This is a genomic window from Devosia sediminis (assembly GCF_016411825.1).
Classification (GTDB): Bacteria; Pseudomonadota; Alphaproteobacteria; order Rhizobiales; family Devosiaceae; genus Devosia; species Devosia sediminis.
The window spans coordinates 1,330,989-1,388,088 of record NZ_JAEKMH010000001.1; the positions used below are offsets into that span (position 1 = coordinate 1,330,989).

Consider the following 57,100-nt stretch of genomic DNA (forward strand, 5'->3'; position numbering starts at 1 on the left):
CCCGGATCGCCCGCCGCTCCTGCGGCGATGGCTTCGGTCGTGGTCGAACCGACCGTGTCGTAAGCCCGCAGCCGATAGCCGGCGGACTTGGCTTTTGCGCCCAGGACGAAGTCAGTCACGGCGGTCCAGTCCCGGAGTCATCCCACGAAAGCGCGGGAATGACCCAGTTGGGAGGATCAATCCCCGCACCTAGAACAGGCTTCCAGCGGCGATGTGGGCCCACTGGGCCAGCGGGTTGCCAACGGTGAAGTAGTAGGTGACGACGAGGAAGCCAGAGGCCGCCATGATGATGTTGAGCTCACCCGGAACGGCAGCGAACTGCTTTACCGGGGCATCGAAGAACATCACCTTGACCACGCGCAGGTAGTAGAAGGCGCTGACCGCGGACGCCAGAACGCCGATCACCGACAGCACGTAGAGATTGGCCTCGATGGCTGCGAGGAAGACGTGCCACTTGGCAAAGAACCCGGCGAGCGGCGGCAGGCCGATCAGCGAGAACATCAGGATGGCCATGACGGCCGCCACGAAAGGCCGGCTCTGCGCCGCGCCGGCGAGCTCGTCGATGGTTTCGACATAGCCGGTTTCGGTGCGGAAGGAGAGCAGGCAGGCAAAGAGACCAACGGTCATGGCCACATAGATGGCCATGTAGATGGCGACGCCTTCGACGCCCACCTGGGTGCCCGACGACAGGCCGACCAGGGCAAAGCCCACGTGACCAATCGAGGAATAGGCGATCAGGCGCTTCAGCGACTGCTGGCCGATGGCGGCGAAGGCCGCCAGCACCATGGAGGCGATGGAGAGGAAGATGACGATCTGCTGCCAATCGCTGGTGATGGGCGCGAAGGTATCCATCACAAGGCGGATCATCAGCGTCATCGCCGCGACCTTGGGAGCCATGGCGAAGAAGGCGGTAACCGGGGTCGGCGCGCCTTCATAGACGTCGGGCGTCCACATGTGGAACGGCACGGCGGAGATCTTGAAGGCGACACCGGCAAGGAGGAACACCACGCCGAAGATGAGACCGATGGAGCGGCCTTCATTGGCGATGGCGACAACGATCTCGCCGAGGTTGGTGTGACCCGTGAAGCCGTAGATCAGCGAGGCGCCGTAAAGCAGCAGGCCCGAGGACAACGCGCCAAGCACGAAGTATTTCAGACCGGCTTCCGAGGCCCGCCCGTCATCGCGCTTGATGGCGGCCATGACATAGAGCGAGAGCGACTGCAGTTCGAGGCCGACATAGAGGCTCATCAGGTCATTGGCCGAGACCATGACCATCATGCCCAGTGTCGCAAGCAGCGCCAGGATCGAATATTCGAACTTGTGGAGGCCATTCTCCTCGGCATTGGAAATGCTGAGGATGAGCGCGAGGCCCGCACCGCCGAGGACCAGCACCTTCATGAAGCGGCCAAAGCTGTCGGCAATGAAGAGACCATTGAAGATCACGCCATCGGCCGGCTGCAGCAGCACGATGAGGCCCGTCGCCACCAGCAGGCCGACGGACAGCCAGGTGATGAGCAGCGAGCGCTCCTTGTTGAGCACGACGCCGAGCAGCAGCAGGACGAGGACGCCCAGCGCCATCAGGATTTCCGGATAGGCGGGAGCCAGGCTCGCGAAATCGGTAACGTCAGAGTTCACGTCAGTCTCCTAGTGCGCAGCAGGCTCGGCCGCATGTTCTTCGGCGGCCGGCTGTTCCGCGCCTTCGGCAGGCGCGACATATTCGAGGGGGGCGCGTTCGTCGGCCAGGTCAACGGCCGGGTTGCGGCCGGTGCTTTCCGAGTAATGGGCGACCAGATTGTCCACGGCGGCGGCCGTCGTGTCGAGGATCGGCGCGGGATAGAAGCCGAAAACCACGGTCAGCACGATGAGCGGATAGAGAACCACCTTCTCGCGCAGGTTGAGGTCAAGAATGCCCTTGAGGCTCTCCTTGGTCAGCGCCCCGAAAATGGTGCGGCGATAGAGCCAGAGCGCATAGCAGGCCGAGAAGATCACGCCGAAGGCAGCACCGAAGGCCACCCAGGTATTGACCTGGAATACGCCCATCATGGTGAGGAATTCGCCCACGAAGCCCGAGGTGCCCGGAAGGCCGACATTGGCCATGGTGAAGACCATGAAGGCAAAGGCGTATTGCGGCATGCGCTCGACGAGGCCGCCATAGGCGGAAATCTCGCGGGTATGCATGCGGTCATAGATGACGCCGACGCAGAGGAAGAGCGCGCCCGAAACGATGCCGTGCGAGATCATCTGGAACATCGCGCCCTGGATGCCCAGAGCATTGCCCGCGAAGATGCCCATGGTCACGAAACCCATATGGGCGACGGACGAATAGGCGATCAGCTTCTTGATGTCGGTCTGCACCAGGGCGACCAGCGAGGTCAGGATGATGGCGGCGACCGAAAGCAGGAATACGAAGTTGGCAAACTGTGCCGAGGCGTCGGGGAACATGGGCAGCGAGAAGCGCAGGAAGCCGTAGCCGCCAAGCTTCAAGAGGATAGCGGCCAGGATCACCGAACCGGCGGTCGGAGCCTGCACGTGCGCTTCGGGCAGCCAGCGGTGGAACGGCCACATGGGCATCTTGACCGCGAGCGAGGCGAAGAAGGCGAGCCACAGCCAGGTCTGCATGCCAACCGGGAAATCGTGGCCGAGCAGGCGCACGATGTCGGTGGTGCCGGCATCCCAGTACATGGCCATCATGGCCAGCAGCATCAGCACCGAGCCGATGAAGGTATAGAAGAAAAACTTGTACGCCGCCTGGATGCGGGCAGAGCCGCCCCAGATGCCGATGATCAGGAACATCGGCAGCAGCGTGCCTTCGAAGAAGACGTAGAACATGGCCAGATCGAGCGTGGTGAAAACGCCGATCATCAGCGTTTCGAGCACCAGGAAGACGATCATGTATTCCTTGAGGCGGGAGTCGACTTCCCAGCTCGAGACCACCACGGCCGGCATCAGCAGCGCCGTGAGGACAACGAACAGCACCGAAATGCCGTCGACGCCGACGCGGTAGCCGATCGAGTCGCCGATCCAGGGCAGGTCCACGACGAACTGGAACCCGGCCGAGGACGGGTCGAAGGCCTGCCAGAGCGCCAGCGAGAGGCTGAAGACCACGATGGTGACGATCAGCGAGATCCAGCGGATCGCGTTCAGCGCCGTCTTGGGCGTCAGCAGCAGGATGGCGGCGCCGAGCACCGGCAGCCAGGTCAGAAGCGTGAGGATGGAGTTCTCGAAGGTCATCAGATCAGTCCCCCGGCCGCGATGGCCCAGGTCAGCAGCGCCGCGATGCCGATGAGCATGGCGAAGGCATAGTGGTAGAGATAGCCGGACTGGAGCTTGACGACCCAGCTGGTGACGTTCTGGACGCGACGGCCGAGGCCCTCGGTGATCTTGCCATCCACCAGCCAGTCATCGAAGCCCTTCCAGATCGCATTGCCGATCCAGAGCGCCGGGCGCACGAAGATGCGGTCATAGAGCTGGTCGAAGTACCACTTGTTGAGCAGGAACTGGTAGAGGCCCGGATTGGTGGCGGCGATGCGGCCCGGCACTTCGGGGCGCCGGATATACATGTACCAGGCGGTCACGAAGCCGATGATCATGGCGATCGTGGCGCTCCACTTCACCCAGGTCGGCACGTGGTGCGCGTCCTCGATGATCTGGTGGTCGACATAGATCGAGCCGGCGAAGAAGTGCTCGATGTGCTCCACGTCGTGGAAGAACATGCCGTAGAAAACCACGCCGGCCAGGACGGCGCCGACGGCCAGCACATAGAGCGGCACCAGCATGACATTGGGCGACTCGTGCGCATTGTCATAGGCCGAGCCGTGGTGGTGATCGTGGCCGTGATCGTCGTGGGCATGAGCGGCATGCGCATGATCGGGAGCATTGCTGTCGTCGATCGGCTCTTCATGGGTCTCGTGCGCAGTGTGCGTCGGATCCGGATGCGGGCCTTCGCCATGGTGCTGCGCGTCGCGCGGCGAGCCATGGAAGGTCAGGTGCACCAGGCGCCAGGAGTAGAAGCTGGTGAACAGAGCCGCCACCACCAGCATCCAGAAGGCGAAGGAGCCGACATTGCCACCGAAGGCGTAGGCACTTTCGATGATGGCATCCTTGGAGAAGAAGCCGGCGAAGCCGAAATTGGTGCCCGGAATGCCGACGCCGGTGAGCGCCAGGGTACCGATCATCATCATCGCATAGGTGATGGGGATCTTCCTGGCGAGGCCACCCATGTTCCGCATGTCCTGCTCGTGGTGCATCGCATGGATGACCGAGCCGGCGCCGAGGAACAGAAGGGCCTTGAAGAAGGCGTGGGTGAAGAGGTGAAAGACACCGGCCGAATAGGCCCCGACGCCGAGCGCCACGAACATGTAGCCGAGCTGCGAACAGGTCGAGTAGGCGATGACGCGCTTGATATCGTTCTGGACGAGACCCACCGTCGCCGCGAAGAAGGCGGTGATGGCGCCGATGACGATGACGACGGTCAACGCGACGGGTGAGGTTTCAAACAGCGGCGACAGGCGGGCGACCATGAAGACGCCGGCGGTGACCATGGTCGCAGCGTGGATCAGCGCCGACACCGGGGTCGGGCCTTCCATGGCGTCCGGAAGCCAGGTGTGCAGCAGGAACTGCGCCGACTTGCCCATGGCACCCATGAAGAGCAGCAGGCAGACCACCGTCATGGCGTCGAGCTGCCAGGCGAGGAACTGGATGACCGGCAGGCCGGTGGTGGCGAATTCGTCGGCGGCATGGAAGGCGCCGTCGAAGTCGATGTGACCGAGCACGAAGAAAGCGCCGAAGATGCCCAGGGCAAAGCCGAAGTCACCGACACGGTTGACCACGAAGGCCTTCATGGCCGCGGCATTGGCGGAAGGCTTGGTGTACCAGAAGCCGATCAGCAGGTAGGAGGCCAGACCCACGCCTTCCCAGCCGAAGAACATCTGCAGGAAGTTGTCGGCCGTCACCAGCATGAGCATGGCGAAGGTGAAGAGCGAGAGATAGGCGAAGAAGCGCGAGCGATGCGGATCTTCGTGCATGTAGCCGATGGAATAGACGTGCACGAGAGCCGAGACGGTGTTGACCACGACCAGCATGATGGCGGTCAGCGTGTCGACGCGCAGGATCCAGCGCAGGTCCAGGTCGCCGACCTGAATCCAGCGCATCACCTCGACCTTGATGACGGCGGCATGACCGTCGCCCGTGGCGCCGACAAGGCCATCACCGAAGGCGACGGGAATGAACACGACCCAGCTCAGCACCGCCGCGATCAGCAGCAGGCCGGTGGTGATGAACTCGGATGGCCGGTGGCCGATGGAGCGGCCCAGAAGGCCGGCAACCAGCGCCCCGATGAGGGGCAGGAAAACAATCGCCTGAATGATCATAGCGGGTGCTCTTAGCCCTTCATCATATTGACGTCTTCAACCGCGATGGAGCCGCGGTTGCGGTAGAAGATAACGAGGATGGCGAGGCCGATGGCGGCCTCGGCGGCAGCCACGGTGAGGATCATCAGGGCGAAGACCTGGCCCTGCAAATCAGCCAAGTGGGCGCTGAAGGCCACAAGGTTGAGGTTCACCGCCAGGAGGATGAGTTCCACCGACATCAGGATGACGATGATGTTCTTGCGGTTGATGAAGATACCGAACACGCCCAGCGTGAAGAGGATTGCCGCTACGGTCAGGTAATGACCGAGCCCGATTTCCAGACCCATGAGAACCCCCTATAGCCCCTGACCGCTTTTGACTTTGACATTGCGCACCGTTTCGCTGGGCTTGCGCGCCAACTGCGATGCGGTGCTCTGCCGCTTGATGCCCGGACGATGACGCAGCGTCAGCACGATGGCGCCGATCATGGCGACCAGCAGTACGGCAGCGGCGCCCTGGAACAGGAAGACGTAGCGCGTGTAGAGCACCTGGCCGAGCGCCCGCGTGTTGTCGACGGTTGCGTCGATCGGCAGGCCGCCAGCGCCGACCACATCGGGCGCGATGACGAAGCTGCCTGCCACCAGCAGCAGCTCGAGGAAGAGGATGCCCCCCACAAGCATGCCGACCGGCGCATAGGCGAGCAGGCCCGACTTGAGCTCGGCGAAATCGACGTCGAGCATCATCACGACGAAGAGGAACAGCACGGCCACGGCGCCCACATAGACCACGATCAGCAGCAGCGCGAGGAACTCGGCTCCGGCCAGCATGAAGAGGCCGGCGGCGTTGACGAAGGTCAGGATGAGGAACAGCACGGCGTGCACGGGATTGCGCGCCGAGATGACCATGAAGGCCGCGGCCACGGTGATGGCTGCGAAGACGTAGAAGAAGAACAGCGGAAGGGTCATGCTCTTCCCTCGTTAGCGATAGGGCGCGTCGGCAGCCAGGTTGGCAGCGATTTCACGCTCCCACCGGTCGCCGTTGCTGAGGAGCTTCTCTTTCGAGAAATAGAGCTCTTCACGCGTTTCGGTTGCGAATTCGAAGTTCGGGCCTTCGACGATGGCGTCCACCGGGCAGGCTTCCTGGCAGAAGCCGCAATAGATGCACTTCACCATGTCGATGTCGTAGCGCACGGTGCGGCGGGTGCCGTCGTTCTGGCGCGGACCGGCCTCGATGGTGATGGCCTGGGCCGGGCAGATGGCTTCGCACAGCTTGCAGGCGATGCAGCGCTCTTCCCCATTGGGGTAGCGGCGCAGCGCGTGCTCACCACGGAAGCGCGGCGACACCGGGCCCTTTTCGAAGGGGTAGTTGATGGTCGGCTTGGCGCCGAAGAAATAGCGCATGGCCAGGAAGAAGGCCGATACGAATTCCCGCAGCAGCAGCGTGTTGACGATCTGTCCGACGCGCATCAGGCAACTCCTCCGTGCCAGCCCCAGCCCGTGAGCTGAAGGACGAAAGCGACGATCACGACCATGATCAGCGAGAGCGGCAGGAACAGCTTCCAGCCGATCCGCATGAGCTGGTCGTAGCGATAGCGGGGCACGATGGCCTTTGCCATGGCGAACATGAAGAAGACGAGGGTTACCTTGATGAAGAACCAGATCAGCCCCGGGATCCAGGTGAAGGGGGGCAGATCGATGGGCGAGGCCCAGCCGCCCAGGAACAGGACGGTGGTCATGGCGCACATGAGCAGGATCGAGATGTACTCACCCAGCATGAACAGCAGGTAAGGCGTGGACGAGTATTCGGTCATGAAGCCGGCGACCAGCTCGGACTCGCCTTCCACCATGTCGAAGGGCGGGCGATTGGTCTCGGCCAGGGCCGAGATGTAGAACACCACGAACATCGGGAAGAGCGGCAGCCAGAACCAGTTGAGGAAGCTGAGCCACGGCACGCCCAGGCTATGGGCGAGGCCCATTTCGGTCTGGGCGATGACGATGTCATTGAGGTTGAGCGAGCCGACGCAGAGCAGGACGGTGATGATGACGAGGCCGATGGAGACTTCGTAGGACACCATCTGCGCGGCGGAACGGAGGGCGCCGAGGAAGGGGTACTTCGAGTTGGATGCCCAGCCGCCGATGATGACGCCATAGACGCCCAGCGACGAAATGCCCAGCAGGTAGAGAATGCCGATATTGATGTTGGCCATGGCCCAGCCATTGTCCACCGGCACGACGGCCCAGCCGGCAAGCGCCAGCGTGGCCGTGATCAGCGGGGCCAGGAGGAACATGACCTTGTCGGCGCCGGCAGGGATGACGGCTTCCTTGACGGCGAACTTGATGAGGTCGGCGAAGGACTGCAGAAGACCGAAGGGACCGACGACGTTGGGACCGCGGCGCATCTGCACGGCAGCCCACACCTTGCGGTCACCCAGGAGGATGAAGGCGGTGAAGATCAGGAGGCCGACGAGCAGCGCCAGGGCCTTGTAGACAAAGCCGATCTGAGTGCCCCAGCCGAGGACCGGGATACCCAGGAGGTAGTCGAGGGCGGAGAGAAAAAAGTCCATTATGCTCCCCTACTCCGCGGCCTGCCGCAGACCTGCGGCCATCTGGGCGCATTCGGCCATGGTGGCCGAGGCGCGGGCGATCGGATTGCTGAGATAGAAGTCGGTCACCAGCGAAGCGTAGGGAGCCGACTTGGTCTTGATGGCGGCCTTGGCGAGCTTGGCGACATCGGCCACCGAACCGGGGGCGATCTCGTCGATGCGGGCCAGATGCGGGAATTCCGCATAGAGCGCGGCGCGCAACTGGGCCAGAGAATTATAAGGCAGAGCCTGGCCGATGGCGCCAGAGAGAGCGCGGATGATGGCCCAGTCTTCCTTGGCGTCGCCAGGCGGGAACACGGCACGGGCGGTGACCTGCACGCGGCCCTCGGTGTTCACATAGGTGCCCGACTTTTCGGTGTAGGTCGCGGCCGGCAGAATGACGTCGGCGCGGTGAGCACCCTTGTCGCCATGCGAGCCGATATAGACCACGAAAGCCTTGCCCATGGCGGACATGTCGTATTCGTCGGCGCCGAGCAGGAACAGCACGTCGAGCTCGCCCTTGCCGGCCAGAGCGATCTGGTCGGCCGAGCAAACGCCGCCGTCATGCGGCACGAAACCAATATCGAGACCGCCAACGCGGCTGGCTGCATTATGCAGCAGCGCGAAGCCGTTCCAGCCGGCATCGACATTGGCGCCGGTGGCCAGCTTGGCCGCGAGTGTGATGGTGTCGCGGCCGGCCTGCTTGCCGAGGCTGGCATGGGAAACCGCACCCTCGCCCATGATGATCAGCGGACGCTTGGCGTTCTTGAGCGTCTCGGCAAAGGCACCCTTGCCGGCGGCCAGATCGGCCAGCGTCTCGAAGCCCGAACCCAGATATTCGTGGGCATAGGTCAGGTCGGCCTGCTCGCCGATGACTGCGATGGGCAGGTTGGTGGCGCGCCAGGTCTTGCGGATGCGGGCGTTGACCAGCGACGCTTCCTTGCGCGGATTGGTGCCGATGATGAGGATGGCGTCGGCCTGTTCGATCCCCGCAATGGTGGGATTAAAGATGTAAGCCGAGCGCGGCATGGACGGATCGATGCCCGACATGGCGGGACGCACGTCGGTCATGCCCGAACCAACAGAGGCGAGCAGGCCCTTGAGGGCATACATTTCCTCGACAGCGGCGAGGTCACCGGCAATGGCCCCGACCTTGTTGCCGGCCTTCTTGATGCGGCTGGCAACGGCGGAAAGCGCTTCTTCCCAGCTCGCGGGCTGTAGCTTGCCGGCCTTGCGCACATAAGGGCGATCGAGGCGCTGGCTCTTCAGACCATCCCAGATGAAGCGGGTCTTGTCCGAAATCCACTCTTCGTTGATGGCCTCGTTGATGCGCGGCAGGACGCGCATGACTTCGCGGCCGCGGCTGTCGACGCGGATGGCCGAGCCGACGGCGTCCATGACGTCGATGCTCTCGGTCTTGTTGAGTTCCCACGGACGAGCGTGGAATTCATAGGGTTTCGAGGTCAGGGCACCGACCGGGCAGAGGTCGATGACATTGCCCTGCAACTCGCTGGTCAGCGCGCGTTCGAGATAGGGGGTGATCTCGGCATCTTCGCCGCGACCCAATAGGCCCAGCTCGGAAATGCCGGCGACTTCGGTGGTGAAGCGGACGCAACGGGTGCAGTGAATGCACCGGTTCATCGAGGTCTTGATCAGCGGGCCCATATACTTGTCTTCGACGGCGCGCTTGTTCTCGAAGAAGCGCGAGCCGGAGACGCCATAGGCCATGGCCTGGTCCTGCAGGTCGCATTCGCCGCCCTGATCGCAGATCGGGCAATCGAGCGGATGGTTGATCAGCAGGAATTCCATCACGCCTTCGCGGGCCTTCTTGACCATGGGCGTGTTGGTGAACATTTCAGGCGGCTCGCCGTTGGGGCCAGGACGCAGGTCCTTGACCGACATGGCGCAGCTTGCCTGCGGCTTCGGGGGGCCACCCTTCACTTCGACCAGGCACATGCGGCAATTGCCGGCGACCGACAGGCGCTCGTGGTAGCAGAAGCGCGGGATTTCCGCGCCGGCTGCTTCGGCGGCCTGCATGAGGGTGTAGTGATCGGGGACTTCGACGAGGGTGCCGTCGACTTTGATGTTGGCCATCAAACTTACTCCGCAGCGATCGACGGAACGGCGCCGTCGCTGGTGGATGAATAGGTGTATTGCTCGATCCGCGCCTCGATGGTGGGGCGGAAATTGCGGATCAGGCCCTGGATCGGCCAGGCGGCCGCGTCGCCGAGGGCGCAGATGGTGTGGCCTTCGATCTGCTTGGTCACTTCGAACAGCATGTCGATTTCGCGCTTCTGGGCGCGGCCCTGCACCATGCGTTCCATGACGCGCATCATCCAGCCGGTGCCTTCGCGGCACGGCGTGCACTGGCCGCAGCTCTCGTGCTTGAAGAAGGCCGAGATCCGCCAGATGGCCTTGATGATGTCGGTGGACTTGTCCATGACGATCATGCCGCCGGTGCCGAAGCTCGACTTCTTCTCGCGCATGCCGTCAAAGTCCATGATGGCATCCATCATGTCCTCGCCCTTGACGACCGGGCAGGAGGCGCCGCCGGGAATGACGGCGAGAAGGTTGTCCCAGCCGCCGCGGATGCCGCCGCAATGCTTTTCGATGATGTCCTTGAAGCTCTCGCCCAGGGCTTCCTCGAAGGTGGCCGGCTTGTTCACATGGCCCGAGACCATGAACAGCTTGGTGCCGACATTGTTGGGGCGGCCGATGGAGGAGAACCAGGCGCCGGAGCGGCGCAGGATTTCCGGCACAACGGCGATGGATTCGACGTTGTTGACCGTGGTCGGGTTGCCATAGACGCCCATGCCGGCAGGGAATGGCGGCTTGAGGCGCGGCTGGCCCTTCTTGCCTTCCAGCGATTCCATCAGCGCGGTTTCTTCGCCGCAGATGTAGGCGCCGGCGCCGTGGTGGACGATGATATCAAGGTCCCAGCCGTGGATGTTGTCCTTGCCGATCAGCTTGGCGTCGTAGGCCTCCTGGACGGCTTCCTCGAGGCGCTGACGTTCACGGATGAACTCGCCGCGCACATAGATGAAGGCCAGGTGCGCATCCATGGCACGGCAGGCGAGGAGGCAGCCTTCGATCAGGTGATGCGGATCGTGGCGCAGGATCTCGCGATCCTTGCATGTGCCGGGCTCGGATTCGTCGGCATTGACGAGCAGGTAGTGCGGACGACCATCGCTCTGCTTGGGCATGAACGACCACTTGAGGCCCGTCGGGAAACCGGCGCCGCCGCGGCCGCGCAGGCCCGATGACTTCACTTCATTGGTGATCCAGTCGCGTCCCTGGTCGATGAACTCCTTGGTCCCGACCCAGCCACCGCGCTCGCGCGCGCCCTCCAGCCGCCAATCATGGTGACCATAGAGATTGGTGAAAATGCGATCCTTGTCAGCGAGCATGATCAGCTATTCCGCTTCCACAAAAAGACAAACCAGGCAGCAACGCCAATTGCTGCCCCGACCGCCGACGCCACAAGGCTCGGCAGCGTAAATCCGAAGACCATTTCAGCGCCGGTCACGACAAAGGTCGCCAGCACCACATAGACCACGCCAATGGCGTAGTCCTTGATGGTCAGCGTCCCGAAGTCGATGCGGCGAGTGGCCATTTAGCGCGGATCCTTCCCGAATACCCGGCGGTATTCCTCGACACCGCCGCGCGCCAGAGCCTCGGCCTGCCCTACCCAATTGTCGCGCTGCACGCGGCCGCGGAAATTGAGCGCCTCGTCGATGCGCGCCATATCTGCCGGAGCAAGCCGGGCGACCTGGTCGTACCTCGTAACACCGAGTTCGTTGAGCTTGCGCTCGATCACCGGACCCACACCCGAAATGAGCTTGAGGTCGTCCGCTGCGCCTTCAGGACGCTCGAACAGCGGCTGCAATGCGCCGCCCTTTTCGCGGGTCGGCACGACTTCGTTGGGATTGGCAGCCGGAGCCTTGATGGCAGGTTTGGTCTTCTTGACCGCGGCCGAGGCATTGTCATCAGCCGGCGATGTAGCCTTGGCTTTACCCACGGCCTTGCCGCCATCAACCTTGCCGGCCTCCGACTCAGCGCCGGAAGCACCTTCCCGCATGGCGTCGTTGGGCTTGCCGTTGGCCTTGGCCGCGGTGTCGGCAGCGGCGCGCTCGCCTTCGGCCTTGGCCTGGCTGACCTTGGCAGATTTGGGCGTACCCTTGATGGCCGGGGCGTTTTCCTCGGTGACATCCTTGGGACGTGCTGCGGTGGTCGGCGTGGCCGGAGCGGCCGGGGTTGCGGCAGGCGCCGGTGCGGCGGCGGGGGCCGGCGCTTCGGGAGCCGGCGGGGGCACGAACTTTTCGCGCGTCGCGGTCGGCGTTTCGAGCAGCGTGGTGCGACCACCAAATGCCGCCGACGTCTGGCGATCGATCTGCGGGCCGGGCTTAATCGTGTCACCCTTGCCCGCGGCAAAGGCATCGACGATCTCTTCCAGACGACCGGGCGTCAGGTCCTCGTAGGCGTCGTGATAGATCATGACCATGGGCGCGTTGACACAGGCGCCAAGGCACTCGACCTCTTCCCAGCTCATCGTACCATCGGCGTTAAGATGGTGTGGCTCGGGGTGGATCTTGGACTTGCAGACCTCGATCAGGTCCCCTGCCCCGCGCAGCATGCAGGGCGTGGTGCCGCAGACCTGGATATGCGCGTTCCTGCCCACTGGGGCGAGCTGGAACTGAGTGTAAAAGGTCGCGACTTCGAGGACACGGATATAGGCCATATCCAGCATCTCGGCGACCTTTTCGATGGTCGCGCGGGTGACCCAGCCATCCTGATCCTGCGCACGCATGAGCAGAGGAATAACGGCAGACTGCTGACGGCCAACGGGGTAAAGCGCGATGCGCTTTTCGGCCCAGGCCTGGTTTTCAGCATTGAACGCAAAACTCGCCGGCTGCACCGACTCGTCTGCAAGGCGTCGCGTAGACATCAGCGATCCACCTCTCCGAACACAATATCAATCGAACCCAGGATCGCCGTCACGTCGGCCAGCATGTGCTTGCGGCAGAGGTAGTCCATGGCGCTCAGATGGGCGAAGCCCGGCGCACGGATATGGCAGCGATAGGGCTTGTTGGTGCCGTCGGACACCAGATAGACGCCAAACTCGCCCTTGGGCGCTTCGACGGCGGCGTAGATCTCGCCGGCGGGAACCTTGTAGCCCTCGGTATAGAGCTTGAAGTGGTGGATGAGCGCCTCCATGGACTGCTTCATCTCGCCACGCTTGGGCGGTACCACCTTGCCGTCGGTCGAGGCCACGGGCCCCTTGCCGTCGGGGGCATTCAGCTTCTGGACGCACTGGCGCATGATCTCGTTGGCCTGGCGCATTTCTTCCATGCGGATCAGGTAACGATCATAGCAGTCGCCATTGGAGCCGACCGGAACGTCGAATTCCATTTCGGCGTAGGCGTCATAAGGCTGCGCCTTGCGCAGGTCCCAGGCAGCACCGGAAGCGCGCACCATGACGCCCGAGAAACCACGGCCCCAGGCTTCCTCGAGCGGAACGACGCCGATATCGACATTGCGCTGCTTGAAGATGCGGTTGGCAGTCAGCAGCGTGTCGATGTCCTTGAGCGCCTTGGGGAACTCGTCGCAGAACACGCCGATATCGTCGATCAGGGCCTGGGGCAGATCCTGGTGGACGCCACCGGGACGGAAATAGGCGGCGTGCATGCGGGCGCCCGAGGCGCGCTCATAGAACACCATGAGCTTTTCGCGCTGCTCGAAACCCCAGAGCGGCGGGGTCAGCGCGCCGATGTCCATGGCCTGGGTGGTCACGTTCATCAGGTGGGCGAGCAGGCGGCCGATCTCGGCATACAGCACGCGAATGAGCTGGCCACGGCGCGGCACCTCGATGTCGAGCATGCGCTCGACGGCCAGGGCAAAGGCATGCTCCTGGTTCATCGGCGCCACGTAATCGAGGCGATCGAAATAGGGCACGGCCTGCAGGTAGGTCTTGTACTCGATCAGCTTTTCGGTGCCGCGATGCAGGAGACCGACATGCGGATCGACACGCTCAACGACCTCGCCATCGAGCTCGAGGATCATGCGCAGCACGCCGTGCGCCGAGGGGTGCACGGGACCGAAGTTCAGGGTGAAATTGCGAACGTCGACTTCGGACATCAGTTCTTCGCCTTCTCGTCGCCGGGCAGCACGTAATCGGTACCTTCCCAAGGCGACAGATAATCGAACGAGCGGAATTCCTGGGCCAGGGTCACCGGCTCGTAGACCACGCGCTTGCGCTCTTCGTCGTAGCGAACCTCGACAAAGCCGGTCAGCGGGAAGTCCTTGCGCAGCGGATGGCCATCAAAACCGTAATCGGTGAGGATGCGGCGCAGATCGGGGTGGCCGGAGAACAGCACGCCGTAAAGATCGTAGGTCTCGCGCTCGAACCAGTTGGCGCCGGAATAGACGCCGCAGATCGACGGGACCGGCGTCGCGTCGTCGGCCTCGAGCTTGACGCGGATGCGCTGGTTCAGGTGCGGGCTGAGGAAATGGTAGACCACGTCGAAGCGGAATTCGCGAGCCGGATAGTCAGCACCGCACACGTCGACGAAGCTGATGAACCGGCACTTCGGATCATCACGCAGGAAAGTCGCCACATTGACGATCGAATCGCGGGCCACGGTGACGGTGAGGTCGTCATAGGCCACGTCGAAACCCAGCACGGCATCGCCCAGGGACGCGGCGACATGCTCGCCAAGTGTCACCAGCGGGTCGATTGCAATCGGCTCGACAACAACAGTTTCGTCCATGCCCCTGCCCTATCGTTCGATCGTGCCGTCGCGGCGAATCTTCTTCTGGAGAAGGAGAATGCCGTAAAGAAGCGCTTCGGCGGTGGGGGGGCAGCCGGGCACATAGACGTCCACCGGAAGCACCCGGTCGCAACCGCGCACAACGGAATAGGAATAGTGATAGTAGCCGCCGCCATTAGCGCAACTGCCCATGGAGATGACGTAGCGCGGCTCGGGCATCTGGTCGTAGACCTTACGCAGAGCCGGGGCCATCTTGTTGGTCAGCGTGCCGGCGACGATCAGCACGTCGGACTGGCGCGGCGAGGCGCGCGGCGCAGTGCCGAAGCGCTCGATGTCGTAGCGCGGCATGGACATCTGCATCATTTCCACGGCGCAGCAGGCCAGGCCGGTCTGCATCCACATCAGCGAGCCGGTACGGGCCCAGGTGATGAGCTGCGACACGGTGGTGACAAGGAAACCCTTGTCGGCCAACTCGTTGTTTACGCCGGCGAAAAACGGATCATCAGCGCCAAATGGCTTGCCGGTTGCCGGATCGATCGCGCCGGTGGGACGCGGGGTAACCAGTGTCGAACTGGACGGGCTCAATCCCATTCCAGAGCTCCCTTACGCCATTCATAGATAAAGCCGATGGTGAGCACGCCCAGGAAGATCATCATGGACCAGAAGCCGAACCAGCCCACGTCCCGGAAGGCCACAGCCCAGGGGAAGAGGAAAGCCACTTCGAGGTCGAAAATGATGAAGAGAATTGCCACCAGATAGAAGCGGACATCCACCTTCATGCGCGCGTCGCTGAAGGCGTCGAAGCCCGCTTCGAACGCGGATACCTTTTCCGGATCCGGACGCTTCACGGCGACCAGGAAGGGAGCCACCAGAAGCGCGCCGCCGATCAGAGCAGCCAAGGCGATGAAGATGACAATGGGCAGGTAATTGCTGAGCAATTCAGTCATGCGGCAGCCTGTAGTTCAAACCGGCCAGGGCGGCCGAGAAGCACATGGACCGCGATGCAATTGGGGCAGCCGGGCCGATGCGCCAGTGATGCGGAACGGCTTAGACCTTCCCCCCAAACGTTTCAAGGGAAAGAAAATATGAGCAAAATAATCATGTAACCGGCCGCCCGGAATTGCTTCGAAGCGGCTCGCAAAGGGGCAAATCGCGCAACAGATTTGCGAAAACAAGCGGTCACGCAGCAAGCGGCCGGAATGGATGCGCAGGTGCTAGACCGATAGTTAGCAGGATGAGGCAGCCATCCGCGAATCTCTCAAGGGCCGCATGGCGACCATCCCGGGCGGCCACAAAACCAAAACGGCGAACCGATGGAATCGGTCCGCCGAGATGGGTTGCAAGATTGAAGGTACCGGGGCGAATCCGCCCCGGCACGCCAAACTTAGAAGTGGTAGAACACGCCAACGGTGGCCTTGGCCGACTCGAAGAAGGCGTCGCCAGCGGTGTGCGAGAAATCGCCCTGGCCGACAACTTCACCGCGAACGGTGACGACGTCGTTGACGGCGAATTCAACACCACCACCGAGCTGGTACACAGCTTCAGAGGTTGCGTTGTGACGGGTGCTGTAGCCAACGCCACCGAGGGCATAGACCAGAGCGTTGTCGGTCACGACGGCACCAACGCGCAGGTTCGCGAAGAACTCGCTGGAGCTGGTGGCGTTGTGGTTCCAGTTGTAGTCAGCGGTGACTTCAACGCCGAGCAGAACCGGGTCGACGGGGATGAAGTTCACGCCGACGGCGGCACCGATGACGCCATAGGTCGCCGAAGTGGTCGAACCGGCATAGACGTTGGAGCCAACGAACTGGCCGCCGACGCGAGCACCGACATAGAGACCTTCCCAGTCGAAGCCGGCCGGGGTGTAGATCGGTTCCGGGGTAACCGGAATGATGAGGTCAGCAGCCTGAGCGCCACCAACCATGAGAGCCGCGGCGGAAACGCCAATGGCCAGAGAACGTACAAACATGTCTTGCACTCCCATAGAGTTAACCGTAGTCGACCGATAGATGCCTCACAGGCGTGCGGCTGACAAGGGTATCAACGCCCAAATCTGGCAGTGCGGATAAGATTCCATGACCATTTGCGGGCAGGTGTTGCAGGAACACCATGGAATTGGTTCAATTTGATACAAATACCATCAGTCGGCCGCGATCCCTGACCGCACGATGGCGAGATTGTGGCAAATTCCTAACGAAATCTTGCAGTTTATATCGAGAAGTCGCGGCAATCCGTGCTGCTCCGCGGGACGCGTGCCGAATCGGAACGACTAGAAGTGGAAGCTGGCACCAAGCGAGAACTGGTCAGTGGCCTCGGTGCCCTGGACAGGAAAGCTGTGCAGGTATTGGGCCCGGACCGAGACGGAATCGGTCAATCCCAATTCGACCCCACCGCCTACTAGAACGTCCTGTTCTTCCGGCGCGCCCAAATTCACACCATAGCCGGCGGCGCCGTAGGTCATGACGTTGTCAGCGACAACCAGCCCGGCGCGCCCGAGCACCTGCCCCTCTACCGTCCCGGACGCTACCTCGGTCTCGGGAATTCCGGTCAGCGCCACTTCGGCGCCAAGGAGATAAAAGTCGAACTGCGTATTGACGCCCGCATGAATTCCCACGCCAGCCTGAAGGTCCCCCTCACCAGCGTGTACGCCGCTCCCATGCACGCCGGCATAGAAGCCGTTCCAGTCGAAGCCGGACGAACGGGCAACGGGGAGCGCTGCATCGGTAGAGGTGGTTATGGTGATCGGGTCGGCAGCCAGGGCCAAGCCGGGAAGTGCCGTACTCATCAAGGTCGCAAGGGCGATAGTCGAAGCAATACGCATCGCAGCCTTCCCTGTTCGAGCCGAGTCGTCATTCAACGCGGATCATGGGGGCCCGGTTCCGGAAGAGGGCTGGCGGCGGGCCCCTCAAGTCACTGTGACCGCAGAAATAAGGTCATGACACCGGCAGCATTCCGACAAGCGCCGGCTCCGCCCGGAAGCTTTCGGGAAAGAGGGCCTCGAGCGCGGCGATCTTGGGCAGATCGTGCACCACAATATAGGGCCAGTCGGGGTTCAGCGTCAGAAAGTCCTGGTGATACTGCTCGGCGGGGTAAAATGCGTCGAACGGCTCAATCGTCGTGACAATGGGGCCTTCGAACAGATTGGCGGCATCGAGCTGAGCGATGTAGGCGCGGACCACCTCCTCTTCCTCGGCGGTGCGCACGAAGATGGTGGAGCGATACTGTGTGCCGCGATCCGGGCCCTGGAAATTGAGCTGCGTCGGGTTGTGGGCGACGGAGAAGAAGATGTGCAGCAGGTCCCCGTAACTGACCTGTGACGGATCGTAGGTGATCTCGACGGTTTCGGCGTGGCCGGTATCGCCGCGGGTGGTCAGATCGTAGGTCGCGGTTTCGGCCGCACCGCCGGAATAGCCGGAGACGGCATTGCTGACACCCTTCACCCGCTGGAAAACACCCTGGACACCCCAGAAGCAGCCGCCTGCAAAGGTCGCCGTCGCGGTCGTGCCAGTTGCCTCGAGATCGAGCGCCGGTGACGGAATTTCGACAGGCGCTTCCTGGGCACGCACAGGACGCGCAAAAGGAAGGGCCAGGACCGGCAAGGCGGCGAGGCCGAGCAGGATGGTGCGGCGGCGTGGCTGGGTGAGGCTGATGGGTGAGCGGGCGGGCATGGCGGGGACCTCGTGCTGATCTATTGATAGCAGATACGGTCAGACAGGGGCCAAAGTTACAGGCGGGCCATATGATTTGCGAGGGGCGCCGAAGGCTGCGCTACCCTTTGAACAACCATTGATTTCAATGAGAAAGGGTGGCGCGAGAGACGGGGCTCGAACCCGCGACCTCCGGCGTGACAGGCCGGCGCTCTAACCAACTGAGCTACTCCCGCAGCGCTTGCGAACAAGTCGTTCGCGCAACGTGGCGTCCATGTACTGGCCCCCATATGTGAAGTCAAGCGCCGCTGCGGAATTCTGCCGGAGATTTTTGGAAATCGGCCACGCCGCCTGTGGAAAACTTTTTTATCTCAAGGCTTAGGGGCAATAAGCTCATGTGACCGATCAACGACCGATCGCACAGGATAGGATCTGAAATGAACGAAAGCCGCGCAGGATCGCGGTGGGAATGGTGGGCGATGACGGACTCGAACCGCCGACATCCTCGGTGTAAACGAGGCGCTCTACCAACTGAGCTAATCGCCCGAATAGGGTCCAGGACCCCTCAAGTGAACGGCGCCCTGATTAGGGTGCCCTTCCCCGCCCGTCAACTGACTTTTGCGGATATGAAAACGGCCCCGGCGCAAACCGCACGGGGCCGATTGCCGATTAAGGCAAGGCGGCGATCTTAGTTGATCGCATCCTTGAGGCCCTTGCCGGGCTTGAACTTGGCCTGGTTCGAAGCAGGAATCTGAATCTCGGCGCCGGTGGCAGGGTTGCGACCGGTGGAAGCCTTGCGCTGGGACACGGCGAAAGTGCCGAAGCCGACCAGACGGACTTCTTCGCCACCCTTGAGAGCAGCAGTAATGGCCTCGAACACTGCGTCAACCGCTTCGGCGGCCTGTGCCTTGGTGATCGTAGCCTTGTCGGCAACGACGCCAACCAGATCGTTTTTGTTCATAGCGTTTCCTCACAGTGAATGCCCGCCGTCTCTGGCGAACGAAAACGCCGACAACCTTTTGCGATTCTGCGCGGAGCGCAAGGAAATCCGGGGGTTTTCGGCTGCCCGACGGTGCAAAGCTGTTAATGGACCGGAAAAATGGACCCTGCAACCCCGGATAAGCGGAAAAGCCGGGATTGCGGCGGATTGTCCCCGGTTTGCCTATGCGGCCTCGGGCGGAAGGCCGGCGGGGCGGCGCAGACCGGCCATGAGCGGCAGGGCCAGCAGATAGATGCCGATGGCCACCAGCCAGATGGCGCCGGGCCAGCTCGGTCGCAGTCCATGGTAGACGAAGCTGAAAAAGAGCGGTCCGAACACGGAGGCCAGGCTGACCAGGCTCGCCAGCACGCCCTGGAGCTGGCCCTGCCTGTTGGCATCGACCTGCCGCGTGGTGAGGGACTGCAGGGCGGGCATGCCGATGCCCCCAAGGGCGAAGATCGGCGCCATGGCAAAGAGCACCCAGCCCTGGGTGGCGAAGACCAGGGTGAGCATGGCCCCGGTCTCGAACGCCATGCCCACGATCAGCGCCCAGCGCTCGCCGAGCCGGGCCACGGCGGGCCCGGTGAGAAAGGCCTGGGCCAGGGCGTGGAAGACGCCGAAAGCGCCCAATGAGAGGCCGATGGTCATGCCGTTGAAGGCGAAAACGTCCTCGCTGTAGATGGCCCAGGTGGTGCCATAGACGGTGCCGACCAGGTTCATGATGAAATAGATGCCCATCAAGGGGATCAACGCCTTGAAGGTCAGCGCCCAGGCCAGCGGCTTGAATGGGTTGAGCGTATCCCAAGTAAAGCGCGCATCCCGCTGGCCCGGACGCGATTCGGGCAGGACGAACAGGGCCAGGGCGAAATTGACGCCATTGAGCAGCGCCGCGACCAGAAATGGCGAGCGCAGCCAGATGTCTCCGAGAATGCCGCCGATCACCGGGCCGATGATGAAGCCGATGCCGAACATTGCATGGAAGAGCCCAAAGCGCTTGGCGCGCTCGTCTTCGGTGGAAATGTCGGTGATATAAGCGGTGGCCACGGCCATGTTGGCGCTGGTGACCCCGGCAATGGCGCGGCCGATCACCAGCAGCCAGAGTTCGGGCGCAAAGGCCATGACGAGATAGTCGATGGCCGCGCCGGCGAGCGAAACCAGGAGCACCGGGCGGCGGCCGAAGCGGTCGCTGAGCACGCCCAGGATGGGCGAAAACAGGAACTGACAGGCCGAGTAGAGCGCCAGCATCACGCCCAGAATGGTGGCAATGTCGGACGTATGCCCGACTTCGCGCAGCAGGGCTGGCAGGATCGGGAAGATCAAGCCGATGCCAATGGCATCGAGCATGACTGCGGCGAGAATGACGACAAGGGCCTTGTTCATGGGTCCGCTCCAGGAAGCCGCGCCGCGCCGGACGAGGCGACAGCATGGCTGCGCCCGGACCCTCGGTGACCGGTGATGTAGGATCGGGCACACCATCCGGCAAGCACCCGCCTGTCACCCCTGCTGGAAAATTTGACTGTCAGCGGCTGTCAGCAGCAGCACCGTATGCCCGGTAGTAGTCGCGGAGCACTGCGGGCAGCAGGGCGGGGATATCCTCGCTCAGCATGCCCGGGCCGCCGAAGCGGTTGGCAGCCTCGCCATGCAGCCAGACCGCGGCGCAGGCTGCTTCGAAGCCGGGCATGCCCTGAGCGAGGAGCCCGGCCACCATGCCGGCCAGCACATCCCCTGCCCCGGCCGTGCCCAGCCAGGTGGGCGCATTGTCATTGATGGCGGCGCGCCCGTCGGGTGCGGCAATGACGGTATCGCGCCCCTTGAGAATCACCACCGTGCCGGACAGCGCCGCAGCGAGGCGCGCGCGTTCGAGCTTGCTGCCGCCGATATCCGGGAAAAGCCGGCCAAACTCACCTTCGTGCGGGGTCAGGACGACGGGCGCGCCGCGCGCGGCGATATCGGACCAGAGCCGCTCGGCATTGCCGGAAAAGCTGGTAAGGGCATCGGCATCGAGGACGAGCGCTGCCGCGGATGCGACTAGCGCGGCAACGCGCGATCGCGTCTGAGCGCCGATACCGGCAGCCGGACCGATGACGACAGCCTTGATCCGCGTGTCGCCCAGAATCGCCGCCAGTTCGGACGGCTTTTCGGCCTCCTTGAGCATGATGGCGGTGACGTGGGCCGCGTGAACTTTCAACGCCTCGGCCGAACCGAGCAGGGTCACGAGCCCTGCCCCGCTGCGAAAGGCGCCGAGCGCAGACAGACGGGCCGCGCCGGCTTGTAGTGGACCGCCCGAGATCACGGCGACATGGCCACGATCGAACTTGTGACGGTCGCCTTCATGATCGGGCAGGCTCCAGAGCCCGGGATGATTGCGCCATGTGCGCACGGCCAGCGCTTCGAGCACCATGTCGGGAATGCCGATCTGGGCAAGATGGAGATGCCCACACTGGGCCTTGCCTTGGTCGAGGATATGGCCGGGCTTGAGGCGGAAGAAAGTGACGGTTTCGGTCGCCCGGATAGCAACCCCGCGCAGCGCGCCCGTGGCGGCGTCGAGGCCGCTCGGCACGTCCACGCTGATGACCGGGACCGGCAGGGCGTTCACCGTGGCAACCAGGCCCGCCACGTCGCCGGAGAGATCGCGGGCCAGGCCCGACCCGAACATGGCGTCGACGATGAGGCTGACGATGCTCAGATCGGGTAGGCCCGGACCTTCGACCTCCCCCTGCCAGCGGTCCGCCATGGCGGCGGCATCACCCGCAAGGGTCTCGCGCGGCACGGACAGCCAGACGCGGACCGGCCAGCCGGCCTCCTGCAGCAGGCGGGCAACCACGAATCCATCGCCGCCATTATTGCCCGGACCGCAGAGAACCAGGACCGGGTCCATTTGGTAACCGGCCAGTATCCGCTCAGCCACGGCGGCGCCCGCAGCCTCCATCAGCGCCAGCGAGGGCGTGCCGAGGGCGATGGCCAGGCGATCCGCCTCGGCCATTTCGGAGGGATTGAGAAGGGCAAGTTGCGACGTCAATTGCATGATAGTTCGACCAAAATGACCGATTGCGAAAATTGCGATGATTCAGATTAGCAGCAAATTTACGGCGGACGGTTCAGGTGGCCGCACTGGGAGAACTCCTTAAGGACTACGCGGTAGGGTTTTCACCGGTAATGGCAAATGGGAGGGGAGCCCATGTCGTTGACCGCCGCTTTTGACGACGAAAGTCTGCGCGCACCTTTCGCTATAGAAGATGTCCGTTTCATCGGCGCACTGGCAGGACGCTACGCCCTGCCCGATCGCCGCCGCACGCCGGACGACAAGATTCCAGTTTACGCCTGCCGCCTGTGCTCGATTTCGACCCGCATGCTGGTCACGGTCGGGCCGGTCGTCGGCAAGGAAGGCGAGACGGTCTCGGCCCATTTCAACGAATTCGGCATCCTGCGCGGACGGATAACGCGCCGCCTGGCATCCGGTTTCGTGACCAATCTCGACCTGGGAGACAGCGAGCGGGAAAAACTGGGCGCCAAGATCGACTGGCACAAGAAGCATGTGCACGCGCAGGTGCCGGACAAACGCGAGCATCGGCGCATCCTGCCGCGCGATCCGCGCAGCCTGATCGTGCTGGCCGATGGCCGCAAGGTACCCTGCTTCATCATCGACGTGTCCCGCTCGGGAGCGGCGGTGTCGGCGCATTTCTGGCCGGAACTGGGCATGCCCATGGCGCTGGGCCGAGTCGTCGGGCGCGTCGTGCGGCATCTCGAGGTCGGCTTTGCGCTGCAATTCATCCAGCCCCAGGAATTCGAGGATCTGGAATACCTGGTGAAGCCACCGGCCGAGTGAGCTGACCCGCCCCCTGTTTCAACGCCATCCGATGCCGTCGGGTGGCGTTTTCGTTTACGCGGCAGAGGGCGGCACAAACCGGCGGAAAGATAAAATGCAAATCCCCGGTGCAAGGACGCGTTGACGTGGCTCAGCCATGCTCAACCGATCACCTGGGGGAGGTCTTCTGTGTCCGAAGGTCTGGAACGTCCTACAATCGCCTTGCACGGCATTGCTTCCGTGGCGGGCCGCTACGTCATCGGCGATCAAGCCATGCATCCCGGCATCAATCTCTTCGCATGCCGGTTGCGCATGATCGGCAGCGACAACCTTCGGGTCACCGCTCCGGTCATTCCGCAAATGGGTGAAATCGTTTCGGCGAGCTTCACCTCGTTCGGGACACTCACCGGAACGGTGACGCGCCAATATGACGACGGCTTCGAGATGGGATTTGTGCAGAGCGATGCCGAGCGCGACGCCCTCAACGCACGGATCACCAGTTTCAGCGAGAAACTTTGGACCACGACCAGCGACCGGCGCAGCGCCGAGCGGGTGATGCCCAGCAATCCGCGCACGGTGATCGCGCGGCCCGATAACTGGTCGCAGCCCTGTCTCATTGTCGATTATTCCATCTCGGGCGCCGCCGTGTCTGCGGCCTTCCAGCCGGCGGTGGGCGAAATCGTCACCGTCGGACGGGTGACCGGCGAAGTCGTGCGCCTCTTCGACTTCGGCTTCGGTGTGCGCTTTTTCGAACCGCAGAGCGCCGATCATCTCGAATCCCTGCTCGAAGCGCCCGACGAATGGCGCGACGTAATGCGGCGGACTTTCCGCGCCGCCCAATAGCGCCGGCCGAAAATGTCGATCGGGCCATGCGAACCTCGTCGCACTGATGACGCCTTGAGGCGTTGTACAGACGAGGAGACCTCTGATGGCCAAGACCGTACTCTACATGTCCATGTCGCTGGACGGCTATATCGACGGCGCGCGCGAGAGCATCGACCGCCTGCATAGCTGGTTCTTTCCCGATGGCGCCGACCTCGATCTCGACGAGACGCCAGACCGCCTTGGCGGCGTCAACGGCCAGGTGTTCCGCGAATTAATGGACACTGGCGCCGTGGTCGCTGGCCGCGGCACGTTCGAGCCCGCCAAGGGCTGGGGCGGCGACCACCACAATGGGGTACCCCATCTATATCCTCAGCCGGCACGCAGCGCCGGGCTGGGCGGCCGACTGGCCCCTCGTCCGCTATGTGGATGATATCGGCCGGGCCATGAGCGCGGCCAAGGAGCGAGCGGGGAGCCGCGACGTTCTGGCCCATGGCGCCGGCATTGCGCGGCTCGCCCTTGCCGCGGGCGTTCTGGACGAGATCGAAATCCACCTCGTACCAGTGCTGCTCGGTGAAGGCAGGTTGCTGTTCGACCATCTCGGGCTGGGTCCGCAGGAGCTGGAGCGCGTCAGGGTGCTCGAGGGCGAGAACGGCATTACCCATCTCCGCTTCCGCGTTTGCCGCTAGACAAGAAAAAAGGGGCCCCGGAGGGCCCCTTTCCTATTCGTCCGGATCCGCTTAGGCGGAGTAGTACATTTCGTACTCGACCGGGTGCGGGGTGTGCTCGAACTTGATGACTTCGCCCATCTTGAGTTCGATGTAGCTGTCGATGAAGTCGTCGTCCATGACGCCGCCAACCTTGAGGAACTCGCGGTCGGCCGAGAGGTTTTCCAGGGCTTCGCGGAGCGAACCGGACACGGTCGGGATCTCCTTGAGCTCTTCCTTCGGCAGTTCGTAGAGATCCTTGTCCATCGGATCGCCCGGGTGGATCTTGTTCTTGATACCGTCGAGGCCGGCCATCAGCAGCGCGGTGTAGGCGAGGTACGGGTTCGCCAGCGGATCGGGAAAGCGGACTTCGACGCGCTTGGCCTTCGGCGACTGGCCGAAGGGGATACGGCAGGAAGCCGAACGGTTACGGGCCGAATAGGCCAGGAGAACCGGAGCTTCGAAGCCGGGCACCAGACGCTTGTAGGAGTTGGTGGTCGGGTTGGTGAAGGCGTTGATGGCCTTGGCATGCTTGATGACGCCGCCGATGTAGTAGAGGCATTCCATCGACAGGCCGGCATACTGGTCACCGGCGAAGAGCGGCTTGCCGTCCTTCCAGATCGACATGTGGCAGTGCATGCCCGAGCCGTTGTCGCCGTAAACCGGCTTCGGCATGAAGGTCGCGGTCTTGCCATAGGCATTGGCGACCTGCTGGACGGCGTACTTGTAGATGAGCACGTCGTCGGCCGAGGCGATCATCTGCTTGTACTTGAGGCCGAGCTCATGCTGGGCGGACGCCACTTCGTGGTGGTGCTTCTCGATGATGACGCCCATCTGGCCCATGGCCTCGAGCATTTCACCGCGCATGTCCTGGGCGCTGTCCAGCGGCGGAACCGGGAAATAGCCCTTCTTGAGGCCGATATGGTGGCCGTTGTTGCCGCCTTCATAGTCGGAATTGTTGTTGGTCGGCAGTTCGTGCGCGTCGACCGAGAAACCGACATTGTAGGTGGTGTTGGAATACTTCACGTCGTCGAAGATGAAGAATTCGGGCTCGGGGCCGAACACGACGGTGTCACCAACGCCCGACGACTTGACCAGGCCTTCGGCCTTCTTGGCGATGGAGCGCGGGTCGCGGTTGTAGGGCTGATAGGTGTTGGGCTCGAGGATGTCGCAGTTGATGGCGAGGGTCGAGGCAGCGAAGAACGGGTCGATATAGGCCGAGTTCGGATCGGGCATCAGCACCATGTCCGACTCATTGATGGCCTTCCAGCCGGCGATCGAGGAACCGTCGAACATGACGCCGTCCTCGAACAGGTCGGCGTCGACGACCGACGCGTCCATGGTGACATGCTGCAGCTTGCCGCGCAGATCGGTGAAACGCACGTCGAGATACTTGATGTTCTCTTCCTTCATGCGCTTGATGATGTCGGCTCCGGTCGTCATAGGTCTTCCCCTGTCTTAGACGGAATGCTTGTTAGTGGTTGGTGGCAGTCGGCGATGGACCTGCGCCTCAGAGCGCGTCGTCGCCAAACTCGCCGGTACGGATACGGATGGCCTGCTCGATGGAATAGACGAAGATCTTTCCATCGCCGATGCGACCGGTTTGCGCGGCTGCGCGGATCGCTTCGATGGCCTTTTCAGCCAGGTCGTCGGGGCACACAACCTCGACCTTAACCTTGGGCAGGAAATCCACCACATATTCAGCGCCGCGATAGAGCTCCGTATGGCCCTTCTGGCGCCCGAAACCCTTGGCCTCGGTCACGGTGATGCCCTGCAGGCCAACTTCCTGCAGCGCTTCTTTGACTTCGTCGAGCTTGAATGGCTTTACGATAGCCTCGATTTTTTTCACTCACGCCTCCAATGGCCGTCTTCGGCAGTTACCGGTCCCTTCGTATGCATGGCGTGTGCCAGCCATGCCAAACACCGAAAAGCCGTGTTAGGACAGACGTTTGAGAGATGAAGCGGCATGGGCGGAAACCTACCCATCACCGCCTAATGCCTAACTTGTGGGCAGATTGAGCGTTTCGTGAGCAATATCGACATGGCGGAAAGGCCAAGAGTGCAGCAGATGACCAAAATGACGCCATTGGAGTGCGTGACGGTGCAGTTCGAGGCCTATAACAGGCGGGACCTCGAGACGTTTCTGTCGGTTTTCGCCGATGGGGTGCAGACCTACCGGCTGCCCGACATGACGCTGATGCTCGATGGCAAGGCGGCCTTTGGTGACTTCTATGCGGCCAACCGCTTCGTCCACGAAGGGCTGAGGGCGGAGCTCGTGAACCGGATCGTCACCGGCAACACTGTGATCGACCACGAGCTGATCCACGGGCTCGGGCCGGAGCCGATGGAAGCGACGGTGATGTTCCATGTCGCGGATGGGCTGATCCAGACGGTCTTCTCCATTCCCGCCAAAACGCCAAGCTAGGCTTTGACTGGCTTACACTCTTCATATAGATGCATCGCCAACCCGGCCGACGGGGACCCTTGCGGGTGTGGCGGAATTGGTAGACGCACTGGATTTAGGTTCCAGCGCCGCAAGGCGTGGAGGTTCGAGTCCTCTCACCCGCACCATAGCGGCCTCGGCCGAACGAGATTGAACAAGACGGGATCAACCCCATGCAGGTAACCGAAACCCTCAACGACGGCCTCAAGCGCAAGCTCAGCGTCACCATTCCGGCCGCGGACCTCAATACGCGCCTCGACGCCAAGCTCGAAGAGCTCAAGGGCCAGGCCAATATCAAGGGCTTCCGCCCCGGCAAGGTGCCGACCGCCCACCTCAAGAAGGTCTATGGCCGCTCGGCCATGTCGGAAGTCATGACCGACGCGATCAACGCGACCGTCTCGGACACGCTGGACGAGCGCAAGGAACGCGCCGCCGCCCAGCCCAAGGTCGACCTGCCACAGGACCAGGGCGTCATCAATGACGTGCTCGACGGCAAGGCCGATCTCGCATTCGAAGTTGAATACGAAATCCTGCCGCCCGTTACCCTGATGGACATCAAGGGCGTCAAGCTCAACAAGCCGGTCATCGAAGTTTCGGAAGCGGAAGTCGACACCGAGGTCAACCGCGTGTTCGCCCAGAACCGCGGCTACACCAACAAGGGTGACGACGCCGTTGTGGAAACCGGTGACTACCTGGGTCTCAGCTTTGTCGGCAAGATCGACGGCAAGGAATTCGATGGCGGCTCGTCCGACCATGCGCACCTGACCGTCGGCTCGGGCGAATTCATCCCCGGCTTCGAAGAGCAGCTCGTGGGCGCCAAGAAGGGCGAGACCCGCGAAGTGAAGGTGACCTTCCCCAAGGATTACCAGAACGCCGAGCTGGCCGGTAAGGACGCCGTGTTCGACGTCACCATCCTGCATGTCGACGGCCCCAATGCCGGCGAGCTGGACGACGATTTCGCCAAGCGCCTCGGCCTCGAAGACGTCGCCGCGCTGCGCAAGGCGATCCGCGAGCAGATGGAAAACGCCCTCGCCTCGATGGGCCGCCAGCACATGAAGCGCCAGGTGCTCGACGCCCTCGACGATGGCCACAAGTTCGACGTCCCGGCCCAGTTGGTCGAGGCCGAGTTCAACACCATCTGGCAGCGCGTCGTCCATGAGATCGAGCATCACGGCCGCTCCTTCGAAGACGAAGGCACGACCGAAGAAGCCGCCAAGGAACAGTACCAGCGGATCGCCGAGCGCCGCGTGCGCCTGGGCCTCGTGGTCGCCGAAATCGGCAACCAGAACGAAGTGCAGGTGACCGACGACGAGCACCAGCAGGCGCTGATCGCCGAAGTCCGCCGTTTCCCGGGCCAGGAACAGCAGGTCTACGACTACTACCGCAAGAACCCGCAGGCGCTGGCCAGCCTCCGCGCCCCGATCTTCGAGAACAAGGTCGTCGACCACATCATCTCGCTGGGCGACGTCACCGACCAGAAGATGAGCCGCGACGAGCTCGCCAAGCTGATCCAGGCCGACGAAGACGAAGTTCCGGAGGAGCACCACCACTAAGGTGGAGCGCCTGACCGTTTGAAAAGGCCGCCTTCGGGCGGCCTTTTTGTTTTCGCCGATCGATGTGATCGCCCCACCGGGCGGCGCATTGAACCAATTGCGGGCGCCGCGCTTTTCCCCTGCAGTGAAGGAGAATTGCGATGACCCACTACACTTCGGACGCACCTTTCCAGCCCAAGGGTGACCACAACCGCCGCCTGTCGCTCGGCATCGACCCCGACGTGTTCGCGGCCGAGGCCGGCATCACCACGGAAGAACTGCGGGACTATGAGCGCACCAGCCCCGACCACGACTATGACCCGGGTGTTGCCCTCAAGGTGACAATGGCCCTCGATCGGCTGGAGCAGAGCCTTCCGAACCTGCAGAACGGACGCGGTGAAACGGCGCGGCAGACCAACCCCACGCTTGACCATGACCAGCACGAACCGCTGACCGAGGCCGAGCTTGTGCCGGGCGTGCTGGAAGGCGCCACCATCTATGGCGCCGACAACCAGGAGATCGGCAAGGTTTCGCACCTGCATGGTGCCGGCCCGGCCGCACAGGTGATCGTGGATGTCGGCGGCTTCCTCGGCATTGGCGCCAAGCCTGTTGCAGTGGGCATGGCCAGCCTCGACTTCATGCGCGACGAGGCGGGCCGCGTGCATGCGGTGACGCTGTGGACAAAGCGCGACCTGGAACAGATGCCCGAACACCATCACCACCACTAAGCGATCAGCAAGGACCTGATCGGAAACGATATTGTTCCGCGCCGACGTGTCCTGCCGGCGCGGATTAAGGTTTACTTATTGCCTGCCAAATAGATTTCGCGCGTAACACGCGGTTCGGGCATCGGCATGTCGGCTCAGTTCTACCTTTCCCTGCTGAACCCGATCCTCGCGCTGTCTTTCTCGATTCTGGTTGCCCTGCTCTGGCGTCGCTGGCCGAACCACGTCTACTTCTTCCCGCTCAGCGTCGCGTTCCTTTATCTCGGGCTCGGCTTCATCACCCAGGAATGGCCGCTGTTCTCGAGCCCCGGCGCGGTCAACTATGCCGGCAATGCGCTGTTCTATGGCGCTGTGCTTCTCGCCTGCGTCAGCGCGATCGTGCGGGTGCGGGCCAAGATGCCTGTGATCCCGTTTGCCCTGGTTACGGTAGCAGCATTTACCGGATTCTTCTATTTTGCCTTGGTGACGCCCTCGACCATGGGGCGCATTGTGGTCTTGAGCGGTGGTTTTGCGATCACCGCCGGTATCACCCTGGTGCAACTCGCCCGCGCCGGATTGCGCACCCTGGCAGACAGGCTGTTCATGTCCGCCGTGGGCCTAGGCACGCTGCTCGCCGTGGGCAGGCCATTGCTGATTCTCTCTGGCGGGCTCTCGCTCAATGCCGATGGTGGGGTGACGCAATCGTCCTATTGGGGATCCATAGCCGGGCTGACGCCGCTGCTGGCGATCTTCATCGTGGCGATTTTCGTGTTTTCGCTGGTGCTCGACATCGTCACGCAATTGCGCAGCGAGGCCGACCACGACCTCCTGACCGGGCTGTTCAATCGCCGTGGTTTCGAGGCGGCCGTCGCGGACGCGATGGATAGCCAGGATACGATACCGGCCCTGCTGGTCGCCGACATCGACGATTTCAAGCAGGTCAATGACCGCTTCGGCCACGCGGTGGGCGACCGGGTCATCGCCACCGTGGGCAGGGTCCTGGCCCGTTCTGGCGAAGCGGACTGTTCGGGCCGGATCGGCGGCGAGGAATTCGCGCTGTTCTATCGCAACGCGACCCCGGCGCGCCTCAAGGTCATTTCCCGGACCATCGCCGCGGAACTCGGGGAACAGGGCGTCGAGGGCCTGCCGGCAGGTTATCCGCTGACGCTCAGCATCGGCCTTCATGCGCGGCAAGGCGGCGAAACGCTCGAGGATATGCAGGTGCTGGCCGACAGGGCCCTTTATCGCGCCAAGGCGGCCGGCAAGAACCGGGCAGAGGCGTCCCCTGCCCGGCTGAAGCTGGCCTAGCGATCCAGGGCCGCCTGCGCCTCGAGAAAGTCCTCGGGACTATCCACCTCCACCAGCTTTCTCCGTTCGATCAGCAGAAAACGCGTGCCGATGGCGCGCAGGAAGGCTCGATCGTGGGTGACGAGAATGGTTGTCGCCCCCTGCTCCCGGATGTCGTCCTCGAGCTGCTCCTGGCCCGGAATATCGAGGTGATTGGTGGGCTCGTCGAGGAGATAGAAGTTGGGCTTTTCGAGCCGCAGCGCCAAAAGGGCGAGGCGCGCCCGCTGGCCGAGCGACATGGTGCGGATCGGTCTCGATTGCCGGTCCGGCGGAAAACCGGCACCGGCGAGCAGAGCGATGGTGCGCCTGTCTCCCTCGTCGAACCGGTGCAACAGGTAATCGAGCGGTGACGGATCGAGCGGCAGCCATGCCAGTGCCTGGTCGAGATAACCCGGCGCCAGTTGCGGGCTGATGCGCATACCCGACGGTACCGAGCCGGCGAGCGCCTCGGTGACGACGCGCATAAACTGGGATTTGCCGGTGCCATTGCGCCCCAACAGCACGATGCGATCGCCCTGGAAGATGTGGAGCTTGTCCACGGTGAAGAGCGGACGGCCATCGGGCGTCGCCACCGGCACGTTTTCGAAGGCCATCATGACCCTCGCCTCGGCGCCTGAATTGCCCAGCTTGACGAGGCCGGTGCGGTCACGATGGACCTCCTGCACCTGGGTCTCGATCTTTTCGGCGCGGTCGCGCAACTGCTTGGATTTGACGACCAGCAGGTCGGAGCCGGAATTGATGCCGACATTGGTGAGCTTAGCCGCCTGCTTGCGAAGCTGGGTGGCGTATTTGAGGTCTTTTTCGCGCTGGGCCTCGGCCGCAGCGTCGATCTGGTCGAGTTCGGCGCGGGCGGCCGAATAGGCCAGCGGCAGATAGACCTGCTCGCTGGGCCGCAGGAACAGCGTGCGGTTGGTGACAGCGTCGAGAAAGGCACGGTCGTGGCTGGCGATGACCACCGGCAGGTTGCGGGCGGCATAGCCGAGCCACTCCTCGAGCATCAGGATGCGCCCGAGATCGAGGTGGTTGGTCGGCTCGTCCATCAGCAGGGCATCGGGCTGGGTCACCCAGGCCCGCGCCAGCAAAGCCATGCGCTGCCAGCCGCCACTAAGCTCGGCCAGAGGTTTGTCGCGGAATTCGGCGGGAATGGCCATTTCGTCCAGCACGACGTCAACCCGCCAGCCTTCGTTATCGAGGGTCGCCGCATCGAGGGCAGAGGCGACGAAGGCGGCGAGGGTCAGCGTCAGGGCGCTTTCCGGAACTTCCTGCGGAACATAGCCGACCGTGAGGCCACGCGAGCGCGTGATCTCGCCGTCGCTGAGTTCGGCCTGGCCCGCCATGGCCCGCAGCAGCGTGGTCTTGCCGCGGCCATTTGGCGCCACGAGGCCGACGCGGTCGCCGTCGGCTATGACAAGATTGAGATTGGAGAAGAGAAGGTCGCCTGCGCGGTGGCCGGCTTGTTGGAGGCTGATCGTGCCCATTTATTCGCTCACTGGATCGGCGCCGTCATAGGGCGCCATTGCCGTCAGTTCAGCGTCCTGGCAGTGGCCAGGCCGCCATGAAGGGCAACCAGGGATCGGGAACGGATAGGTTACGTCCGGACCAGGCTGGTCAGCCCTGCAGCTCAAGCCGCAGGGCCTGGACGGGTCCACGGGAACGATGCGTCTGAAAAACAGTCATGCAGCCCTCCCCTTCAGGTGTGGACCAATTGGCGAATGCGCAAATACCTAACCGCGCCGCCGGAGCAACGCAAGTCAGGTCAGACGAGATAGAAGAGAATAGTGGCGCCAAACACGGCGCCGGCACGAGAAACACGAAAACTGGCCAGCCGGTACGCAGTACTCAAAAATCCGGCTATCGGCCAATATCCGAGCGCCGAGCCGACCTTGACCGATTGATACGCAATACCCGGTTGTTCGGCTCGCATACGGCAACTCCAGACAAAAACCGTATGTCCACTTGTCTATCAGGACGCGCTTAAGAAAGTGCTCCCAAGACGGAAACGAGGGGTAAACCGGCCGGCCTATCTTGGGACGAATTTTTCCCAATACGGATCGCCGGCAGGCATCCGGGAGCATGCAAGGTTCATCTCCCGTTCCGCTTGACTGCCATATGGCTGCCTTGCTTGTGGGAATTGGTCGGGCGGCCGAAATCTAGGGAAATGCCTGCTATATGCTAGGTATCGGACCAGCCCGATTCGGGCCGAACCTTTGTTGGAAAGTGCATGTCAGATCTGTTCGGAAGCGCCGCACCCTCTCCAGAACCGAAAAAGGAAACTGCGCCGGCCAAGCCATCCGCGCGGTCCGCTCCGGTAACCTCCGAGGCTTATGGCGCGTCAGATATCGAGATCCTGGAAGGGCTTGAGCCGGTCCGGCGACGGCCGGGCATGTATATCGGCGGCACCGACATCAATGCCTATCACCACCTCTTCGCCGAGGTGATCGACAATTCCATGGACGAGGCCATTGCCGGCCACGCCACGCGCATCGAGGTGCATCTGGGAGCCGACGGATACATTACCGTTACCGATAACGGTCGCGGCATTCCGGTCGAAAAGCATCCGAAATTCCCAAATCGCTCGACCCTCGAGATCGTCCATACGGTGCTTCACGCCGGTGGCAAGTTCGACAGCAAAGCCTATGAGACCTCTGGCGGCCTGCATGGCGTCGGCGTCTCGGTGGTGAATGCGCTTTCCGACGACATGGTCGTGGAGGTGGCGCGGGACCAGCAGCTTTATCGCATCCAGTTCTCGCGCGGTCTCGTGGTGGAGGACGTGGTCAATGTCGGGCGCGTGCAGAACCGCCGCGGCACCACGACGCGCTTCCACCCCGACCCGCAGATTTTCGGGCCCACGGCACATTTCTCGGCCGGCCGTATCTTCCGCATGACCCGCGCCAAGGCCTACCTCTTCGGTGGCGTCGAACTGCGCTGGAGCTGCGACGAGAGCCTGGCCAACGAGGAAGTACCCGCCAAGGCGGTGTTCCACTATCCCGATGGCCTCAAGGACTACATGACGGCCCGCATCGAGGGCGAGACGCGCATCACCGACGAAATCTTCTCAGGGCGGAGCGGCAAGCCTGGCAGCCATGGCGCGGTGGAATGGGCGATTGCCTGGACTATCGGCGATGGCGGCACGCAATCCTATTGCAATACCGTGCCGACGCCCGATGGCGGGACGCATGAAGCGGGCCTCCGCATGGCGCTGCTGCGCGGGCTCAAGAACTATGCCGAGCTGACCAAGAACAAGGGCGCCGCCAACCTCACCGCCGAGGACGTGCTCACCTCCTGCGCGGCCATGCTGTCGGTGTTCGTGCGCGAACCGGAATTCGTCGGCCAGACCAAGGACAAGCTGGCTTCGGGCGAAGCCACCCGCATCGTCGATACGGCGCTGCGTGACGCCTTCGACCACTGGCTGGCAGCCTCGCCGCAGCAGGCTGGGAAGCTCCTCGACTGGGCCATCGACCGGGCCGAGGAGCGCCTTCGCCGCCGCAAGGAAAAGGAAATCGACCGCGCGAGCGCGACGCGGAAACTGCGGCTGCCCGGCAAGCTGGCCGACTGTACGCAGAATGCCGCGCAGGGCGCCGAACTTTTCATCGTCGAGGGCGACTCGGCCGGCGGGTCGGCCAAGCAGGCCCGCAATCGCGCCAACCAGGCGGTGCTGCCGCTGCGCGGCAAGATCCTCAACGTGGCCGGCGCCAGCCGCGACAAGCTGGCCGCCAACCAGCTCATCGCCGACCTGATCCAGGCGCTGGGCTGCGGCACGCGCGATCGCTACGTGGAAGACGACCTGCGCTACGACAAGATCATCATCATGACCGACGCCGACGTGGACGGCGCCCATATCGCGTCGCTGCTGATCACCTTCTTCTTCCAGGAAATGCCGCGGCTGATCGAGAACGGGCACCTTTATCTCGCTCTGCCCCCGCTCTATCGCATCAGCCAGGGCGGCAAGACGCTTTACGCGCGCGACGACGCGCACAAAAACGAGCTCATGCAGACCGAGTTCACCGGCAAGGGCAAGGTCGACATCACCCGCTTCAAGGGTCTGGGCGAAATGCCGTTCGCGCATCTGCGCGAGACCACGATGTCGCCCAAGACCCGCACGCTACTGCAGGTCAAGGTGCTCGACGATCGCGACGTCACCCGCAGCACGGTCGACCGGCTCATGGGCAACAAACCGGAAGCGCGCTTCGAATTCATCCAGGAAAACGCCGCGTTCGTGACGGATCTGGATATTTGAGCGGCGGAGCAGCGGGGACTTATCCCTGCCCACAAATCCTCTGCGATATTCCTCCCATCAGCCGGGTGGAGATGGGGTTGCAACGATCAACCGTCCGGCGACAGCCGGGAGCATCCTGAATCGTTATGGGGTGTGGGTCCGGAGATGGGAAATCCCGGCGCAAGCCGGCCCTAGTGAAACTCCCTGCCTGAAACCCCGTCGCTCTTTGATCCGTCCCGCAGGGCAAATCTTTCCAGTGGAGAGATTTGAGCTGAAAAGGCCATAAGCGCTGCGCGCGCATGGCCCATTGAACGTCTTGCGTCTCATGTTTTTTATACTCACGAGGCGAAAGCGGTCTCGGGGCTGCATCAATCCAATGCCGGAAGCCGCACGGCTGGCCGGATGCAAGTCATGACCGGGCCGGGGCTGGCGCGACCGCCACGGTAACCTAAAAGCGGGCAAAATCATTGACAGAGCGGGGCTTTGCGCTATGGTCCGCGCCGCCGGTAGAGTACCAAGGGCGCGCAGGCATCGTGTCGTCGCAGCGCCTGGGTAGCCGGCAGGGCCATGTGGCCGGTGTTCAAGACCGGCGCAGCCCGAGCCGAGGGTGCTGAGGAATACGTTGATTGGTTGGCACCCATGCAGGCACGGTCCCCGAGGATCGCGCCCGTTTGATGTCCAATGCCGGTCGCGCGACCCAGGGAATCCTGCCGCCGCATTACCGGCAGCACCCTAGTGGAACGACCGACTTGACCGATACCTTCTCCGGACTGGGCCTTTCAACCAAAGTCACCGACGCGGTGGCCGCAGCCGGCTACAGCAAGCCCACCGAAATCCAGGCCCAGGCCATCCCTCACCTTCTGGAAAAGAAGGACCTGATCGGCATTGCCCAGACCGGCACCGGCAAAACGGCCAGCTTCGTGCTGCCGATGCTGACGCTGCTGGAAAAAGGCCGTGCCCGGGCGCGCATGCCGCGCACGCTGATCCTCGAGCCGACGCGCGAACTGGCGGCGCAGGTTTCCGAAAACTTCGAGAAGTATGGCAAGAACCATCGCCTCTCGATGGCGCTGATCATCGGCGGAGTGAGCTTCGAGGACCAGAACAAGAAGCTCGACCGCGGCGTGGACGTCCTGATCGCCACGCCCGGACGCTTGCTGGACCAGTTCGACCGCGGCAAGATTCTGCTCACGGGCGTGGAAATCCTCGTGATCGACGAAGCCGACCGCATGCTCGACATGGGCTTTATCGACGATATCGAGAAGATCTGCTCGCGCCTGCCGCCGCGCCGCCAGACCATGCTGTTCTCGGCGACGATGGACCCGCAGATCGAGCGGCTGACCAAGAAGTTCCTCAAGGACCCGGTGCATGTGCAGGTGGCGCGCGCCGCCTCCACGGCCGACACCATCGACCAGAAGCTGGTCAAGGTTTCGTCCAAGCCCGACGAGAAGCGCGCAGCCCTGAGGGCCCGGATCGACGCATCGGAAGGCCTGACCAACGCCATCATCTTCTGCAATCGCAAGCGCGACGTGGCGACCTTGGCCAATTCGCTGAAGCGCCACGGCTATAGCGCCGGGGCCCTGCATGGCGACATGGACCAGAAGAGCCGCATGGAAACGCTGGATGCCTTTAAAGGCAACAAGCTGACCCTGTTGGTAGCCAGCGACGTGGCGGCACGCGGGCTCGATATTCCGGCAGTGAGCCATGTGTTCAACTTCGACGTGCCGGTGCATGCCGAAGACTATGTGCACCGCATCGGCCGCACCGGCCGCGCCGGCCGCTCTGGCGTTGCCTATACGCTTGTGGCCCCGGCCGACGGCAAGCATCTCGACGCCATTCTCAAGCTGATCCAGAAGCCGATCGACTGGCTGGACGACGGCAAACCGGTCAAGGCTTCCGCCAGCCAGGATGGTGAGGGCGAAGCGACCGAAGCCAGGCCGAGCCGCGGTCGTCGCGGACGCGCGGGCAAGCCCGAAGCCGAACCGAAGCGCGCCGCCCAGGCGCAGCCGGAAGTCGCCACTGAAGAGCCAGCCAAGCCGTCGCGCCGCCAGCGGCCGCCCCGAAAGGCGGAAGCGGAGGAGAGTGGCAGCTCGGATTCGCCCTTCGGCGATGCCGGTCCCATTCCGGCGTTTCTGTTGAGGCCGACGCGTTTAAGCCAGTAAAACGTCAGCAATATTGGCCCAAAGCGGACGGAATCTTGTGAAGTCGCGGTTGTGTTGGGCTGGTGCGTGCCTGTAAATTTGTGGCAACGACTCGTTTAAGGTAAGTCGATCCGGTCAAGGCGCAACGGGGCGCGGGGTGGGCAGTGTCGGACCAAGAATTCACGCGTACTCTGGGATACGCCAACGCTGCGTTCGACCTGCTCAAGCGTAGTGGGATCCCGCCCTATCCGCAGTTTTATGAGCTCCTCTACACCTATGCGACGGGCGTCAATCCGTCGCTGAACAACCGCATCAACGCGATCTTCCGCAGCGGTACCGTTCCCACGGCCAACCTCGCTGAAGCGCTCTACAACGAATTCCTGAAATCCGACGCGAACGACCGCATGTCGGCGGTGTCGGAGCGCATGCATGCCCGTATCGAGGCGGTGCACGAAGCGATCGACAGCGCCATGACCACGGCCAACGCCTATTCGGGCTCGCTGCAATCGGCCAGCGGAGATCTCGAACGCGACCTCACCGGCGAAGACATGAAGTTGCTGGCGACGCGTCTGCTCGCCGAAACAAGGCGGATGCAAGACACCAACCGGCAACTCGAATCCAAGCTCGAGGCTTCGCGCGAGGACATTGCGGCGCTGCAGCGGGACCTGGACGACGTGCGGCGCGAGTCCATGCTCGATCCGCTGACCAAGATCGCCAACCGCAAGAGCTTCGACGAGGGGCTCGAAGATGGCCTGCGCGAGGCCAGCAAGGCTGGGCACCCGCTGTGCCTTCTGCTGCTCGACATCGACCATTTCAAGAATTTCAACGACACCTATGGCCACCAGACGGGTGACCAGGTGCTGCGCCTCGTGGCCATGACGCTGAAATCCAACATCAAGGGCAAGGACCTGGCAGCACGCTATGGCGGCGAGGAATTCGTCGCCATCCTGCCCTGGACCGACCTCAAGGGCGGGCTGATCGTCGCCGAGAATATCCGCAAGGCCGTCCAGGCCAAGGAATTGCTCAAGCGCTCGACCAACGAAAAGCTCGGCCGCATCACCGCGTCTTTCGGCGTTGCCGCGTTCCGCCCCACCGACAATGCGATGTCGCTGATCGAGCGGGCCGACCGCTGCCTTTATGCGGCCAAGCGGGCCGGGCGCAATCGCGTGGTCAGCGAGGATGAATTGGTCGAAATCGACGAGGCGCCCGCCAAGGACGTCTCGGCGGCCTGATCACGTCGCCGGGGTGAGTTCGACCCCGAGCGCTTTCAACATGTCCCAGTAATCCGGATAGGTCTTGCCGGTGCAGGCCGGATCGAGAATGGTCACGCCGCCCACGCGCAGGCCGGCCAGGGCGAAGCTCATGGCGATGCGGTGATCGTGGTAGGTTTCGATACGGGCAGGCAGCACCTGCCCCGAAAGCGCCGGATCGGAGTGGACGATGAGATCATCCCCCTCTTCCACGGCAAGGCCGGGCCGGATGCGGTTGAGCTCATTGGCTACGGCGCGAATGCGATCGGTTTCCTTGACGCGCAAATTGGTAATGCCCACGAAACGCACGGGACGGTTGTTGAAGGCGGCGACGACGGCGATGGTCGGCACCGCATCCTGCATCTGCGAGCCGTCGATGACGGCGGGCATGTCGGGAAACTGCGCGATGACGGCTTGGGCCGCGGCGTCGGGCTGGGTAAAGGCGTCGGTCGGTACGCCGAGATCGATCGTGCCGCCGGTCAGCGCTTCGATGCCCCAGAGATAGGTTGCGGCTGAGGCATCGGGTTCGATGTGAAAATCGGTAGCCTTGTAGCCGGTGGGCTGCACCAACCAGGAGCCATCGTCGCGGCTCTCGATTTGGGCACCGAAGGCGCGCATGGCTGCAAGCGTGAGATCGACATAGCCGCGCGCACCGATATCCTTGCCCTTGAGGGCGACTTCGATCGGGCCGTCGCCGAAGGGCGCAGCCATCAGCAAGGCCGAGACGTATTGGCTCGACAGCGAAGCGTCGATCTCCACCCTGCCCGATCCGAAGCGGCCGGTGCCGACTATTGTGACGGGTGGGCAGCCGGTGGGGGATTGCGCGTCGATGCCCAAGGCATTGAGCGCGTCGACCAGCGGCCTGATGGGTCGCAGCCGCATGTCCTCGTCGCCATCGACGATCACCGTGCCATCGATGGTGGCCACCGCCGCAGTCAGGAAGCGGGTGGCTGTGCCGGCGTTACCGAGAAAGAGCGGCGCGCTCGGCGCAGCGAGGCGGCCAGTGCTGGTAACGAGAAAGCTGGTCGCGTCGGGTTCTTCCACCGTGACACCCATGTTGCGCAGGGCGCGCGCCATCAACACGGTATCCTTGCTCTTGAGCGCGCCGGTGAGGCGGCTGGTGCCCTCAGCCAGGGCAGCCAGGAGCAGAGCCCGATTGGTGATCGACTTGCTGCCGGGCGGCGACACGCGCCCTGAGAGCGGACGATTGGGCGGGGTGATGGTGTAGGCAGGCGGGAGAGCGTTCGGCATGATGCGGGATCAATGCACTAGCGGACTTGTTTCCGCAACGGGAAGATACCCCTCATCCGCCCTTCGGGCACCTTCTCCCTCAAGGGGAGAAGGGAAGACTCAAGCGGTGGCCCGTGCCTCGGCGATGGCCTTGAGGTCGGCGGGGGCGAGCGTGACGCTTTCGCCGCAGCCGCAGGCGCCGGTCTGGTTGGGGTTCTTGAAGGTGAAGCTCGAGCCCATCTTGCCGGCTTCGAAATCCATCACCGTGCCGAGCAGATACATGGTGGCCTTGGGGTCGACCCAGACATCGACGCCCTTGTCGTTGACGTGATCGTCGCCGGCGACCGGCGTTTCGACATAGTCCATGGTGTAGGACACGCCGGCGCAACCGGCATTCTTGATACCGACGCGCAGACCAACGACCGGCTTGTCGCTGTCTTCGATGATCTCGGTGATGCGCTCGGCGGCGGCATCGGTGAGAGACATAATCTTGAACGGCATCGAGCGACCTTTATCGGCGTTTCACGACATATAGGCGTAAACGCGCCGGATTACCACCAGTTCAACGCGACTTGCGCTTCCTCGCTCATGCGCGACGCATCCCAAGGCGGATCAAAGACCATGTTGACCGTAACGTCCTGGATGCCTTCGACGCCGCGCGCAGCATTCTCCACCCATCCGGGCATCTCGCCGGCGACCGGGCAACCGGGAGCGGTCAGCGTCATGTCAATGGTCAGGTTGCGGTTGTCGTCGAGGTCGACCTTATAGATGAGGCCCAGCTCGTAGATATCGACCGGGATTTCCGGATCGTAGACGGTCTTGAGCGCGCCGATCAGATCGGTGGTGATGCGCTCCACCTCGGCCTCGGGCAGGGTTTCGGGCATCGTGGGCTGAATGCGGGTATCGATTACTTCGTCGGTCATGTCAGCCTTCCTCAGGCAAAGAATTTCTGGGCGCGCTCGATGCCGTCCACCAGGGCATCCACATCGTCCTTGCCGTTATATAGGGCGAAGGACGCGCGACATGTAGAGGTGACGCCGAGGCGTTTGAGCAGCGGCTGGGCGCAATGGGTGCCGGCGCGAACGGCAATGCCGTAGCGATCGAGGATGGTCGCGACGTCATGGGCATGGGCGCCGGCAATCTCGAAGGCGAAAATGCCGCCCTTGCCGGGCGCCGTGCCGATCAGGCGCAGGGAATTGATGCGGCTGAGTCTTTCATGGGCGTAGGCGGCGACGTCGTGCTCATGGGCGGCGATGGCGTCGCGGCCGATGGCCTCGATGTACTCCAGGGCCGCGCCGAGGCCCATGGCCTGGACGATGGGCGGCGTGCCGGCCTCGAAACGATGCGGCGGTTCGTTATAGGTGACGCCTTCGAGCGTCACTGTCTCGATCATCTCGCCGCCACCCTGATAGGGCTGCATTTCGGCGAGGAGATCGTATTTGCCATAGAGCACGCCGATGCCGGTGGGGCCATACAGCTTGTGGCCGGTCATGATGTAGAAATCGGCGTCAAGGTCCTGCACGTCCACCTTGGTATGGACGGCGCCTTGGGAACCGTCGACGAGGACCGGAATACCCTTTGCATGAGCAATGGCGATCATGTCCTTGATTGGATTGATGGTTCCGAGGACGTTGGACATATGCGTAACGGCAACGATACGGGTCTTGTCCGTGAGGGCCGCTTCGAATGCATCGAGATCGAGGCTGCCGTCGTCGCGGACAGCGACAAACTTCAGGATGGCGCCCCGGCGCTCGCGATGGAAATGCCATGGCACGATATTGGAGTGGTGCTCCATGATCGTGGTGACGATCTCGTCCCCTGCCCCAATGCGCGGCCCGGCGAAGGAAGACGCCACCAGATTGATGGCCTCGGTCGCCGACTTGGTGAAGATGATTTCTTCGATGCGGCCGGCATTGAGGAAGCGGCGGACGCTTTCGCGACCAGCCTCGTAGCCTTCGGTGGCGCGGTTGGCGAGCGTGTGCAGGCCGCGATGGACATTGGCATATTCATGCCGGAAGGCATGGTCCATGCGGTCGAGGACCTGCACCGGCTTCTGCGCCGAGGCGCCCGAGTCGAGATAGACCAGGCGGTGGCCGTGGATCTGCTCGGAGAGGATCGGGAAGTCAGCGCGGATTTTTTCGAGATCGAAGGTCATGAAGGGTTGCCTCTGCTTCACCTCTCCCCTGGGGGAGAGGTCGACCGTCTTCGGTCGGGTGAGGGGGCCTTCCTCCGCACCGTGACTCTTGTAAGGCCCCCTCACCCGGCGCTGCGCGCCGACCTCTCCCCCTAGGGAGAGGTGAAGGGGCAGGAGCTTACTTGCCGCCCAGCAGCCAGCCGTCGACGATGCCCTGCAGGGCTTCGTTGAGCTCGGAATCTTCAACCGGATCAAGCAGTTCGGCGATGAAGCCGCGGACCAGCATGGTCTCTGCCTCGGCCTTGGGTATGCCGCGGCTCAAAAGGTAGAAGAGGCTGTCTTCGTCGAGCTTGCCGCAGGTCGAACCGTGGCCGCAGACGACGTCGTCGGCATAGATTTCGAGTTCCGGCTTCGACAGAATCTCAGCTTCGTCCGACAGCATCAGACCCTGATGCATGAACTTGGCATCGGTCTTCTGGGCGTCACGGGCGACGACGAGCTTGCCCTGCACGATGGCCTTGGAGCGGCCGCGGCTGATGGACTTGAACAGCGGCTGCGACGAGGTGTGCGGCACCGCGTGATGTGTTTCCATCGTGATATCGGCGTGCTGGCCGTCGGAGACGAGGTTGAGGCCGGTGATATCCGCGTGGGCATCAGCGCCGCCCATGGTGGGGAACACATTGGTACGCGAGAGGCCGGCGCCGAGGTGGATAACCAGGGTGCGCAGCTTGGCACCATCGGCGAGATGATACTCGTTGGTGGCAAAATGCGTTGCGGCACGCGCACTCAGGTCGACAGTGATGTGGGTGACCACGGCATTCTTGCCCAGCGCCAGATAGGTGGCGTGGTTGCCGACATGGGCCGCATCGGAGCCCGAGAAGGTCTCGATGATGGTCGTGGTAGCGTTGTCGGCGACGAAAATCTTCAGCGCATCGGCCACATGGGCGGCCTCGCCTTCGACGCGGCGCTCGACCTGGATGACCGGGTCGACGGTGTTTTCGAGGGTGAGGGTCAGAGCCGAATTTGCTAGCGCATTGTTGACGTGAACCATCACGTCGTCACGGGTCGTGAGGACGCCGCCATCGGCCTTGCCGACGATGACGCCGGCGGGCGCCGTCGAGGCGTTCTGGATGACGCCATTGGCGATCATCAGGGTATAGGCGCCGGGAATGCGCAGCGCCGGCGCGCTGGCTTCGTTGGCAGCCGTCGCCAGGGGCGGGATGGAACGCAGCAGGGTCTTCAAGTCGGTATAGTGATAGCTCTCGACGCGACGGGTCGGCAGGCCGGCCACGGTGATGCGCTCGGCGGCCTGGGTGGCACCGGCAGCCTTGAGCTGGGCGATCAGCGATTCCTCGGCGGGGCCGAGGCGTACGGGAAAATTGGCGCGCATGGTCAGGCCGCCTGACCGTCGAAGTCGGCATAGCCCTTGGCTTCGAGCTGGAGCGCCAGATCCTTGTCGCCGCTCTCGACGATACGGCCATCGGAGAACACATGCACCACGTCGGGCACGATGTGGTTCAGCAGGCGCTGGTAGTGGGTGATGACGAGCATGGAGCGCTGGCCGTCGCGCAGGGCGTTGACGCCCTTGGAGACGACCTGCAGAGCGTCGATGTCGAGACCGGAATCGGTTTCGTCGAGCACGGCCAGCGAGGGCTTGAGCAGCGCCATCTGCATGATCTCGGCGCGCTTCTTTTCGCCACCGGAGAAGCCGACATTGAGCGGGCGCTTCAGCATTTCGCTATCGACGTTGAGCTGGGCACCGGCTTCCTTGACCATGCGCATGAAGTCCGGGGTCTTGAGCTCGTCTTCGCCACGGGCCTTGCGCTGGGCATTGATGGCGGCCTTGAGGAAGGTCATGGTCGCAACGCCCGGAATTTCGATCGGGTACTGGAAGGCCAGGAAGAGGCCAGCGGCGGCGCGCTCATCGGGTTCCATCTCGAGGATGTTCTCGCCGTTGAGCAGGATCTCGCCCTCGGTGACCTCATAGTCTTCCTTGCCGGCAAGCACATAGCTCAGCGTCGACTTGCCCGAGCCGTTGCGGCCCATGATGGCGTGGACCTGGCCGGGCGGGATGATGAGGTTCACACCCTTGAGGATTTCGCGTTCCTCGATACGGGCATGCAGGTTGCGGATTTCAAGAACGGGCGTGGTCATGTTGTCGTCTCCAGTGAGAAGGGAATGGAAGCCGCGCCTCAGGCGCCGGGCTCGCCTTCCCAGTAATCTTCGATATGTCGGTCAGGGTGGCGGCTGATGTGGCGCAGCTTGGCGCCATTGCCGCCGGCCTTGCTCGAAACCAGGAACTTGCCGGAATCGGGGTATTCGCAAACTTCGATGGGCGACTGGTTGGAGATCGCCACCATCTTGAGCGGAACGCTGCCGGTATTGATGATCTGGTGCGCCGTTTCCTGCCCGCCCGCTGGGGCGACGAGCACATCGCCGGCCTTGAAAGCATAGCGCTCGGGGCCGAAGCGATAGGTCCCCTCGCCTTCCATGACCACGAACATCTCGTCTTCGACGTGATGGTTATGGAATGGAGCGCCGCTGCGGCCCGGCTCCACCACGGTATAGGTGAAGCCGATGGCTTTGAGCCCGGCGGCCGTGCCCAGGCGGTGGGCGTCGGCAGACCCGAACATGGTGCCGCGCTCGCTGCTTTCCAGCAGCGCATCGGACAACCGCACCACGGGAGTGACGGACGTGCTCATCCGACGCTGCCTTCGAGGCTGATCGAGATCAGCTTCTGGGTTTCGACCATGAATTCCATCGGCAGGTGCTGAAGCACGTCGCGTACGAAGCCGTTGACGATCAGCGCCACGGCTTCTTCTTCCGAGAGGCCGCGCTGCATGCAGTAGAACATCTGGTCGTCGGAAATTTTCGACGTGGTGGCTTCGTGCTCGAAGACGGCAGTACCGTTGCGGCTCTCGATATAGGGAACCGTGTGGGCGCCGCACTTGTCACCGATCAGCAGCGAGTCGCACTGGGTGAAGTTGCGGGCGTTCTTGGCCTTGGCGTGGGCCGAGACCTGGCCACGATAGGTGTTGTCCGAGAAGCCGGCAGCAATGCCCTTGGAGATGATGCGGCTGGACGTGTTCTTGCCCAGATGCAGCATCTTGGTGCCGCTATCGACCTGCTGATAGCCATTGGAAATGGCGATCGAGTAGAACTCGCCGCGCGAACCGTCGCCGCGCAGGATGCAGCTCGGATACTTCCAGGTAATGGCCGAGCCGGTTTCGACCTGGGTCCAGGAGATATGCGAATTGACGCCACGGCAATCGCCACGCTTGGTGACGAAGTTGTAGATGCCGCCCTTGCCGTTCTTGTCGCCCGGATACCAGTTCTGGACGGTGGAGTACTTGATTTCGGCATTGTCGAGGGCGACCAGCTCGACCACTGCGGCGTGGAGCTGGTGCTCGTCGCGCATCGGGGCGGTGCAGCCTTCGAGGTAGGAGACATAGCTGTCATCGTCGGCGATGATCAGCGTGCGCTCGAACTGGCCGGTCTTCTTCTCGTTGATGCGGAAATAGGTCGACAGTTCCATCGGGCAGCGGACGCCCTTGGGAATGTAGACAAAGGACCCATCGGTGAAGACGGCGCAGTTGAGAGTGGCGTAGTAGTTGTCGGAGACCGGGACCACCGAGCCCAGATACTGCTGCACCAGCTCGGGATGCTCGCGGATGGCGTCGGAAATCGAGCAGAAGATGATGCCCTGCTTGGCCAGTTCCTCGCGGAAAGTCGTCACGACAGAGACGCTGTCGAAGACGGCGTCAACGGCGACGTTGCCCGAAAAGGGCGTGCCCTGCGGCTCGTCCGACTGGACGCCGGCAAGGATGGCCTGTTCCTTGAGCGGAATGCCCAGCTTCTCATAAGTCCTGAGCAGTTCGGGATCGACTTCGTCGAGGCTCTTGGGGCCCTTGAACGACTTGGGCGCCGCATAATAGCTGATCGCCTGGAAGTCGATCTTGGGATAGTGGACCTTGGCCCAGTTGGGCTCTTCCATGGTCTGCCAACGGCGGAAAGCCTCGAGGCGCCAGTCCAGCATCCACTGGGGCTCATCCTTCTTGGCGGAAATGAAGCGGATCGTGTCCTCGGTCAGCCCGGGCGGGATGACATCGGATTCGATCTCGGTCTCGAAGCCGTACTTGTATTTGTCCACATCAAGGGCCAGCACCTGTTCGACGGTTTCCCGGTCGATCTCTTCCTTGAGGGTCGGAATATCGTAGTCCGCCATACGGCTTCTCCTTTATGTCCCTCGGCGGTTCAAGGCCGCCGCGAACGCAGTCTCTTGTTGGCGGCCGCCGGTCAGGCGGCCTTGCCGTCGCGCTTCCGACGCGACAGCAGTGTTTCAAACCCGGCCAGGAACGCATCGGCGTCGGCCAGCGTGGAATTCCAGCCGAAGCTGACGCGCAAGGCGCAGTTGGCGAGGTCCTTCGGCACGCCCATGGCGGCGAGGACGTGGCTGGCGCCAACCTTGCCCGACGAACAGGCCGAGCCCGACGAGACCGACAGGCCCATCAGGTCCAGCCCCATCATGGCGGTCGCGTTGCCAAGGCCCGGAACGGCAAAATCGGTGACATTGCCGATACGGGTCGCGCCCTGGCCGAAGATGACCACGTCGGGTGCAAGAGCCGCGAGCCCCCGCTCCAGATGCACGCTCAGCGCCGACATGGCCTCACTATCATAATCGGCGGCTGCCGCGGCAGCGCCAAAGGCGGCAATGAGGGCTGCCGATTCCGTACCCCCGCGCCGGCCCTGTTCCTGACCGCCGCCGGGAATGAGGCGAACCGTGTCGGCATGGGCCTTGACCAGGAGAGCACCGATACCGGCGGGTGCGCCGATCTTGTGACCGCTCACCGCCAACATGTCGGGTGCGGAGGCGGCAAAATCCAGATCCAGCTTGCCCAGAGCCTGGACGGCATCGACGAACAGCGTGTGACGCGTCGGGCCGACCAGGGCGTTGATCCGGCTCATGGGCTGGACGACGCCGGTTTCGTTGTTGACCCAGTGCAGAGCGACAAGCAGCGTGACGCCTTCGGCATCGGCGCGGGCCAGGACGGCGACCAATTGATCGAGATCAATGCGGCCAACGGCGTCGAGGCCGATGGTCCAGACCGGCAGGCCCGTCGCCTCCGCGGCCTTGGCCACGGCGGCGTGCTCCCCCGCGCTGACCGCGATGGCGCCTGCCGAAAAGGCCTTGGTGCCGCCGACGATCGCCTGGGTGACGGCTTCGGTGGCCGAACCGGTGAAGACGACCTGCTTGGCTTCGGCACCGGCGAGACGCGCCACCTGGCGGCGGCCTGTGTCGATCAGGTTGCGCAGGGCGCGGCCATGGGCATGGACCGAAGACGGATTGCCCACCAGATCGAGCGCAGCAACAAGCGCTGCCCGCGCTTCGGGACGAAGCGGGGACGCTGCATTGTGATCGAGATAGATCGTCTCTTTCGCCATTGCGCCTTCCGGACGCATGTGCGCCCGACATTGCTGCCATGCCCCTTGCCGGACGCTCCCGCGCCCCGGCAAGCAAACACTTCTTGAATTTCCTCGCCCAACTTCATTACAAGGGGCGCTCAACAAGGCCGCAGCGCGGCCAGACACCGAATTTCGAATAATTCTAAACTGGTGTTTCGGACCCATGTTTTAGGGAGAGGCCCGCGCTTAGTCAAGCGCCGAGCACCCTTCCGCCGGGCCCGAAAGCGCCAAACGGACAGAGCCAGAAAAGGCCGGAACAACCCATGCCAGAAGTGATCTTCAACGGACCCGAAGGGCGTCTCGAAGGCCGGTACCAGCCGGGCAAGGAGCCCAACGCTCCCATCGCCATCGTGCTGCACCCGCACCCCCAGTTCGGCGGGACGATGAACAACCAGATCGTCTACAATCTCTTCTACATGTTCGCCGAACGCGGCTTTTCGGTGCTGCGATTCAACTCGCGCGGCGTCGGCCGCTCGCAGGGCGTGTTCGACCACGGCATCGGCGAGCTCTCGGACGCCGCAGCGGCGCTGGACTGGCTGCAGATCATCAACCGCGAGTCGCGCGGCTGCTGGATCGCCGGCTTCTCCTTCGGCGCCTGGATCGGCATGCAACTGCTGATGCGCCGTCCGGAAGTGGAAGGCTTCATCTCGGTGTCGCCGCCGGAAAATCTTTACGACTTTTCGTTCCTGGCGCCCTGCCCGTCCTCGGGCCTGATCATCCATGGCGACAAGGACCGCGTGGCTCCGCCCACCTCGGTGCAGAAGCTGGTGGACAAGCTCAAGACGCAGAAGGGCATCACCATCGAGCAGCAGATCGTGGAAGGGGCCAACCACTTCTACGAAGGCAAGATCGACGAACTAACGACGCGGTGTGCCGAGTATCTCGACCGTCGCCGTCAGGAGATCGCGGACGGCGGCGGGCGCTAGTTCAGGGCGCATTTATTGCGATAGAAACCACCACGGCGTGATGCCCGCCCATGCGAGCCCGCCGTTTCGCTACCGCCTCTCCCAAACACGGATTCCCGCTTTTGCGGGAATGACCCTGCGGGTGAGCTGGCAATCGGAATCGCAAAATGACCAAGTTCGACTACAAATCCGAATTCATGCGCACCCTTTCGGAGCGCGGCTTCATCCATCAAACCTCCGACGATGCGGGGCTGGACCAGCTCTTCGCCACCGAGACCGTGACGGCCTATATTGGCTTTGACCCCACGGCCTCGTCACTGCATGTGGGCAGCCTCATCCAAATCATGATGCTGCACTGGCTGGAAAAAACCGGCCACCGCGCCGTGGCCCTGATGGGCGGCGGCACCGGCATGGTGGGCGACCCGTCCTTCAAGGACGAGGCGCGCAAGCTGATGACGCCCGAGACCATTCAGGGCAATATCGACGGCATCAAGCAGGTGTTTTCAAACTACCTGAGCTTTGACGACGGCAAGTCGCTGATGGTCAATAATGCCGAATGGCTGTTGCCGCTCAACTACCTCGAATTCCTGCGCGACGTGGGCCAGCATTTCTCGGTCAACCGGATGCTGAGCTTCGACTCGGTCAAGCAGCGGCTCGACCGCGAGCAATCGCTCTCGTTCCTCGAATTCAACTACATGATCCTGCAGGCCTACGACTTCGTGGAGCTCAACCAGCGCTACGGCGTGCGCCTGCAGATGGGCGGGTCGGACCAGTGGGGCAATATCGTCAACGGCATCGACCTCGGGCATCGCCTGGGGACGCCGCAGCTCTATGCGCTGACCTCGCCGCTGCTGACCACATCGTCGGGCCAGAAGATGGGCAAGTCGCTCAATGGCGCGATCTGGCTCAATGCAGACCTGCTCTCGGCCTATGACTTCTGGCAGTACTGGCGCAATACCGAGGACGCGGACGTCGAGCGGTTCCTGAAGCTTTACACCACGCTGCCGCTCGACGAGATCGCCCGCATCGTGGCCGGCGATATCAACGAGGCCAAGAAGCGCCTCGCCACCGAAGTCACCGCCATGATCCGCGGCAGGCAGGCGGCGGAGGAAGCGGCGGAAACGGCACGGGCGACGTTCGAGACCGGCAAGCTCGACCTGTCGCTGCCGACGGCCGAGGTGACCCATGCGGAGCTTGCAACCGGGATCGGCGTGCTCAATGCGTTGGTCAAGGCCGGGCTTGCGGCCTCCAATGGCGAAGCGCGGCGGCATGTGAGCTCCGGCGCGGTGCGGGTCAATGACGCCGTGATCGAGGACGAGAAGCTGATGCTGGGCGACAATGCCCTGCTCGAAGAGGGCGTCATCAAGCTGTCCGTCGGCAAGAAGCGGCATGCGCTGATCAAGCCGGTGTAACGAGGGCCCCTCACCCGGCCCTTCGGGCCGACCCTCGGGTCGAGCCCGAGGGCAGGCTCTCTCCCCCAGAGGGAGAGGTGAAAAAGGCGCGCTGCGGAGCGCCTTTTTATTGCGCGGGTGCCGGCGGGAGTTCGCGGGCGCGGAATTCGAAGAGTTCGCGCAGGAAGCCGGGTGCTAGGATGGAGAGCGGGTTGACCAGGAATTGCGGCTGGTCGAGCGGGCCGCGTACGGCGAAGGTGACGCCGACGAGACCCTCGCCCTCGCGGCCGCCGAGCAGCGGACCGAAGAGCGGGATCTGCTGGAAGATATTGTTGAGGCCGAACAGCGGCACATAGGTGCCGGTCAGGTCGTAGCGGCGCTGATCGGTATAGATGAAGCCGCGGGCGCTGCCACCGACGGTGTCGCCGGCGAGGACGGCATCGACCACTTCGACGCGATCGCTGGTGCGGATGAACTCCACCTGGGCGGCACGGAAATCGAGGCGGTTGCGCGCGGCAATGGCGGCGCGAGAATCGGTGTGGTTGCCGAGCACCTGGATGACATTGGCCTCGTCGACGATGGCAAAGTTGCGCAGCACCAGTTGACCGGCCTCGGCATTGAGGTTGCGGTCGGTGGTCATGACGAGGCTCCCCGACCCGCCGGCGAGCTGTGAATAGACGCCGAGCATGCGCAGCACGGTGCCGGCATCGTTGAAGGCCACGGTGAGCGTGCGGCCGTTGGGCGCCGGATTGGTGGTGATCGAGATGGCATTGCCCTCGTCGAACTGAGCCGTCATCGCCACGCGGCTCAAGTTCATGCCGCGCAGGGCCAGGTCGAGATCGAGGTTGAAGGCAGTGGTGGCGTAATAGCCGATGGCGCGGGCGAGCTCGACATCGAGCGACAGCGACTGATCGAACTGGGTCGACTGCACGCCGCCACTGCCCTGCTCGAGGCTGAAGAAGCGGCTGAGCACGGGCTTCAAATCGAGCTGCTCGCCGCGGATGCGCACCGCAAAGCCACCATCGGTGGGGGTCAGGTCGACGGACGCGCTGTCACCGGCGCTGAGGGCAAACGTGCTGAAATTGGCGGCAATGAGCCCGTTCTCGGCATGGAAATCGAGCTTGCCGGCCAGACGCACATCGCCGAACGAGAGCGAAATGTCCTCGAGATGGGTGACGTCGCCATCGGGGCGGACGGTGGCAGTCAACTGGCCGGGGGTGCCGCGGGCCTTGGTGATGCCGAGGTCGCGGACATTGAGCGCGGCGCCCTCGAGATCGACGGTCATGTGGAGGGCGCCTTCGGCCAGCGGCTGGGCGACGAACTTGACCTCGCCGTCGAGAAATTCAGAGGCATCAAAGCCCATGTCCGCCAGATCGGCGACAGCAACGGTGGATTGCAGGCGGAAGACCGGGTCAGCGCCCATGGCGCCCTGTACCGAAATCTCGGCCTCCATGTCGTCGATGGTGGCGGTGCCGCCGAGCTGGTAGCCATCCTGCGAGGCGGAGAAATGCAATTGCCCGCCGCCTATGGAACGTCCCTGGATCGGCTCGGCGCTGGCGAAATCGGCTACGCTGCCATTGATGACATAGTCCACGTCCATTTCGCGGCCGGCTTCCTCGTCGCCCAGGGCGATGGTGGCGACCAGCCCGAGATCGACCGTGCCGGTGATGCTGTCGAGATCGATCGGCAGTTCGGCGCCGGCAAGGGCGTCGGGCTGCTGCTGCTCGACCAGGGCAAGGAGCGCGGGGATGGGGGCGTTGAGATCGCCCGAAATCTCGACAATGGCTTCGCCCGGAACGGAATTGTCCATGACAAGGGCCGGACTGGTGACGCTGATCGTGCCGCTCTCGGTCTCAAGCGTGCCGCCGCCACCTGCGATCGAGACGTTCTCGTCGTCGACGCGGAGGCGCGTATCGCCCGATATGACTATGGGCGACATTTCCGGGGTCGGCTTGATCGCGACGCCCTCGCCCACGATCTCGATGAGCATGCTGTCGGGCGGGATCGGCTTGTCCTCGTTGCCGACGCCAAAGCTGCCGACCGGGAAGTTGAAGCGCATATGGGCGTTCTTGACCGTGCCGTCGGTCACATTAGCAACGAACCAGTCACGGTTGGTGCCGCCCATGATGTAGGGCCAGAGCCGCTTGAAATCGTCGGCGGTGACGCCCTGACCGGCAATGGTCATGTCGAGGCCGATGCCGGACTGCAGCAGGTTCATGCGTCCGGCAGTCTCGACCACGGCATCGCCACGCCGAGCGATCAGGCGATCAATGCCCATGGCGCCGTAAAGGGGAGTGGACCAGCCGGAAAACTCGACCGTGTCGAACGGCGCTTCTGGCGCCTCCATGTCATTGGGATGGATCGCGACATCGCGAGCGGAAATCGACATGCCGATGGTCGGGCCGTAGGTGGTGTCGAGGCCGAGAACGAAGGTCCCGGACACGAGGGCGCTGCTCTGACCGATCCGGAGGGCGCCCTCCTTCATGCTGAACTGGCCGAGCGAAGGGTCCCACGTGACTTCGAGAATGGAACTGGCGACGGGAAAATAATCGTCGTCGAGCCGCAAATCGAGGCCGGTCAGGTCGATCTTGAAATCGCCACCGATCAGCTTGCCCTCGGGCGTGAAGGTGACGTCAATGGATAGATTGCCCGCGCCGGGCATGGCGGCCATGCTGGTTGCATCGTCGACGAAGGGCACAAAGGCCGAAAAGTCGAGATTGGTCACGTCGGCCTGAAGACGGCGGGTGCCGTCATCATCCAGCGAGCGTTCGATGGTGCCATAAACGGTCCGCGAGCCGATGCGGGCGCTGAATTCGCCGGTGACGCGTTCGTCGCCAGGCAGGGTCTCGATCTCAAGGGACAGGTCCTTGAACTGACGGAACAGGCCATAGAGCGGATCGGCCATATCGACATGACCATCCCGCACGACCAGCCGCGAGAACCGACCCTGGGCGGCCTGCTCGATCAGGTCGGCAATGGCGACCTCGCTGGCTTCGAGATTGTAGATCAGCCAGTCATTGTCCGAGCGCATGGGCGGGACGATCGCATCGTCGAATGAAATGCCTTGCTCCGAAATCTCGACCGCCGGAAAGGCGTCGTCGCCCTCCATGACACGCACCGTGGCGGGCCCGCCGGCGGGATCGTCGACCACCTCGAGCGTGCCAGGGCGAGGCCCGTAAAGATCCTGGATGATCTGCACATGGGGGCCGACAATGGTGACCGTGGTCCCCGGCTGACCGAAGAGGGCACGGGCCGGCGAGAAGCCGACTTCCAGCGCTTCCATGGCGATGCGAGCGCCGGTCTTGCTATCGGTGAACAGGACTGGCTCGAAGCGGATGACCGGCCAGATGCCGCCTTCGACGGCGAGGGCCATGTCGCCCATCTGCAGGTCTGATGTCTCGGGAACGAAATTCTGCACGAAGGTGCGGATGGCCTGGCCGGTAAAGGGAATGCGGACAGGGGTGAACAGCATCACCGCATAGAGGATGAGCAGTACGGCGCAGGGGAGGCCAAGCAGCCAGGTCAGAACACGACCGATGCGGCGCATCCGGGAGCGGCGCGGGGGCGGCGGCATGGTCTGAGGGGGAGATTCTGGTACTGTCGCTTCGTTCACTGCCGCCACGCCGATGACTGGCAGGAAACTGCGTCCTGCACCAATCAGAATCATCCGCCATTGGCGGTGCAATGCATGATGATACCGGCTGGAATGTGACGCTGACACCCACAATTCGCGGCGTGTACAATCCGCCTCGGCAAGAGAGACGTTGAAGCCTATGCCGGAGCTTGTTCTGGTGCCTTTCGGGGCGCAGAACGATTCCCGGTCGCGACCGATCCAAGGAGCAGCCATGACCCATCTCAAGCCAGGTGATCCCGCTCCGGATTTCGTTTTGCGACGCGACGATGGCAGCACGATCAGCAAGGCCGATCTGCTCGGCAAGCCGGTGGTGCTGTTCTTTTATCCCGAAGACGATTCCGGCGGATGCGTGGACGAAAACCAGGAGTTTTCCGAGCTATCTTCGGAATATGCGGCGCGCGGCGCCGTGCTCGTCGGCATCTCGCCCGATACGGCCGATAGCCACCAGAAATTCCGCGCCAAGTATGGTTTGAAAGTGCCGCTGGCTTTCGATCCCGAGCGGCAGGTGATCGAGGCCTTCGGCCTGTGGCAGATGAAAAAGCTCTATGGGCGCGAGTTCATGGGACTGATCCGCACCAGCTTCATCCTCGATGCCGAAGGGTGCATCGCGCGGATCATCAGGGCCACTCGGATCAAGGGTCATGCGGCCAAGGTGCTGGAGTCGCTCGACGAGGTATTGGCTCAGTAGTTCTCCGAAGTTTTCGGCTTCTTAACCAAGCCCGTGCACACTCCACTAACCATGTTGCGTGTTCGGGGGTCATGGCGTGCGTCAGTCAGCCAAGTCGAAGACCGAGGGGCAGAAGCCCCGGGGCCGCGGAATCCACCCTGCCCTGTTCTACTCCATGTTTGCGGTGCTGCTGGGCGGCAACGCGCTCTTGGGCACGGCGCTCCTGATGGCGCCCGACATTTCCCGACTGCTCGGGGGCCAGAACGACATGGTGCTGTCGGCCTATGAGGACCGCCTGGCACAGATGCGGGTCGAAATCGACCGCCTGCATTCGCGCAACTATGCGCAAGCCGGCGACATGAACCTGCAATTGCAGGAGCTTTCGGCGCAGCAGGAAGTGTTGCTGGAGCAGCATCAATTGGTCCGCGCGCTCGTGACCAAGGCTGACCAGCTTGGCCTCGCCGCTGTGGCGGCTCCAGAGGCATCCGACATGGACCTCTCCATGGTGACGACGCTGGACGGCAATCCGGATGTGGAAGCGACGGCCGCCACTGTGACGCAGATGATGGACGAGACGCAGCAGGCCATGACCGGCATTGCCCTGGCCGCCACGGAGCGCACCGAAAACATCGTCACGGAACTGGGCAAGCTCGGCATAGAGCTCGACCTGCCGGACGCGCAGTTCGCAGGCATGGGCGGGCCGCTGCTGGCGGCCAATGACGCTGCAGCCACTTCACCGATGATCGAAGACGCCAATGCGGTGATGGACGCGCTCCTGATCTACAAGGCGGCGCGCGACAGCCTCAGCTTCGCGCCGGTGCACATGCCGATCACCGGCAATTTTCGCCAGAGCTCGGGCTATGGCAACCGCAAGGACCCCTTCACCGGCAATCGCGCCTTCCACTCGGGCCTCGATTTCGCTGCCCCGACCGGCACGTCGGTGCTGAGCGCCGCCGATGGCGTGGTGAGTTTCGTCGGCGAGAAATCGGGCTATGGCAAAGTGGTCGAAGTGACCCATGGCAATGGGCTTTTCACCCGCTATGCGCACTTGAGCGCCTATATCGCCAAGGAGGGCCAGCAGGTGCATACGGGCACGCCCATAGCCAAGGTGGGCTCAACTGGCCGCTCGACCGGACCGCACCTGCATTTCGAAGTGCATCGGGGCGAGAACAGCATCGACCCCAAGCCGTTCCTCGACACCGGGAAGCGGATTCTGGCAATGCTGGGGTGAGTGGACCTATACGTTCACGAACACAGGGCCGCCCTCGGACTTGATCCGAGGACCAATCGCCGCGTCAACGCTGGTTGAGAGTGGCCCTCGGGTCACGCCCGAGGGCGGAGCGGTGGATTGGTTGGGCTTTGGAAACAGGGAGCCCGCCGGCGAGGGAATAACCTGGTTCCCGACCGACACCCCCTCCTCAGCTTCGCTAAGGCTTGCAGCCTAGCTGCGCTACCCTCCCCTCAAGGGGGAGGGTGGGCAGAACCCCGATATCACGCCTAAAAGAAAAGCCCCGGCTTGTGGCCGGGGTTTTTCAGTTCGACAGACAACTGAGATCACTCAGAGACGACGTCCGTGGCGACGCCGACGCGCTGGGCGAGAGCGGCTTCCATGAATTCGTCGAGGTCGCCATCGAGGACCACGGATGGCTGGCCGCTTTCGACGCCGGTGCGCAGATCCTTGACCATCTGGTAGGGCTGCAGGACGTAGGAGCGGATCTGGTGGCCCCAGCCAATATCGGTCTTGTTGGCCGCCTGGGCGTTGGCCGCCTCTTCGCGCTTCTGCAATTCCATCTCGTAGAGACGGGATTTCAGCATGGCCATGGCCGTCGCACGGTTCTTGTGCTGCGAGCGTTCCTGCTGGCAAGCCACGATGATGCCCGAGGGCACGTGGGTGATGCGGATGGCTGAGTCGGTGGTGTTGACGTGCTGGCCGCCAGCACCCGAGGCGCGATAGGTATCGACTTTGAGATCGGCTTCGCGGATCTCGATCTCAATCGAATCGTCGATGACCGGATAGACCCAGCAGCTCGAAAAGCTGGTGTGGCGGCGGGCGGCCGAGTCGTATGGGCTGATGCGCACGAGGCGGTGAACGCCACTCTCGGTCTTGAGCCAGCCATAGGCATTGTGGCCCTTGATCTGGATGGTGGCCGACTTGATGCCGGCTTCTTCGCCGTCATGCATTTCGAGCACTTCCACCTTCATCTTCCGGCGTTCGGCCCAGCGGGTATACATGCGCAGCAGCATGTTGGCCCAGTCCTGGCTCTCGGTGCCGCCGGCGCCCGAGTGGATTTCCACGTAGCAGTCATTGGCGTCGACTTCACCCGAGAGCAGCGTTTCGATCTGGGTTCGGCGGGCGGTGGACTTGAGGTCGATGAGGGCTTGCTCGGCATCCTTGACGATCTCGGCATCGCCCTCGGCTTCGCCCAGTTCGATCAGCTCGACATTGTCCGAGATGCCAGCTTCGAGTTCGCGCACGGTTTTTACCGCCACGTCGAGCTCGTCGCGCTCGCGCATGGTGACGCGGGCCTTTTCCGGATCATTCCAGAAGTCGGGGGATTCAGTCTGCGCGTTCAGCGCGTCGAGGCGGAGTTGTGCTGTATCCCAGTCAAAGATGCCTCCTCAGCAGGGTCAGAACCTGCTCGATTTCGGCGACGGTCTTCTCTATTTCCGTACGCATTTTTGTTCCTTCGTGTGTTGCGCCCCCTTTAGCGGACCCGGTCCACGGGATCAACCTTTGCGGGCCAGTTTGCCGAAGCGCTTGATGGCGGTGTCGCGCTTGAGACGGGAAACGCGCGACAGGAACAAGACGCCATTGACCTGATCGATCTCGTGCTGGGCGACACGGGCGGCAAAACCGGTGAGCTCGAGTTCGTGCGGATTGCCGGCCTCGTCGTCAAATCCGATGCGGGCGTTTTCCGGGCGGACGACGTCTACCTCGATGCCCGGCATGGAGACCGAGCCTTCCTTGCCCGAAACCTCGGAGCCTGAGGTCAATAGAATGCGGGGATTGTAGAGCAGGCGGTAGTCGCGGGTGGAAGGATCGGCGAGGCTGACCACGGCCACCGGCGCGACCTGGCCGATATGGGCGGCGGCCAGGCCATAGGCCTGAGCATCCCGGGCGGCCTGCAGGAGGGCCGCGCCGATGCTCCGCAGCTCGTCGTCGACCGGCTGCGAGATGGCCACCCGCGTGAGGCGCGGGTCAGGGAAAAGGATGAAGGAGATCGTTTCATCGGCCATTGCAGGCATTCCTTTCGCCCATCTTGCAAGTCCAGCCCTCGGCTGGTACGTCGATCACCGGCTGGTCCCGTAGCTCAGCAGGATAGAGCGCAGGATTCCTAATCCTGAGGCCACTGGTTCGAATCCAGTCGGGATCACCACCTAAACCCTTGAAAT

The 57,100-nt window shown here is 63.1% G+C and carries 53 protein-coding genes and 4 tRNA genes (1 of these 57 running past the window's edge); 17 read left to right on the forward strand and 40 right to left on the reverse strand.

Going from position 1 to position 57,100, the window contains the following annotated elements; translation table 11 throughout:
• The 24 genes from JEQ47_RS06900 to JEQ47_RS07015 all read right to left on the reverse strand — a co-directional run.
• On the reverse strand, positions 1-119 hold the 5' portion of the coding sequence (locus JEQ47_RS06900; protein WP_328768397.1) for a biotin--[acetyl-CoA-carboxylase] ligase. It extends 712 nt beyond the left edge of the window; 119 of the gene's 831 nt are visible here — the first part of the coding sequence; the start codon lies at positions 117-119; the stop codon falls past the left edge of the window.
• Positions 120-189: 70 nt separating this feature from the next.
• Positions 190-1,635, reverse strand: a complete 1,446-nt coding sequence (gene nuoN, locus JEQ47_RS06905) for an NADH-quinone oxidoreductase subunit NuoN (RefSeq protein WP_198875609.1) — start codon at positions 1,633-1,635, stop codon at positions 190-192.
• A 9-nt stretch (positions 1,636-1,644) separates the two neighbouring features.
• The gene (locus tag JEQ47_RS06910) at positions 1,645-3,231 is read right to left on the reverse strand and encodes an NADH-quinone oxidoreductase subunit M (RefSeq protein ID WP_198875610.1); all 1,587 of its coding nucleotides are present in this window, start codon (positions 3,229-3,231) and stop codon (positions 1,645-1,647) included.
• A complete protein-coding gene (nuoL, locus tag JEQ47_RS06915) occupies positions 3,231-5,369 on the reverse strand; it encodes an NADH-quinone oxidoreductase subunit L (RefSeq protein ID WP_198875611.1) in 2,139 nt (712 codons plus the stop codon). Before nuoL ends, JEQ47_RS06910 begins: the two co-directional genes overlap by 1 nt.
• Before the next feature lie 11 nt (positions 5,370-5,380).
• Complete coding sequence (gene nuoK / locus JEQ47_RS06920; protein WP_198875756.1) at positions 5,381-5,689, reverse strand: NADH-quinone oxidoreductase subunit NuoK; 309 nt, start codon at positions 5,687-5,689, stop codon at positions 5,381-5,383.
• 15 nt (positions 5,690-5,704) lie between these two features.
• The gene (locus JEQ47_RS06925) at positions 5,705-6,313 is read right to left on the reverse strand and encodes an NADH-quinone oxidoreductase subunit J (protein WP_198875612.1); all 609 of its coding nucleotides are present in this window, start codon (positions 6,311-6,313) and stop codon (positions 5,705-5,707) included.
• Positions 6,314-6,325: 12 nt separating this feature from the next.
• Positions 6,326-6,814, reverse strand: coding sequence for an NADH-quinone oxidoreductase subunit NuoI (nuoI, locus tag JEQ47_RS06930; RefSeq protein WP_407931772.1), 489 nt, complete (start codon positions 6,812-6,814; stop codon positions 6,326-6,328).
• Positions 6,814-7,911: an NADH-quinone oxidoreductase subunit NuoH gene (gene nuoH, locus JEQ47_RS06935; RefSeq protein WP_198875613.1), complete on the reverse strand. Its 1,098-nt coding sequence runs from the start codon at positions 7,909-7,911 to the stop codon at positions 6,814-6,816. Before nuoH ends, nuoI begins: the two co-directional genes overlap by 1 nt.
• A 9-nt stretch (positions 7,912-7,920) precedes the next feature.
• Positions 7,921-10,023 carry an NADH-quinone oxidoreductase subunit NuoG gene (gene nuoG / locus JEQ47_RS06940; protein ID WP_198875614.1) on the reverse strand — a complete coding sequence of 701 codons (2,103 nt, stop codon included), beginning with the start codon at positions 10,021-10,023 and terminating at the stop codon, positions 7,921-7,923.
• Positions 10,024-10,028: 5 nt separating this feature from the next.
• Complete coding sequence (gene nuoF, locus JEQ47_RS06945) at positions 10,029-11,336, reverse strand: NADH-quinone oxidoreductase subunit NuoF (protein WP_198875615.1); 1,308 nt, start codon at positions 11,334-11,336, stop codon at positions 10,029-10,031.
• Positions 11,337-11,338: 2 nt separating this feature from the next.
• Positions 11,339-11,542 (reverse strand): hypothetical protein, encoded by a 204-nt coding sequence (locus JEQ47_RS06950; RefSeq protein ID WP_198875616.1) that lies wholly within the window; start codon positions 11,540-11,542, stop codon positions 11,339-11,341.
• Positions 11,543-12,874 carry an NADH-quinone oxidoreductase subunit NuoE gene (nuoE, locus tag JEQ47_RS06955; RefSeq protein ID WP_198875617.1) on the reverse strand — a complete coding sequence of 444 codons (1,332 nt, stop codon included), beginning with the start codon at positions 12,872-12,874 and terminating at the stop codon, positions 11,543-11,545.
• Positions 12,874-14,064 carry an NADH-quinone oxidoreductase subunit D gene (locus tag JEQ47_RS06960; RefSeq protein ID WP_198875618.1) on the reverse strand — a complete coding sequence of 397 codons (1,191 nt, stop codon included), beginning with the start codon at positions 14,062-14,064 and terminating at the stop codon, positions 12,874-12,876. Before JEQ47_RS06960 ends, nuoE begins: the two co-directional genes overlap by 1 nt.
• Positions 14,064-14,696, reverse strand: a complete 633-nt coding sequence (locus tag JEQ47_RS06965) for an NADH-quinone oxidoreductase subunit C (protein WP_198875619.1) — start codon at positions 14,694-14,696, stop codon at positions 14,064-14,066. Before JEQ47_RS06965 ends, JEQ47_RS06960 begins: the two co-directional genes overlap by 1 nt.
• Positions 14,697-14,705: 9 nt before the next feature.
• Positions 14,706-15,287: a NuoB/complex I 20 kDa subunit family protein gene (locus JEQ47_RS06970; RefSeq protein WP_198875620.1), complete on the reverse strand. Its 582-nt coding sequence runs from the start codon at positions 15,285-15,287 to the stop codon at positions 14,706-14,708.
• Positions 15,278-15,643: an NADH-quinone oxidoreductase subunit A gene (locus JEQ47_RS06975; RefSeq protein WP_198875621.1), complete on the reverse strand. Its 366-nt coding sequence runs from the start codon at positions 15,641-15,643 to the stop codon at positions 15,278-15,280. Before JEQ47_RS06975 ends, JEQ47_RS06970 begins: the two co-directional genes overlap by 10 nt.
• Before the next feature lie 437 nt (positions 15,644-16,080).
• Positions 16,081-16,662, reverse strand: coding sequence for an outer membrane protein (locus JEQ47_RS06980; RefSeq protein ID WP_198875622.1), 582 nt, complete (start codon positions 16,660-16,662; stop codon positions 16,081-16,083).
• A 300-nt stretch (positions 16,663-16,962) separates the two neighbouring features.
• Positions 16,963-17,514, reverse strand: coding sequence for an outer membrane protein (locus JEQ47_RS06985; protein WP_198875623.1), 552 nt, complete (start codon positions 17,512-17,514; stop codon positions 16,963-16,965).
• A gap of 112 nt (positions 17,515-17,626) precedes the next feature.
• On the reverse strand, positions 17,627-18,361 hold the full coding sequence (msrA, locus tag JEQ47_RS06990) for a peptide-methionine (S)-S-oxide reductase MsrA (RefSeq protein ID WP_198875624.1): 735 nt from the start codon (positions 18,359-18,361) through the stop codon (positions 17,627-17,629).
• 138 nt (positions 18,362-18,499) lie between these two features.
• Positions 18,500-18,576 (reverse strand) — tRNA-Asp (locus JEQ47_RS06995).
• Between the two features lie 234 nt (positions 18,577-18,810).
• Positions 18,811-18,886: transfer RNA gene (locus JEQ47_RS07000), tRNA-Val, on the reverse strand.
• 142 nt (positions 18,887-19,028) lie between these two features.
• Positions 19,029-19,301: an HU family DNA-binding protein gene (locus JEQ47_RS07005; protein WP_198875625.1), complete on the reverse strand. Its 273-nt coding sequence runs from the start codon at positions 19,299-19,301 to the stop codon at positions 19,029-19,031.
• Between the two features lie 201 nt (positions 19,302-19,502).
• Complete coding sequence (gene tet, locus JEQ47_RS07010; RefSeq protein WP_198875626.1) at positions 19,503-20,699, reverse strand: Tet(A)/Tet(B)/Tet(C) family tetracycline efflux MFS transporter; 1,197 nt, start codon at positions 20,697-20,699, stop codon at positions 19,503-19,505.
• 139 nt (positions 20,700-20,838) lie between these two features.
• On the reverse strand, positions 20,839-22,344 hold the full coding sequence (locus JEQ47_RS07015; RefSeq protein WP_198875627.1) for an NAD(P)H-hydrate dehydratase: 1,506 nt from the start codon (positions 22,342-22,344) through the stop codon (positions 20,839-20,841).
• A 153-nt stretch (positions 22,345-22,497) separates the two neighbouring features.
• Between JEQ47_RS07015 and JEQ47_RS07020 the strand changes: the two genes are divergently transcribed.
• The 4 genes from JEQ47_RS07020 (at position 22,498) to JEQ47_RS20610 (ending at position 24,635) form a co-directional block, all read left to right on the forward strand.
• Positions 22,498-23,145, forward strand: a complete 648-nt coding sequence (locus tag JEQ47_RS07020; protein ID WP_198875628.1) for a PilZ domain-containing protein — start codon at positions 22,498-22,500, stop codon at positions 23,143-23,145.
• Positions 23,146-23,313: 168 nt separating this feature from the next.
• The gene (locus JEQ47_RS21015) at positions 23,314-23,967 is read left to right on the forward strand and encodes a PilZ domain-containing protein (protein ID WP_198875629.1); all 654 of its coding nucleotides are present in this window, start codon (positions 23,314-23,316) and stop codon (positions 23,965-23,967) included.
• Positions 23,968-24,052: 85 nt separating this feature from the next.
• A complete protein-coding gene (locus JEQ47_RS20605) occupies positions 24,053-24,379 on the forward strand; it encodes a dihydrofolate reductase family protein (protein WP_236020662.1) in 327 nt (108 codons plus the stop codon).
• Positions 24,297-24,635 carry a dihydrofolate reductase family protein gene (locus tag JEQ47_RS20610; RefSeq protein ID WP_236020663.1) on the forward strand — a complete coding sequence of 113 codons (339 nt, stop codon included), beginning with the start codon at positions 24,297-24,299 and terminating at the stop codon, positions 24,633-24,635. The genes JEQ47_RS20605 and JEQ47_RS20610 overlap by 83 nt, the downstream gene beginning before the upstream one ends.
• A gap of 51 nt (positions 24,636-24,686) precedes the next feature.
• Here JEQ47_RS20610 and glnA read toward each other — a convergent pair whose 3' ends face one another.
• Both glnA and JEQ47_RS07040 read right to left on the reverse strand, forming a co-directional pair.
• The gene (gene glnA, locus JEQ47_RS07035) at positions 24,687-26,096 is read right to left on the reverse strand and encodes a type I glutamate--ammonia ligase (protein WP_198875630.1); all 1,410 of its coding nucleotides are present in this window, start codon (positions 26,094-26,096) and stop codon (positions 24,687-24,689) included.
• A 67-nt stretch (positions 26,097-26,163) separates the two neighbouring features.
• The gene (locus JEQ47_RS07040; RefSeq protein WP_086469323.1) at positions 26,164-26,502 is read right to left on the reverse strand and encodes a P-II family nitrogen regulator; all 339 of its coding nucleotides are present in this window, start codon (positions 26,500-26,502) and stop codon (positions 26,164-26,166) included.
• Positions 26,503-26,721: 219 nt separating this feature from the next.
• On the opposite strand from JEQ47_RS07040, the gene JEQ47_RS07045 reads away from it, so the two are divergent.
• The 5 genes from JEQ47_RS07045 to JEQ47_RS07065 all read left to right on the forward strand — a co-directional run bounded on the left by JEQ47_RS07045 (position 26,722) and on the right by JEQ47_RS07065 (position 30,640).
• The gene (locus JEQ47_RS07045; RefSeq protein WP_198875631.1) at positions 26,722-27,078 is read left to right on the forward strand and encodes a nuclear transport factor 2 family protein; all 357 of its coding nucleotides are present in this window, start codon (positions 26,722-26,724) and stop codon (positions 27,076-27,078) included.
• A gap of 61 nt (positions 27,079-27,139) precedes the next feature.
• A tRNA-Leu gene (locus JEQ47_RS07050) sits at positions 27,140-27,224 on the forward strand.
• A gap of 45 nt (positions 27,225-27,269) precedes the next feature.
• The gene (tig, locus tag JEQ47_RS07055) at positions 27,270-28,649 is read left to right on the forward strand and encodes a trigger factor (protein ID WP_198875632.1); all 1,380 of its coding nucleotides are present in this window, start codon (positions 27,270-27,272) and stop codon (positions 28,647-28,649) included.
• A gap of 359 nt (positions 28,650-29,008) precedes the next feature.
• Positions 29,009-29,356 (forward strand): PRC-barrel domain-containing protein, encoded by a 348-nt coding sequence (locus JEQ47_RS07060; protein ID WP_236020747.1) that lies wholly within the window; start codon positions 29,009-29,011, stop codon positions 29,354-29,356.
• Between the two features lie 126 nt (positions 29,357-29,482).
• Positions 29,483-30,640: a GGDEF domain-containing protein gene (locus tag JEQ47_RS07065; RefSeq protein WP_198875633.1), complete on the forward strand. Its 1,158-nt coding sequence runs from the start codon at positions 29,483-29,485 to the stop codon at positions 30,638-30,640.
• Here JEQ47_RS07065 and JEQ47_RS07070 read toward each other — a convergent pair.
• On the reverse strand, positions 30,637-32,157 hold the full coding sequence (locus tag JEQ47_RS07070; protein WP_198875634.1) for an ABC-F family ATP-binding cassette domain-containing protein: 1,521 nt from the start codon (positions 32,155-32,157) through the stop codon (positions 30,637-30,639). The genes JEQ47_RS07065 and JEQ47_RS07070 overlap by 4 nt on opposite strands.
• A 278-nt stretch (positions 32,158-32,435) precedes the next feature.
• The gene (locus JEQ47_RS07075) at positions 32,436-32,603 is read right to left on the reverse strand and encodes a hypothetical protein (RefSeq protein WP_198875635.1); all 168 of its coding nucleotides are present in this window, start codon (positions 32,601-32,603) and stop codon (positions 32,436-32,438) included.
• Positions 32,604-32,900: 297 nt separating this feature from the next.
• On the opposite strand from JEQ47_RS07075, the gene parE reads away from it, so the two are divergent.
• The 3 genes from parE to JEQ47_RS21020 all read left to right on the forward strand — a co-directional run bounded on the left by parE (position 32,901) and on the right by JEQ47_RS21020 (position 38,265).
• Positions 32,901-34,916: a DNA topoisomerase IV subunit B gene (gene parE, locus JEQ47_RS07080; RefSeq protein ID WP_198875636.1), complete on the forward strand. Its 2,016-nt coding sequence runs from the start codon at positions 32,901-32,903 to the stop codon at positions 34,914-34,916.
• A gap of 728 nt (positions 34,917-35,644) precedes the next feature.
• Entirely contained in the window at positions 35,645-37,054 is a 1,410-nt protein-coding gene (locus tag JEQ47_RS07085; RefSeq protein WP_236020664.1) for a DEAD/DEAH box helicase, read from the forward strand.
• Between the two features lie 143 nt (positions 37,055-37,197).
• Positions 37,198-38,265 carry a GGDEF domain-containing protein gene (locus JEQ47_RS21020; RefSeq protein WP_198875637.1) on the forward strand — a complete coding sequence of 356 codons (1,068 nt, stop codon included), beginning with the start codon at positions 37,198-37,200 and terminating at the stop codon, positions 38,263-38,265.
• On the opposite strand, the gene aroA is transcribed toward JEQ47_RS21020, so the two are convergent.
• The 9 genes from aroA to JEQ47_RS07135 form a co-directional block, all read right to left on the reverse strand.
• Positions 38,266-39,534 (reverse strand): 3-phosphoshikimate 1-carboxyvinyltransferase, encoded by a 1,269-nt coding sequence (gene aroA / locus JEQ47_RS07095; RefSeq protein ID WP_198875638.1) that lies wholly within the window; start codon positions 39,532-39,534, stop codon positions 38,266-38,268.
• A gap of 99 nt (positions 39,535-39,633) precedes the next feature.
• Positions 39,634-40,014 (reverse strand): HesB/IscA family protein, encoded by a 381-nt coding sequence (locus tag JEQ47_RS07100; RefSeq protein ID WP_236020665.1) that lies wholly within the window; start codon positions 40,012-40,014, stop codon positions 39,634-39,636.
• Positions 40,015-40,064: 50 nt separating this feature from the next.
• Positions 40,065-40,436 (reverse strand): SUF system Fe-S cluster assembly protein, encoded by a 372-nt coding sequence (locus JEQ47_RS07105; protein ID WP_198875639.1) that lies wholly within the window; start codon positions 40,434-40,436, stop codon positions 40,065-40,067.
• 11 nt (positions 40,437-40,447) lie between these two features.
• Positions 40,448-41,668: a cysteine desulfurase gene (locus tag JEQ47_RS07110; RefSeq protein ID WP_198875640.1), complete on the reverse strand. Its 1,221-nt coding sequence runs from the start codon at positions 41,666-41,668 to the stop codon at positions 40,448-40,450.
• Between the two features lie 157 nt (positions 41,669-41,825).
• Positions 41,826-43,037: a Fe-S cluster assembly protein SufD gene (sufD, locus tag JEQ47_RS07115; protein ID WP_198875641.1), complete on the reverse strand. Its 1,212-nt coding sequence runs from the start codon at positions 43,035-43,037 to the stop codon at positions 41,826-41,828.
• Between the two features lie 2 nt (positions 43,038-43,039).
• A complete protein-coding gene (sufC, locus tag JEQ47_RS07120) occupies positions 43,040-43,801 on the reverse strand; it encodes a Fe-S cluster assembly ATPase SufC (protein WP_198875642.1) in 762 nt (253 codons plus the stop codon).
• Positions 43,802-43,839: 38 nt separating this feature from the next.
• The gene (locus JEQ47_RS07125) at positions 43,840-44,349 is read right to left on the reverse strand and encodes a cupin domain-containing protein (RefSeq protein WP_198875643.1); all 510 of its coding nucleotides are present in this window, start codon (positions 44,347-44,349) and stop codon (positions 43,840-43,842) included.
• Positions 44,346-45,872, reverse strand: a complete 1,527-nt coding sequence (gene sufB, locus JEQ47_RS07130) for a Fe-S cluster assembly protein SufB (protein ID WP_198875644.1) — start codon at positions 45,870-45,872, stop codon at positions 44,346-44,348. The genes JEQ47_RS07125 and sufB overlap by 4 nt, the downstream gene beginning before the upstream one ends.
• Before the next feature lie 71 nt (positions 45,873-45,943).
• Positions 45,944-47,089 carry a cysteine desulfurase family protein gene (locus tag JEQ47_RS07135; protein ID WP_198875645.1) on the reverse strand — a complete coding sequence of 382 codons (1,146 nt, stop codon included), beginning with the start codon at positions 47,087-47,089 and terminating at the stop codon, positions 45,944-45,946.
• A 284-nt stretch (positions 47,090-47,373) separates the two neighbouring features.
• On the opposite strand from JEQ47_RS07135, the gene JEQ47_RS07140 reads away from it, so the two are divergent.
• Together JEQ47_RS07140 and tyrS are read left to right on the forward strand one after the other, a co-directional pair.
• Entirely contained in the window at positions 47,374-48,036 is a 663-nt protein-coding gene (locus JEQ47_RS07140; RefSeq protein WP_198875646.1) for an alpha/beta hydrolase, read from the forward strand.
• A gap of 146 nt (positions 48,037-48,182) precedes the next feature.
• Complete coding sequence (gene tyrS, locus JEQ47_RS07145) at positions 48,183-49,427, forward strand: tyrosine--tRNA ligase (protein WP_198875647.1); 1,245 nt, start codon at positions 48,183-48,185, stop codon at positions 49,425-49,427.
• 106 nt (positions 49,428-49,533) lie between these two features.
• Here the strand turns inward: tyrS and JEQ47_RS07150 are convergent, their stop codons facing one another.
• Complete coding sequence (locus tag JEQ47_RS07150) at positions 49,534-52,980, reverse strand: AsmA-like C-terminal domain-containing protein (protein ID WP_198875648.1); 3,447 nt, start codon at positions 52,978-52,980, stop codon at positions 49,534-49,536.
• A gap of 271 nt (positions 52,981-53,251) precedes the next feature.
• Here JEQ47_RS07150 and JEQ47_RS07155 point away from each other — a divergent pair, with 271 nt between their 5' ends.
• Positions 53,252-53,728, forward strand: coding sequence for a peroxiredoxin (locus tag JEQ47_RS07155; protein ID WP_198875649.1), 477 nt, complete (start codon positions 53,252-53,254; stop codon positions 53,726-53,728).
• 76 nt (positions 53,729-53,804) lie between these two features.
• Positions 53,805-54,938: a M23 family metallopeptidase gene (locus JEQ47_RS21025; RefSeq protein WP_198875650.1), complete on the forward strand. Its 1,134-nt coding sequence runs from the start codon at positions 53,805-53,807 to the stop codon at positions 54,936-54,938.
• Between the two features lie 323 nt (positions 54,939-55,261).
• Here JEQ47_RS21025 and prfB read toward each other — a convergent pair.
• A protein-coding gene (gene prfB / locus JEQ47_RS07165) for a peptide chain release factor 2 (RefSeq protein WP_198875651.1) occupies positions 55,262-56,384 on the reverse strand; the annotation gives its coding sequence in 2 pieces (ribosomal slippage) (positions 55,262-56,314 and positions 56,316-56,384; 1,122 coding nt in all).
• A 50-nt stretch (positions 56,385-56,434) separates the two neighbouring features.
• Positions 56,435-56,944, reverse strand: a complete 510-nt coding sequence (locus JEQ47_RS07170) for a peptide deformylase (RefSeq protein WP_198875652.1) — start codon at positions 56,942-56,944, stop codon at positions 56,435-56,437.
• A 63-nt stretch (positions 56,945-57,007) separates the two neighbouring features.
• On the opposite strand from JEQ47_RS07170, the gene JEQ47_RS07175 reads away from it, so the two are divergent.
• Positions 57,008-57,084: transfer RNA gene (locus JEQ47_RS07175), tRNA-Arg, on the forward strand.
• Positions 57,085-57,100 lie beyond the last annotated feature (16 nt).

Coding starts and splice junctions, on each gene's coding strand:
- JEQ47_RS06910 (WP_198875610.1), bottom strand. CDS start 3,231: ATGACCTTCGAGAACTCCATCCTCACGCTTCTGACCTGGCTGCCGGTG.
- nuoL (WP_198875611.1), bottom strand. CDS start 5,369: ATGATCATTCAGGCGATTGTTTTCCTGCCCCTCATCGGGGCGCTGGTT.
- JEQ47_RS06925 (WP_198875612.1), bottom strand. CDS start 6,313: ATGACCCTTCCGCTGTTCTTCTTCTACGTCTTCGCAGCCATCACCGTG.
- nuoI (WP_407931772.1), bottom strand. CDS start 6,814: ATGCGCGTCGGACAGATCGTCAACACGCTGCTGCTGCGGGAATTCGTA.
- nuoH (WP_198875613.1), bottom strand. CDS start 7,911: ATGGACTTTTTTCTCTCCGCCCTCGACTACCTCCTGGGTATCCCGGTC.
- nuoG (WP_198875614.1), bottom strand. CDS start 10,023: ATGGCCAACATCAAAGTCGACGGCACCCTCGTCGAAGTCCCCGATCAC.
- nuoF (WP_198875615.1), bottom strand. CDS start 11,336: ATGCTCGCTGACAAGGATCGCATTTTCACCAATCTCTATGGTCACCAT.
- JEQ47_RS06950 (WP_198875616.1), bottom strand. CDS start 11,542: ATGGCCACTCGCCGCATCGACTTCGGGACGCTGACCATCAAGGACTAC.
- nuoE (WP_198875617.1), bottom strand. CDS start 12,874: ATGTCTACGCGACGCCTTGCAGACGAGTCGGTGCAGCCGGCGAGTTTT.
- JEQ47_RS06960 (WP_198875618.1), bottom strand. CDS start 14,064: ATGTCCGAAGTCGACGTTCGCAATTTCACCCTGAACTTCGGTCCCGTG.
- JEQ47_RS06965 (WP_198875619.1), bottom strand. CDS start 14,696: ATGGACGAAACTGTTGTTGTCGAGCCGATTGCAATCGACCCGCTGGTG.
- JEQ47_RS06970 (WP_198875620.1), bottom strand. CDS start 15,287: ATGGGATTGAGCCCGTCCAGTTCGACACTGGTTACCCCGCGTCCCACC.
- JEQ47_RS06975 (WP_198875621.1), bottom strand. CDS start 15,643: ATGACTGAATTGCTCAGCAATTACCTGCCCATTGTCATCTTCATCGCC.
- JEQ47_RS06980 (WP_198875622.1), bottom strand. CDS start 16,662: ATGTTTGTACGTTCTCTGGCCATTGGCGTTTCCGCCGCGGCTCTCATG.
- JEQ47_RS06985 (WP_198875623.1), bottom strand. CDS start 17,514: ATGCGTATTGCTTCGACTATCGCCCTTGCGACCTTGATGAGTACGGCA.
- msrA (WP_198875624.1), bottom strand. CDS start 18,361: ATGCCCGCCCGCTCACCCATCAGCCTCACCCAGCCACGCCGCCGCACC.
- JEQ47_RS07005 (WP_198875625.1), bottom strand. CDS start 19,301: ATGAACAAAAACGATCTGGTTGGCGTCGTTGCCGACAAGGCTACGATC.
- tet (WP_198875626.1), bottom strand. CDS start 20,699: ATGAACAAGGCCCTTGTCGTCATTCTCGCCGCAGTCATGCTCGATGCC.
- JEQ47_RS07015 (WP_198875627.1), bottom strand. CDS start 22,344: ATGCAATTGACGTCGCAACTTGCCCTTCTCAATCCCTCCGAAATGGCC.
- JEQ47_RS07020 (WP_198875628.1), top strand. CDS start 22,498: ATGTCGTTGACCGCCGCTTTTGACGACGAAAGTCTGCGCGCACCTTTC.
- JEQ47_RS20605 (WP_236020662.1), top strand. CDS start 24,053: ATGGCCAAGACCGTACTCTACATGTCCATGTCGCTGGACGGCTATATC.
- JEQ47_RS20610 (WP_236020663.1), top strand. CDS start 24,297: ATGGGGTACCCCATCTATATCCTCAGCCGGCACGCAGCGCCGGGCTGG.
- glnA (WP_198875630.1), bottom strand. CDS start 26,096: ATGACGACCGGAGCCGACATCATCAAGCGCATGAAGGAAGAGAACATC.
- JEQ47_RS07045 (WP_198875631.1), top strand. CDS start 26,722: ATGACCAAAATGACGCCATTGGAGTGCGTGACGGTGCAGTTCGAGGCC.
- tig (WP_198875632.1), top strand. CDS start 27,270: ATGCAGGTAACCGAAACCCTCAACGACGGCCTCAAGCGCAAGCTCAGC.
- JEQ47_RS07065 (WP_198875633.1), top strand. CDS start 29,483: ATGTCGGCTCAGTTCTACCTTTCCCTGCTGAACCCGATCCTCGCGCTG.
- JEQ47_RS07070 (WP_198875634.1), bottom strand. CDS start 32,157: ATGGGCACGATCAGCCTCCAACAAGCCGGCCACCGCGCAGGCGACCTT.
- JEQ47_RS07075 (WP_198875635.1), bottom strand. CDS start 32,603: ATGCGAGCCGAACAACCGGGTATTGCGTATCAATCGGTCAAGGTCGGC.
- parE (WP_198875636.1), top strand. CDS start 32,901: ATGTCAGATCTGTTCGGAAGCGCCGCACCCTCTCCAGAACCGAAAAAG.
- aroA (WP_198875638.1), bottom strand. CDS start 39,534: ATGCCGAACGCTCTCCCGCCTGCCTACACCATCACCCCGCCCAATCGT.
- JEQ47_RS07100 (WP_236020665.1), bottom strand. CDS start 40,014: ATGCCGTTCAAGATTATGTCTCTCACCGATGCCGCCGCCGAGCGCATC.
- JEQ47_RS07105 (WP_198875639.1), bottom strand. CDS start 40,436: ATGACCGACGAAGTAATCGATACCCGCATTCAGCCCACGATGCCCGAA.
- JEQ47_RS07110 (WP_198875640.1), bottom strand. CDS start 41,668: ATGACCTTCGATCTCGAAAAAATCCGCGCTGACTTCCCGATCCTCTCC.
- sufD (WP_198875641.1), bottom strand. CDS start 43,037: ATGCGCGCCAATTTTCCCGTACGCCTCGGCCCCGCCGAGGAATCGCTG.
- sufC (WP_198875642.1), bottom strand. CDS start 43,801: ATGACCACGCCCGTTCTTGAAATCCGCAACCTGCATGCCCGTATCGAG.
- JEQ47_RS07125 (WP_198875643.1), bottom strand. CDS start 44,349: ATGAGCACGTCCGTCACTCCCGTGGTGCGGTTGTCCGATGCGCTGCTG.
- sufB (WP_198875644.1), bottom strand. CDS start 45,872: ATGGCGGACTACGATATTCCGACCCTCAAGGAAGAGATCGACCGGGAA.
- JEQ47_RS07135 (WP_198875645.1), bottom strand. CDS start 47,089: ATGGCGAAAGAGACGATCTATCTCGATCACAATGCAGCGTCCCCGCTT.
- JEQ47_RS07140 (WP_198875646.1), top strand. CDS start 47,374: ATGCCAGAAGTGATCTTCAACGGACCCGAAGGGCGTCTCGAAGGCCGG.
- tyrS (WP_198875647.1), top strand. CDS start 48,183: ATGACCAAGTTCGACTACAAATCCGAATTCATGCGCACCCTTTCGGAG.
- JEQ47_RS07150 (WP_198875648.1), bottom strand. CDS start 52,980: ATGCCGCCGCCCCCGCGCCGCTCCCGGATGCGCCGCATCGGTCGTGTT.
- JEQ47_RS07155 (WP_198875649.1), top strand. CDS start 53,252: ATGACCCATCTCAAGCCAGGTGATCCCGCTCCGGATTTCGTTTTGCGA.
- JEQ47_RS07170 (WP_198875652.1), bottom strand. CDS start 56,944: ATGGCCGATGAAACGATCTCCTTCATCCTTTTCCCTGACCCGCGCCTC.